The organism is Gammaproteobacteria bacterium CG11_big_fil_rev_8_21_14_0_20_46_22, assembly GCA_002796245.1.
Lineage (GTDB): Bacteria > Pseudomonadota > Gammaproteobacteria > UBA12402 > UBA12402 > 1-14-0-20-46-22.
In genome coordinates this window covers 21039-62585 of record PCWT01000062.1, presented here as the reverse complement: position 1 = coordinate 62585, position 41547 = coordinate 21039, and the positions used below count along the sequence as shown (strand labels likewise).

At 46.1% G+C, this 41547-nt stretch carries 40 protein-coding genes, 1 other RNA gene and 2 pseudogenes (2 of these 43 running past the window's edge); 24 read left to right on the top strand and 19 right to left on the bottom strand.

Annotated elements, in window-relative coordinates:
- Together COV52_08655 and COV52_08650 are read right to left on the bottom strand one after the other, a co-directional pair.
- Positions 1-316, bottom strand: a pseudogene (locus tag COV52_08655) (hypothetical protein) (it extends 101 nt beyond the left edge of the window).
- The gene (locus tag COV52_08650; GenBank protein ID PIR10562.1) at positions 309-764 is read right to left on the bottom strand and encodes a phosphoesterase; all 456 of its coding nucleotides are present in this window, start codon (positions 762-764) and stop codon (positions 309-311) included. The pseudogene COV52_08655 and the gene COV52_08650 overlap by 8 nt, the downstream one beginning before the upstream one ends.
- A 183-nt stretch (positions 765-947) precedes the next feature.
- Between COV52_08650 and COV52_08645 the strand changes: the two genes are divergently transcribed.
- The 3 genes from COV52_08645 (at position 948) to COV52_08635 (ending at position 5349) form a co-directional block, all read left to right on the top strand.
- Positions 948-1451: a hypothetical protein gene (locus tag COV52_08645; protein PIR10561.1), complete on the top strand. Its 504-nt coding sequence runs from the start codon at positions 948-950 to the stop codon at positions 1449-1451.
- Complete coding sequence (locus tag COV52_08640; protein ID PIR10560.1) at positions 1451-3811, top strand: hypothetical protein; 2361 nt, start codon at positions 1451-1453, stop codon at positions 3809-3811. Before COV52_08645 ends, COV52_08640 begins: the two co-directional genes overlap by 1 nt.
- Before the next feature lie 218 nt (positions 3812-4029).
- Positions 4030-5349 carry an ATPase gene (locus COV52_08635; protein ID PIR10559.1) on the top strand — a complete coding sequence of 440 codons (1320 nt, stop codon included), beginning with the start codon at positions 4030-4032 and terminating at the stop codon, positions 5347-5349.
- Positions 5350-5444: 95 nt separating this feature from the next.
- Here the strand turns inward: COV52_08635 and COV52_08630 are convergent, their stop codons facing one another.
- From COV52_08630 to COV52_08615, 4 genes are read right to left on the bottom strand one after another with little or no spacing between them, the layout of a single operon-like run.
- Positions 5445-6761, bottom strand: a complete 1317-nt coding sequence (locus COV52_08630; protein PIR10558.1) for a hypothetical protein — start codon at positions 6759-6761, stop codon at positions 5445-5447.
- On the bottom strand, positions 6758-7900 hold the full coding sequence (dotB, locus tag COV52_08625; protein PIR10557.1) for a Dot/Icm secretion system ATPase DotB: 1143 nt from the start codon (positions 7898-7900) through the stop codon (positions 6758-6760). The genes COV52_08630 and dotB overlap by 4 nt, the downstream gene beginning before the upstream one ends.
- Positions 7890-8705, bottom strand: coding sequence for a type IV secretion system protein DotC (locus COV52_08620; protein ID PIR10556.1), 816 nt, complete (start codon positions 8703-8705; stop codon positions 7890-7892). The genes dotB and COV52_08620 overlap by 11 nt, the downstream gene beginning before the upstream one ends.
- A 2-nt stretch (positions 8706-8707) precedes the next feature.
- The gene (locus COV52_08615; protein ID PIR10555.1) at positions 8708-9223 is read right to left on the bottom strand and encodes a hypothetical protein; all 516 of its coding nucleotides are present in this window, start codon (positions 9221-9223) and stop codon (positions 8708-8710) included.
- 211 nt (positions 9224-9434) lie between these two features.
- Here COV52_08615 and COV52_08610 point away from each other — a divergent pair, with 211 nt between their 5' ends.
- The 3 genes from COV52_08610 to COV52_08600 all read left to right on the top strand — a co-directional run bounded on the left by COV52_08610 (position 9435) and on the right by COV52_08600 (position 10851).
- Positions 9435-9680, top strand: coding sequence for a phosphoesterase (locus COV52_08610; protein PIR10554.1), 246 nt, complete (start codon positions 9435-9437; stop codon positions 9678-9680).
- A gap of 8 nt (positions 9681-9688) precedes the next feature.
- A complete protein-coding gene (locus COV52_08605) occupies positions 9689-10060 on the top strand; it encodes a type IV secretion protein IcmS (protein PIR10553.1) in 372 nt (123 codons plus the stop codon).
- A 68-nt stretch (positions 10061-10128) separates the two neighbouring features.
- A complete protein-coding gene (locus COV52_08600; protein ID PIR10552.1) occupies positions 10129-10851 on the top strand; it encodes a hypothetical protein in 723 nt (240 codons plus the stop codon).
- Positions 10852-10877: 26 nt separating this feature from the next.
- On the opposite strand, the gene COV52_08595 is transcribed toward COV52_08600, so the two are convergent.
- Positions 10878-11801, bottom strand: coding sequence for a hypothetical protein (locus COV52_08595; protein PIR10551.1), 924 nt, complete (start codon positions 11799-11801; stop codon positions 10878-10880).
- A gap of 71 nt (positions 11802-11872) precedes the next feature.
- Here COV52_08595 and COV52_08590 point away from each other — a divergent pair, with 71 nt between their 5' ends.
- The 11 genes from COV52_08590 (at position 11873) to COV52_08540 (ending at position 25859) form a co-directional block, all read left to right on the top strand.
- The gene (locus COV52_08590; protein ID PIR10550.1) at positions 11873-12985 is read left to right on the top strand and encodes a phosphoesterase; all 1113 of its coding nucleotides are present in this window, start codon (positions 11873-11875) and stop codon (positions 12983-12985) included.
- Between the two features lie 5 nt (positions 12986-12990).
- Positions 12991-15375 (top strand): phosphoesterase, encoded by a 2385-nt coding sequence (locus tag COV52_08585; GenBank protein PIR10549.1) that lies wholly within the window; start codon positions 12991-12993, stop codon positions 15373-15375.
- A complete protein-coding gene (locus tag COV52_08580) occupies positions 15375-15890 on the top strand; it encodes a hypothetical protein (protein PIR10548.1) in 516 nt (171 codons plus the stop codon). Before COV52_08585 ends, COV52_08580 begins: the two co-directional genes overlap by 1 nt.
- 76 nt (positions 15891-15966) lie before the next feature.
- Positions 15967-16590 (top strand): type IV secretion protein DotI, encoded by a 624-nt coding sequence (locus COV52_08575; protein ID PIR10547.1) that lies wholly within the window; start codon positions 15967-15969, stop codon positions 16588-16590.
- Positions 16591-16605: 15 nt separating this feature from the next.
- The gene (locus COV52_08570; GenBank protein ID PIR10546.1) at positions 16606-17592 is read left to right on the top strand and encodes a type IV secretion protein IcmK; all 987 of its coding nucleotides are present in this window, start codon (positions 16606-16608) and stop codon (positions 17590-17592) included.
- A complete protein-coding gene (locus COV52_08565) occupies positions 17592-20276 on the top strand; it encodes a hypothetical protein (protein ID PIR10545.1) in 2685 nt (894 codons plus the stop codon). The genes COV52_08570 and COV52_08565 overlap by 1 nt, the downstream gene beginning before the upstream one ends.
- 2 nt (positions 20277-20278) lie before the next feature.
- Positions 20279-21166 (top strand): hypothetical protein, encoded by an 888-nt coding sequence (locus COV52_08560; protein ID PIR10544.1) that lies wholly within the window; start codon positions 20279-20281, stop codon positions 21164-21166.
- 8 nt (positions 21167-21174) lie between these two features.
- Complete coding sequence (locus COV52_08555) at positions 21175-21687, top strand: hypothetical protein (protein PIR10543.1); 513 nt, start codon at positions 21175-21177, stop codon at positions 21685-21687.
- 67 nt (positions 21688-21754) lie between these two features.
- The gene (locus COV52_08550; protein ID PIR10542.1) at positions 21755-22180 is read left to right on the top strand and encodes a type IV secretion protein IcmD; all 426 of its coding nucleotides are present in this window, start codon (positions 21755-21757) and stop codon (positions 22178-22180) included.
- 36 nt (positions 22181-22216) lie between these two features.
- Entirely contained in the window at positions 22217-22828 is a 612-nt protein-coding gene (locus COV52_08545) for an HNH endonuclease (protein ID PIR10541.1), read from the top strand.
- 4 nt (positions 22829-22832) lie between these two features.
- Positions 22833-25859: a type IV secretion protein IcmB gene (locus COV52_08540; protein PIR10540.1), complete on the top strand. Its 3027-nt coding sequence runs from the start codon at positions 22833-22835 to the stop codon at positions 25857-25859.
- Here the strand turns inward: COV52_08540 and COV52_08535 are convergent.
- From COV52_08535 to COV52_08505, 7 genes are all read right to left on the bottom strand, one after another.
- Positions 25851-28820 carry a hypothetical protein gene (locus COV52_08535; GenBank protein PIR10539.1) on the bottom strand — a complete coding sequence of 990 codons (2970 nt, stop codon included), beginning with the start codon at positions 28818-28820 and terminating at the stop codon, positions 25851-25853. The two genes, COV52_08540 and COV52_08535, sit on opposite strands and share 9 nt — an antisense overlap.
- A complete protein-coding gene (locus tag COV52_08530; protein PIR10538.1) occupies positions 28813-29520 on the bottom strand; it encodes a hypothetical protein in 708 nt (235 codons plus the stop codon). Before COV52_08530 ends, COV52_08535 begins: the two co-directional genes overlap by 8 nt.
- Positions 29521-29617: 97 nt before the next feature.
- Positions 29618-29920 (bottom strand): DNA-binding transcriptional regulator Fis, encoded by a 303-nt coding sequence (locus tag COV52_08525; GenBank protein PIR10537.1) that lies wholly within the window; start codon positions 29918-29920, stop codon positions 29618-29620.
- A gap of 164 nt (positions 29921-30084) precedes the next feature.
- Positions 30085-30969, bottom strand: a complete 885-nt coding sequence (gene prmA / locus COV52_08520) for a 50S ribosomal protein L11 methyltransferase (GenBank protein PIR10536.1) — start codon at positions 30967-30969, stop codon at positions 30085-30087.
- Positions 30966-32309, bottom strand: a complete 1344-nt coding sequence (gene accC / locus COV52_08515; GenBank protein ID PIR10535.1) for an acetyl-CoA carboxylase biotin carboxylase subunit — start codon at positions 32307-32309, stop codon at positions 30966-30968. The genes prmA and accC overlap by 4 nt, the downstream gene beginning before the upstream one ends.
- Before the next feature lie 10 nt (positions 32310-32319).
- Positions 32320-32781 carry an acetyl-CoA carboxylase, biotin carboxyl carrier protein gene (gene accB / locus COV52_08510; GenBank protein PIR10534.1) on the bottom strand — a complete coding sequence of 154 codons (462 nt, stop codon included), beginning with the start codon at positions 32779-32781 and terminating at the stop codon, positions 32320-32322.
- Entirely contained in the window at positions 32768-33226 is a 459-nt protein-coding gene (locus COV52_08505) for a 3-dehydroquinate dehydratase (protein PIR10533.1), read from the bottom strand. The genes accB and COV52_08505 overlap by 14 nt, the downstream gene beginning before the upstream one ends.
- 98 nt (positions 33227-33324) lie before the next feature.
- Here COV52_08505 and COV52_08500 point away from each other — a divergent pair, with 98 nt between their 5' ends.
- Together COV52_08500 and rnpB are read left to right on the top strand one after the other, a co-directional pair.
- A complete protein-coding gene (locus COV52_08500; protein ID PIR10532.1) occupies positions 33325-33744 on the top strand; it encodes a sulfurtransferase in 420 nt (139 codons plus the stop codon).
- Between the two features lie 42 nt (positions 33745-33786).
- An RNA gene (gene rnpB / locus COV52_08495) (RNase P RNA component class A) lies at positions 33787-34131 on the top strand.
- Here the strand turns inward: rnpB and COV52_08490 are convergent.
- From COV52_08490 to COV52_08480, 3 genes are read right to left on the bottom strand one after another with little or no spacing between them, the layout of a single operon-like run.
- Positions 34120-35088, bottom strand: a complete 969-nt coding sequence (locus COV52_08490; protein PIR10531.1) for a ferrochelatase — start codon at positions 35086-35088, stop codon at positions 34120-34122. The genes rnpB and COV52_08490 overlap by 12 nt on opposite strands.
- On the bottom strand, positions 35085-35678 hold the full coding sequence (locus tag COV52_08485) for an NAD(P)H-quinone oxidoreductase (GenBank protein PIR10530.1): 594 nt from the start codon (positions 35676-35678) through the stop codon (positions 35085-35087). Before COV52_08485 ends, COV52_08490 begins: the two co-directional genes overlap by 4 nt.
- 7 nt (positions 35679-35685) lie before the next feature.
- Positions 35686-36024: an arsenate reductase (glutaredoxin) gene (locus COV52_08480; protein PIR10529.1), complete on the bottom strand. Its 339-nt coding sequence runs from the start codon at positions 36022-36024 to the stop codon at positions 35686-35688.
- Here COV52_08480 and COV52_08475 point away from each other — a divergent pair.
- Positions 36024-37304, top strand: a complete 1281-nt coding sequence (locus tag COV52_08475; protein ID PIR10528.1) for a hypothetical protein — start codon at positions 36024-36026, stop codon at positions 37302-37304. The two genes, COV52_08480 and COV52_08475, sit on opposite strands and share 1 nt — an antisense overlap.
- Here the strand turns inward: COV52_08475 and COV52_08470 are convergent.
- A complete protein-coding gene (locus COV52_08470; GenBank protein ID PIR10527.1) occupies positions 37291-38904 on the bottom strand; it encodes an NAD+ synthase in 1614 nt (537 codons plus the stop codon). The genes COV52_08475 and COV52_08470 overlap by 14 nt on opposite strands.
- Here COV52_08470 and COV52_08465 point away from each other — a divergent pair.
- The 3 genes from COV52_08465 to COV52_08455 are packed head-to-tail and all read left to right on the top strand — an operon-like array spanning position 38903 to position 40296.
- Positions 38903-39454 carry a hypothetical protein gene (locus tag COV52_08465; protein ID PIR10526.1) on the top strand — a complete coding sequence of 184 codons (552 nt, stop codon included), beginning with the start codon at positions 38903-38905 and terminating at the stop codon, positions 39452-39454. The two genes, COV52_08470 and COV52_08465, sit on opposite strands and share 2 nt — an antisense overlap.
- A 34-nt stretch (positions 39455-39488) precedes the next feature.
- Entirely contained in the window at positions 39489-39821 is a 333-nt protein-coding gene (locus tag COV52_08460) for a hypothetical protein (protein PIR10525.1), read from the top strand.
- On the top strand, positions 39808-40296 hold the full coding sequence (locus COV52_08455) for a hypothetical protein (GenBank protein PIR10524.1): 489 nt from the start codon (positions 39808-39810) through the stop codon (positions 40294-40296). Before COV52_08460 ends, COV52_08455 begins: the two co-directional genes overlap by 14 nt.
- 287 nt (positions 40297-40583) lie before the next feature.
- Here COV52_08455 and COV52_08450 read toward each other — a convergent pair whose 3' ends face one another.
- Entirely contained in the window at positions 40584-40892 is a 309-nt protein-coding gene (locus COV52_08450) for a glyoxalase (GenBank protein PIR10523.1), read from the bottom strand.
- A gap of 63 nt (positions 40893-40955) precedes the next feature.
- Between COV52_08450 and COV52_08445 the strand changes: the two are divergent.
- Positions 40956-41547: pseudogene (locus COV52_08445) on the top strand (hypothetical protein) (it continues 47 nt past the right edge of the window).

Sequence of the window (41547 nt, the reverse complement as noted above, 5' to 3'; positions counted from 1 at the left end):
TGGCTGGAAAATTATAGGCGCTAGAGCTGTAACAATTGCATTTTTCAACAGGTTTAGGTTTGCTTGGTGTCGGGGATGTGGGTTTTTCTGCTTCCTGACTTTGTTTTATCGCAGCTTGTACGGCGGCTTCGTTTTTTTCTGCGGCTTCATTGAGTGATTGCGTTAAGTTCATCTGATATTCGTTTTGATTTTTTTGCGCCATCTCAAAAAGATGTTGCTGAATTTGCGCGTTTGTCATATCAGCATAATTGGCGTTATCTGCAAAAGTGCATAAGGGCGCCACAATGAAGAGTAAGCAAACAAACGCTTTATTCATCGTCTTCTTCACTTTCAAAAGCTTGTTGCACTAGGTTGAGTCTTTCATTTGAAAATACGCGCCCCAGTAAACGCAGACGCTCAAAAACGACGTTGCGGCGCAAAAACAAACCTGATGGATCATCGTCACTTTGTGTCGTGTCTTCGGCATGCATTAAAAGGCGCGAAGCAGAGCCTGGGTGAGTTGTGTCTATGGTTTGCATAAGGTGCAAAATACGACTCATGTGGATGTAGTTACCGAGGTTGACGTAGGCTTCCTGATCTTTAAGTTCAAACTGAATCACACCATCGAGCGCTTGGCCGAGTTGCTCTATTGTGTGCTCGAGCTTGGGGTCACCATCATAGGTCCAGTTCTCAACGCTCTCCATAAATGAAAGTACCCGGTAGATCATCGGGTCTGGGTAGTTTTGCCAAAATGCGTGGCTGTCTTTTAAGCTTAATCCGGGCATCTTTGTTCAGCCTATTGATTGTTTAAACAATGGATTTTACTCTAGAGGGCAGCGGCCTAAAAAGCAAGCATGCATGTAGTGTAAGCCATTTCTTACAATTATATCAGAAAAAATGGACATTTGTCCAAATTTTGTGTATGATACTTTTCAATCTAACACTGTAAGCAAAGGATGACAGGGATCATGCCAAGATTGCGAAAAAATAAGCCCAAGAAAAATAAAGAAAAAAACACTGGGCCTGGCCTGGCCTATAGGGCAACTCGCGGCATTTACCGCAATTTTTTGAATGTACCGGCTTGGCTAAGTTATTCTTATCTAAAGGATCTGTCTGGCGGTGTTTACGGCTCGGTAAGACAATTGTTTATCAAACCAGAAGCACACCGTAGTGAAACCTTTGAGCAAGCGATGCTGCGTTTAAAGCTGACGGATAAAGACGTCAGGCAAAAGATACGGGAGACGGCAAGGCTTTCCTATTTGTATATCTTGTTGACACTCGCGCTTTGGGCTTATAGCGTGTATTTGTTCATCGTCGCGCCATTAGCGTCGGCTTGCTTGGCTGTAGTCATTGGCGGTATTTGCGCTGTGAAGTTTACTAGAATGCGTTTTTGGATATTTCAAATGAAACAACGACGTTTAGGTTGCAGTTTAAAAGAATGGCTTAGCTTTCGTCAGGCGGAGGAAAAATAATGAAAATCATCAAAGCCTTATTGCCTTTAGGTTTATTATTGCTGCTCAGTGGTTCAGTGTTTGCAGACATGGCGACGCCTGCTTTGCCATCAGGCGATCATTTCGGCGGAATGCTGAGTTTCTTTACCGTACCGCATTCGGATGAGTCACTGGCTTTGCTTGGCATGTTGTTTGGCGGTATGGGCGATGTATTGCCGGGTGCGCCTAGTGTGATGGGGGCTATGTTTGCTAAGTTTAATGCTTCTATCTTGGTGCTCACAACTTTAGTGTTTTTATACACCATGCTCATGGGGTTGGTTTCAACGGCGCATGAGGGTGAATTTTTAGGTAAAAAATATAATTCTGTTTGGACGCCGCTGCGTGTTGTGATGGGCATTGGCTTATTAGTGCCGTTAAAATCCGGTTATTGTGTGCTGCAGATTGTATTGATGTGGTGTGTGATTCAGGGGATTGGCGCCGCTGATACAGTCTGGAATGCAGCTATGGATTTTATTGAGCTGCACAGTGTGTATGACCAGCAAAATTTTGAAACTCGCCAGTCTCATCAGAGTGGTGGGAGCTTTGGTTCTACAATGGGGGATTCAGCACTTTATGCGACAGGCTTATTTAAAAGCTATGTGTGTATGTATCAATCCTATAAATACAACAATAACAATAAAGCGGCAACTTCAACCTTGGGTTTGCCGAAAGCATCTATCGTACAGTCGGTCTGGGATAGCGGTAAAGAATATCACTATATGATTTACCATTTTCCTTCATATAAAGCAGGCCCAGATGGTACGCCAGTGATTGCAAAAAATAGCGGTTGTGGTTCTTTTACCGTACCGATATTTGCCAAATCTAGTCTGCAGCTCAATGCCAGTTATTATGAAGAGCATGCGGCAGTGCAAAGTGTTGCTGACGTGATGACCCTTTTGAATCAGGCTGGTAAAGAATACGTTGCTTCCAACGTGACGAGTGATACTTCACCTGACGATCTCGCTCAAGCTGTGCCGGGAACACCCATTACAGCGGCTGAGGAGTATATCGCAAATCATGTTTCTAACGCTTCTGATCAGTGGATTGATCAACATAAATCACAGTTTAATATTGCTAATTCAAACAACTCTTCTCAGGGTACTAAAGACGCGCAGCAGTCAAAGGCCTTTTTAGAGGGTGAGCGACGATATGGTTGGATTTATGCGGGCGCATTTTATAAGCAGCTCGCCTTAAGTAGTCCAGAGTACGCAGCGGTTAACGTTTTTGGTTTGTTTTCTATTTCTAACCCTGTCCCTAGTCAAGTTCAAGGGTATACTGAGCCCACGGTTGCGCAAATTGCACTATTGTCTGAAACAGCTAATGCGGGGAATAAAGACAACGGCTTATTTAACTTGAGTAAGCAGCCTTATGACAATCAAGCTAATATGCCGCCAGAAGGTGTCAGAGCGTTTAATCTCTTTAATGACATGGTCTACGGGGTTGTGTCTGCATTCGTTGGCGGCCTGAGTAACTACGACCCGAGCAGCGGTATGATTGTATTTCAAACCGGTAAAGATCCTGTGCTTCAGCTACAGATCATGGGGCAAGAAATCATCCAAAAAGTGCAATTAACGTTCAATATATTGTTTGGTATAGCTGTGGCTTTTGTGATTGCTTCGGCGCTGGTTGCATGCTTAGGTTCGTTCTTTGGCATTTTGCTAAAAATCATCGGGTTTTTTGGCATGATTTGTGCGATGTTTTACTCCATTGGTCTGTCAATGTCTGTGTACATACCCATGGTGCCCTTCATTATTTTCTTTTTCGGCGCCATAGGCTGGATGGTGGCGGTCATTGAAACGATGCTCGCAGCACCTTTGGTAGCCATTGGTATTGTTTACCCTGAAGGGGGTCATGAGCTTTTAGGTCGTGCGGCACCGGCTGCCATGCTGGTCACCAACGTGTTTTTGCGCCCGACCTTTATGATTTTTGGTTTAATCGCCGGGATGCTGATGACCTACATTGGCGTCTTGCTGTTGAACTCTATCTACCAATTCGTGGTTTACAGTAACTCGCATGTTGGGTTGACTGGTCTAACTTCTGGTAGCGGTGTTTATAGTGGTGTGACTGCGCTGCAGTGGGCGCTTTACATGGCGATTTATGTCTCCATTGTGATGGTGATCATCAATAAATCTTACGCTTTGATTCACAAACTGCCAGATAACGTGTTGCGTTGGATCGGTGGGCAAGCAGGCTTTGGTGACTACTCAGGCGGCGCTGAAGAGGTGGGCAGTAAGGTGAATAAATTTACCGATCAGGCTGGTCAGAGCACGGGTTCTGCCATGGGCGGTATGTCTTCTGGCGCCTCATCGGCGGGTGATTCGCTCTCTCAAGACCTTAAATGATACCGTACCTTTTGATCACGCTAATTAAGCACAGCGTGTAATAAGTTCCGGTATCAGACAGACTTCAGGGCCCGCTTGCAAAAATGAATTGCAAACGGGCCCTAACATTTTTATGTACGAAAAAATGTTAAATATCACACTTTTTCGTACATAAAAATGTTGATTTTCACACTTTTACTGACATAATATCCTTGGGTGTAGCGAAAAGGAGGGTTATTATGCCCCGTCATATCATGTCCCAGCTTGCGACCTGGAAAGCCAAAAAAAATCGCAAGCCATTGATTTTAAAAGGTTCTAGGCAGGTGGGAAAAACCTACAGTCTTAAAGCTTTTGGTCAAAAAGCCTATGATCAAGTAGTCTATTTAAACTTTGAAACTCAATTAAGCCTTCATTCTCTTTTTAAAGAAGGGTTGGAACCCAATGGAATTCTTGATTTAATTAGCTTAGATCAAGGAGTAAAGATCACCCCTGAAAGCACGCTTCTGATTTTTGACGAGATACAAGCCTGCCCCGAGGCCCTAAACAGCCTTAAATACTTTTATGAGAAAACGCCGGAATATCATATTGCCGCAGCAGGGTCATTATTAGGCGTTAAACTTGCTCATACGGCTGGCTTTCCTGTAGGAAAAGTAGATTTCTTAACTTTATACCCCATGAGCTTTAGCGAGTTTCTCGTTGCCGTGGGTGAAAATCCGTTAGCGGATTATTTAAATACGCTTCAGGTAGTCGCTCCTGTGCCTGACATCATGCATGTTAAGCTTAATAAACTTTTTAAATATTACCTTTACATTGGAGGCATGCCAGAAGCCGTGGCGCACTATGCTGAGAATCAGGATATTTTAACTGTTCGGAGCATACAAAATAATATTTTAGCTGCTTATGAATTAGACTTCTCAAAACACGCACCCAAAAATGAAATTATGCGTATCTCACAAGTATGGCAGTCTTTAGCTGCGCAATTAGCTAAAGAAAATCGCAAATTCATTTATTCTGTTATTCGAAAAGGGGCTCGTGCAAAAGAATTTGAAATCGCCTTACAATGGTTGATTGAAGCGGGGCTTCTCAACAAAGTCACTTTAATCAACAAACCTTGTTTACCTCTTCAAGCCTACGCCAAGTTTGAACATTTTAAAGTCTATTTGTTAGATGTGGGCTTGTTAGGCGCCAGTGTCAATTTACCGGCTCGTTTGCTCGCACAAGAAGAAAAAATCCTAGAAGAGTTTAGTGGCATATTAGCGGAAAATTATGTTGCTCAAGCCTTATTGCCCATTCAGTCCTCTCTTTTTTACTGGACAAGTGAAGGCGAAGCGGAGCTTGATTTTGTGCTGCAATATGAAGATAAGATTTATCCTATCGAAGTTAAATCAGGGCAATCCACTCGCAAAAAAAGTTTGCTGATCTATGCCAAAAAATATCAGCCAGATTTATTAATTCGCTTTTCTACTTTAAATCTAAAGAAAGATGGGGATGTATTGAATTGCCCCTTGTACTTGATTGACAAATTACTCAATTTTTTGTCGCATGATCACAGCCAGTGACGCAATATGACGGATAATCGCCATTGTTCAATAGGTGCTTCGATACGCGATGGGGCATTCCAAAACAGAAAACACCACGGCTTACCCACGGTTGTTTATTTCATTCGAAATAGCAGCATGATTTCAGAGAGTAATACAGTAAAGCTAATGCCTGCGAATAACAATACGCTAAATACATTGGCGTGTAATGAGACACAGACCAATAGGATTGGAATAAGTAATGCTAAAATTTCTAATCGATGGCGTGGTTTGATGTTGCGTTGATTTAGGTAGCCAAGCCAAAGGGTTTGGTTGAAGCAAGGGCGGCTTGAGAAGTAGAGTATTCCTATGATCAGCGCTGCTTGAATTGCGAAGCAGGTGATGAGTGTGTGCTCAGCAGAGAAGTTGATTGCGTTTAGCCAATAAGGGCTTGTGAATTGCACGATAATCGGCAGTGGAAGGCTATAACTGATTAGGCGCCTGTAAGAAAGTGATGTACTTAATTGCCAGAGCAATGAGCCGAGTAGCGGAGATAAAAGTAACCACCAGGCAATGGCGTAAAATTCAAAAATTGAAAAGCTATTCAAGTGTAGCCACCAGGCGTGAAGAGTTAGGTGCTTGCCGGTAATATCGATGTGCTTGTGAAATAGGATGAAAACAAAATTGAGCACAAGACAAACAGCAAGGCTTATAGCAATCAGTACAAGCATGTAAAGAAAAAGGCCATGGTGACGTTTTTTCAGTTGTTCTATTAAGCGAGTAAAGCGCTGCTGGGTGAAAATAATCAGCAATACGATACTGACGGCCCCGCCGATCACGCTATTGTGTGAAAGCGAAAATGGCCCATACAGCAAATTGCATAATTCCATGGCAAAGAAAATGATGAAGCTGCTTAATATGGTCAAGAAGCCTAGGCGTAGCGTATTGTAGACGCCATTGATCGCCATGGTGAGTCCTAGTGAGTTTGCTTTCGTATCCAGCGGTGAGCCTAGTGTGGAGCCTTTTTTTTTGCTGAGCGTGTCGATCGATAGGGCAAATAAAATGGCCATGCCCCAGGGGAATAAGCCAAAGCCAGCAAAGAGGGTATGATAGAATGTGCGAGTGTGATGAAGTACCGTTTCAGGGGACTGGCTTAGCATGAGTGTGTGGGTAAAAAAGCTCATGCTGGAAAAGAAGAAGATGAAGCTCAGTAATTGCACGAGTAGGATGCGTGGTAATACATAGCGTCTCTGCGAGAAGATCCCTTCTGATTGCAAGCGTGTTCGTCCTATCGGTAAAAGTACAAACAGAATGAGGATTGGCAAGCTAAGTAAGGTGATGCTGAATGCCTGGTACAGCTTGTTTTGAAAAATGTAAGCGGCAAGGTAAATCAGCGCTAGGATGGCCAGGATTGTGATGATGGTCGTCAGATTATTGAGGTGCCTTCGTTTCATGTAATCCCCGCATCTTGATCCGCTTTACGTGATGAAGCGACAAGAATGCGGTGATCTCTCTCTGAAATCAAGCCTTGTTCATATTTTTTATTGGCGTCCACTTCCATGGTTTGGCCCAATTCTTTCAGTAAGCGGCGCGTGACAGCGGTAGCGTTATCTGGTTCTTCGGCAAGTAAACGGTCGCGAACTTCTTCGTTAAAAACAAGGTATTCGCGAAGTGCTACACGCCTGCCGTCTAAGCTTGGTATAAGCTTTTGCCAGACAACCACGCGGATGGTTTCGAACAGATCCACGCTTTTTCCATGGCGTTCTTCTTGCGGATACGTGTTCACTAATCGGCGGACAGTTTCTGCTACCCCGTTACTGTGTAAAGTGGTGTAGACAGGATGACCTGTCATGGCTGCCTCCATCACAGCATTGATAGTTTCAGCATCTCGTGCTTCCCCGACAAGAATGAGTTGCGGTTTTCGGCGCAGCGCATTGCGCACGCCAGCTGCAAAGCTCGGTAAGTGGCGAGGAATTTCGGATTGGCTCACGATAGCGCTTGGCATCTCGATATCATCATACACAAATTCAATCGGTGATTCGTAGGTCAAAACTTTACGGTTGCTGTCAGGCTTTTTTACGATATGTTTAATGATTGAGGCGAGCAGTGTGCTTTTGCCCGAACCTGTCGCACCTGTGACATAGATGACACCTTGGTCGGGTTCTAGGGATGCGAGTAAGGTTTTATCAAGCTCTAGAGTTTCGATGTCGGGTGGTTCGTTTGGAATGGATCGTGCTGTGACTTGAATCCCGTCGAAGCCGTCAACCATGCAGGCTGTGCCGTTGATACGAAAGCGGTAGCGCTCGTGGCGAGCGGGCTTGATTTCATAATGTGTGTCAACATCGGTGCCACTTAAAAGCTGCGTAGTACCGTTGGGGCCGTACATGATATTGATGATTTCAGATAACTCATTGGCCGATAGGCGGCGTTGGGTTACGCGCACTAATCGCCCATGAATCTCTGCGAAGACCGGTTCATTCGTTTGCAGCGTAATGTCTGAGGCTTCGCGCTGGTAGCACAGTACCAATAATTGATCTAGATGATGTTTGTCAAAACGAATCGGCTCGTGCGGGAGAAAGTGATCATTGCTCATGCGTTACCACAGCTTTCCATTGCGTACTTTTCGGGTTTAGTTTCGGTAGGGCCGTGATGCGCAAGACTTTATCGTTGATGTAAAGCTGTGAGTCACTGCTATTACTGGTGACGCCTAAGTTGGCTTGCGCCACGAACGGTTTGCTAACCATGTTCCGGGTTAACAGTTCGCGGTAGAGTACCATGCCATTATAGTCACGCTTTAAGCGTGCAAGGTTGGCGGCATACATATTTTTTGCTTGCATGATGCCTTGTTTCCAGCCTGCGCGGACATGCTTGATCCATACTTCTCGCTCGGCATCATTGCGTGGTAATAAGGTTTGGTCAGGTAGCGCCGGTTTTTTATAGGACATCCAGAGGTATTGTCGCCAGTTTGGCGCGTTTGTTACAAAACGAGCTTGCTGCACGATTTTGTAGGTTTTATCGGCGATGCGAATCGTGTCGTTATCGTTGAGGTTCACTAGTTGATCGCCTTGTTCAAGCACGGGGGGTAGTACATTGTGCGCCAGTAGCATGCCTTGAAAATTGAACACAGAGTCGAGTGTGCGTGCTTGGGCTTGAAGCTGATCATCAATGCGTCCGGCTTGGAAGGCAAGGCCACCTTGTGCGCCAATAGAGGTGGCCACTTCTTTTAAGGCTTGTAAGCGAATGTTTGAAATACCTTGGCCTTCAGGCAGGGGGGTGTTTTGTTGCGTGAGTGTTTCTAGCTGGTAGAGGTTTGTTGTGTCGACACTGTTTTGGTGCTGTGATGCGCAAGCCGATAAGGCGAGGATAAGGCTTGAGATGATGCAAAGACGTTTGATCATGTTTAAGCTTTTTCTCCATAGCGCAATTCAACAATTTTGCGTGAAGGTAGGATGACCACTTGAGCTTGATCGCCGGCTTGCAGTGCTGCATCTCGAATAATGTTGCCGATCATTTCATTTTTGACGTCAATATTGATGATAACAGGGATAGACGGTCGATTGCCTAAAATATGTAGGTGATAGTCTGTTTTGGCCACAAGGGATTTCAACAACGGCTCAATACCGCCCTGCCAGTTCACAGAGGCTTTGATGTTCATGTCATAGCTTGCAGGATTAGGCGGAACGTTCACAGTTTTTGGTGGATTAGCGGCCTGCTCATTTGCGGCGAGTGTGGTCAGGTTATGGCTGACCGAGGTTGCGGCTTCTGAAAGGGTAACATTGACTGCGTGATCTTCGGTGGGTGTCCACCGGGGTGCGGGTACTTTGGGCGCGCAAGCGGTCAGTGCTGCGACTATCAAGAGTAGTGCGGACAGTCTGTAGATCATAAAAGTCTTACCTGTTTGTAATCCATTGGCCATTGAAACACAGGGTTGTTCAAAAAGTCAACGTGGATAAATGCTATTAAATTTCACGTAAAAAAACCCAAGGAAAATTATACGACCTCGCTCTGAAAAATCAATAAAGTAGAGAAGCCAGGGCGTGCCCTAGGTTTTGGCGTCGAGATACCGCTTTATCGCTGAGGTAAAAGTTGCTACACTTTTGGTCTTACATTGTTGTAGGTAAAGGCTTATGTCAGGAGCACACTGGCGGGACAGCGCACGGGCGGCCCGATTCTTCATGATCGATGCGAGAGCAGCGTTTCCACTACTGCTATTTTTGCTTCATATCAAGCTTTGGACGTTTGTTCTGGCTGTCATTGCGACGCTGTTTTTTGGGATTCTTGAACGCTATGGCTTCACTCTTGTGGTTTTCTGGCGTTGGTTTCGTACAAGTTTGGTAGGGCGACGAAAAGTGTCGTCCCCTTGGTGGCGCTAGGAGCAATCATGTCGGATTTGAGAACTTCAGATGAGATCGCAAAAGAAATTGCTGCTAACTTAGCTCGTATTATGAAGAAACTCGGGATCAGCTTTACGATGAAAGGTCGTCCTGCGACCTACGTTGAAGTGTTTGCTGAGAGTGCTTTATTGCCTGCCATTGCTCGTCGTGCGGATCAACTTTGTGCTTTATGCTTAGGCTATGGCATTGGCGTCACCTTTGAAGAGGCTCCGGGCTCGATGACGGGCAGTAGTGTCACGTTTGATAGTCTCTCACCTGATGCACTGCGATATTTGTGTTTGATTGATGTGCTGTGTGAGTTAGCTAAGGCGTCACCAGACAAGCGTGCGACTTCATTGGATGAGTTGTTTTATGACTAAACTTGATACGAATGATTTGAGTCGCAGACTCCGACAGATTGCCACAATGGCAAAGCGTTTTTTGGAACATGTTGACACCAGGGCTGGGGATGCAAAAAAACAACAACAAACAGAACAGCAAGACAAACCGCATGGCTAATGAAAAAGACTATTTAACTCGTATTGAGTCACTGTTAATGGAAGAAGCTCATCGCTTATCTGCCTTAGATAGTGATGAGGTGGATGTTGAAAGTGTGCTGCCGTTTATTCAAGATTTAATTAAGCAAGAAGCAAGCTTGCGTGAACAGGCAGGCATTGGCTCTCGTTTCTTAGTGTTGCAATCTCAGCTGCAGCAAATTGAGCAGCGTATGCAAGGTTTGTTGGATGAACAAACCCGGGCTCAGGCCGATGAGACACAGCAAATAGCTAGCGCGCGTGCCTTACAGGATAATGAGCTTGTTGTGTATGTCTATTTGTATAATGCGCACGGTCTTCGTTTAAGTAGCTGGGAGCGTTTTTTGGCTCAGCATGCTTTAGATGAGCATAGCGTTAACCGACCTGTTTATGCGCGCATGGAGGATGTTGAGGCCTTGCTAAGAAACAAGAATCATCCTCAGAATCACGGTGTTTTGAAGGTCAAGGTGAGTCGCGATGATGTTGCGTTAAATGCTCAAGAAAGCCAGTTGCGTGACCTTCATGGTAATGTTTTGCTGCGCCTGAGAGAGTCTGCTTTAAAGCAAAAAAATATTTTGGCGTTCATTTGTAAAGGCAAAGAATATCATTTAGATGGACACAAGCTGCTTGAAATCTAGGGGTGTGCCCTGGATGGTGTTCGAGCTTATTTTTTACCCTGAAATGTATTTTGCTTATCAAGAAGGTCGTTTTCTAAGGCCATTTCATTGCTTTTAATAGCCCCTGCGGAAAAGCCTGTGTATCGATTGTAAGCCATGTTCGGCAGCCTGCTGCTTGGCGTAGCTTGCTGTTGTTGAAATAATAGCCCAGGCACTCTTCCATTGGCGGTGTAATTTGAGCTGGATGCTTCGGTGTGTCCGCCCGTTAAAACGTAGTGTCTTGCTGGTGCGTGTGGGTTATTCATGAGAGGGACAAGATCAAGTGAAGCGTGAGCGCTGATGTATTGAACACCGTGCCAGTTGCTTATAGGCCCTTCGCTTTCCATAGCGGTGATCGACTTGCCTGACGCACCGCTCAGTGTGCCCGTGATTGAGCCGGTTATTTGTGCATAATGTAGCTGCTCTTCCAGGCTCGGTTGAATGCCCATCTCTACACTTCGGTGGTGACTTTGAAAGGCTTTGTATTTGGCGTCTTTTAGTGCGGATGGATCAATGTTGCCAATTTTGAAACCCGCCCGAATCGCCAGAAGGCTTTGGAGGTATTTTTCCGCGAGCTTTATGCGTTCCGTTTTTTTGCTTGTTTCTCGGTCGATTTTTTCTTGTCGAGTGGCGTTGGCTTCGGTATCTTTTTTTTGCTTTTTATCGGCTTTGCTTTTCTTGATGGCGCTTTCAATAATGCCAGCTTGCAATTGCGTTTGCTTGCCGCCACTACGTCCGTCATCGTCGTCTTTATCTGTTTGTGCGTTGGCGCCGAGGTTGCGCCCTACGGTGTGGCCAAAAAGACTGGTGCCGATGCGTGGGCTGTTGAAGGGTTTTTTAGGCTTTTCCATAATAGTTCGAATGTACCATAGTGCTTGCGAAAAAGACAAAGAGCTTTGCTTGGACGGCCTTGGGGGTGCCGGCGAAGCCATTGTAAGATTTTGTCGCACTCAGTGTAAGTTTTTTGCTATACTGCCCCCTGAAAATCTAAACGGATTGTATTATGCCTCCAGCGCCGTCACAACAGGGACAAAGTACGGATAATCACATGGCCGCCATGTGGATTTCATTCCTTGTCTTTGTGATGGCCGTTGTGATTTGGTTTATCTTCAAGCGTGAGATCGTCACTGCTATTTTTTACATCAAATCAGGCGAGCTTTGGCTTGTTGGGTTGGTTTGGCCAAAAGCGGAGGTGCTGCGCCAGCAAATGCTTAACACCCCGATTAAAGGTGTGGATATAGCCGAGCTTGTCGGTTTGGTGACTGAAGTCGGCACCTTTTATATGATCCCTGTCATGATCTTGCTCGTGATATTGGGCGCGCTGTTGTTTAATCGTGGGGTGGGTACCCGTTTTAAAACCGTTTACACGATGAAAACTTTGCTGGCCAAGGAATACAAAAACTGGCCTCAAATCACCCCTGTTGTGAAAGAAGATTTGGTTAGCATAGATATCGACCAGGGTCCTTGGGCCATGGCGAAAACGCCGATGGAGTTCGCTAAAACTCAGGGTCTTTTGAAAATTCAGCGCAGAGCCTTAGAAGAGGGTATGTTGCGCAAGGATGCTAAATTGGTGGCGACCTTGGTTAAGCCTAAAGCTAATCAGCTCTTTGTAAAGCAGCTCGGGCCTTTGTGGAGAGGAACCGAAGCGTTGCCTATGCATGTAAAGGCTTTATTTGCCGCTTTTGCGGCTAGAATTGCAGGTGATGCAGAGGCCTCGCATGCCCTGCTCATGCAAATTGCCGCTTCAGCCAACGGCGGAAAACTGAATTTTTCAGGTGTGAAAGCCTTACTGGCCAAGCATGAAAATAATCCCTTGGTTGAAACCACGGTTTCGCATCACGCGTATGTTTTAACGGTCATGGCGTCGATACTTAATATTGCGCGTGCTTCTGGCGTGTTGGCATCGGCAGATTTTTTATGGCTAAAAGTCATCGATCGGCGATTATGGTATATGCTTAATGCTGTAGGCCGTCAGACACCGACCGTTGAAGTGGCAGGGCCTTTTGGGCACTGGTGTATTGAGGCAACCTTAGAGCGTCCTTTTAAAACGCCGATGATTGAGAATGCGACGCATGCCTTGGATGAGGCAATACAGTCACAAATTTATAGCGAGTAAGTAGCGTGTTTCGTGGTTTAGACAAACGACATGAACAAGATCCTCGCCAGTTACTGCGCGATACGCGTACCGTTGGCCAGCGAATTCTAGATTTTTTCAAAGAGCCTCGCAATATTGGCATGATGCTGATTGTGGCAGCCGTCGCGGTTTATTTTTTCCCTGGCTTGTCTGATTTGCTGGGTATTATCGGTATCTGTGTCTTTTTGTTTACCTGGTTTCAACGAACGATGCTTCCGTTTCGTTTGCCCATGAGATCGGGTTTAAAAGATTATAACGATACCAAGCCTGGTGGAAATAAACCCAATGATGCACGAGGCATCTGTTTTTTTGGTAATGACCGGCAGAATAATGAAGAGCTTTGGTTTAATAATGAAGACATGCGAACACATGTCTTGATTTTTGGCTCAACCGGTTCAGGTAAGACGGAAACCTTGGTCTCACTTGCCTATAACGCCTTGCTTCAGGGTAGTGGCTTCATTTACGTCGATGGTAAGGGTGATAACAATTTGTTTACCAAAGTGTTTTCCATGGCGCGAAGCATGGGGCGCGAAGATGATGTGCTTCTGATTAACTTTATGACTGGCGCGAGGGACATTATCGGTCCACAGGAGCGCCGGTTATCAAACACGATGAACCCTTTCTCGCGCGGTTCTTCGAGCATGCTATCGCAGCTTGTTGTGAGCCTAATGGACCAGTCAAACCAGTCTGACTCTTCGGCGGATATGTGGAAAGGTCGCGCGATTGGTTTTGTGGAAGCTTTGATGCGAGTTTTGGTCTATATGCGTGATCAAGGCAAAATCCTGCTGGATGCGAATACGATTCGTAATTATTTTACTTTGGATCGTCTCGAAGCCATGACTATGGACAAAATGTTTTTACGCGATGGCCAAGAGCCAGTCAGTTGTGCTGATGCGCCGGCAAATGTGCTTGAGCCTATTTATAACTATGTCATTAACTTGCCGGGCTATAACAAGGAAAAGAAGGGTAAACAGGTTTCGCAAGTTTTAGAGCAACATGGCTTCATCACTATGCAGTTGACGCGTGTGTTTACCTCATTGGCAGATACCTATGGCCATATTCTTCGAACGCAGTTAGCCGAAGTCGATGTCAAAGACGTGGTTTTGAATCGGCGAATTTTGGTTGTACTTTTGCCTGCCTTGGAAAAATCACCGGAAGAGTTGTCTAACTTGGGTAAAGTCATTGTGGCTTCTTTAAAAGCCATGATGGCTGCCGGTTTGGGTGAAGAGGTTGAGGGTACTTACGCTGAGATTATTGCGAAAAAACCGACGAATGCAAAAACGCCGTTCATGTGTATTCTTGATGAGTACGGTTACTATGCGGTGCCTGGATTCGCTGTTGTGCCTGCGCAAGCGCGATCTTTGGGCTTCTCTGCCATTTTTGCGGGCCAGGATTTACCTGCGTTTCAAAAAGCCTCGAAAGAAGAAGCCTTGTCGATTGGTGCGAACACCAATATTAAAATTGCAATGAAACTCGAAGACCCGATCGAAACCTGGGATTTCTTCCAGAAAACAGCGGGTGAGGCCTATGTGACTAAGGTCGACTCGTTTCAAACAAACCAGGGCATGCTCAATAACTATATGGATACACGCAGTGCCTCATCTGAAAAGCGTGCGCGCATTGATCTTTTAGATTTGAAAGATCAACGGGAAGGTGAGATGCATATTTTCTTCAAATCTCGTATTGTGCGTGCTAAGTCTTTCTTTGCGAATCCTAAGCCGGTTCAAAAAATGCGTTTGAACCATTTCTTGAAAGTGGAAACGCCAGATGTTAAAGAGCTTGCGCTACTTGAAGATAACCTTGAGAAGTTTGCTGAAATCATCGAGAAATCAGGTGTCGATTTTGATGCTGCTGAGGCTAGCAATGCCGAGTTGAATGTCATTATCGAGGCTTACCGCGAGTCTGATCCTGAAACGCCACTGCTTGAGAAGGGTGTGGATGCTTTGATGGCTTTTTATCACGCAACCGAAGCGCCAGCGCAAGAAGAGGAAGTTCAAGAGGTCACTATCGACGAAGCGATTGGTGAGCTCAATATTTTCCTCAAACCACGCTTAAGTGCGATGACGCAGCAAACTTTGGCAGGCGCTGAAACAGAGAGCTTCACGCAGCCTATTTTGACTCGCTCTCAGATCCAACCAAAACTCGATATGGCTCAGCGTTTGTTAGGGGCGCGTGGCACACACTCCAGCGCTATCGCAAAAGAGTTGATGTATGATATGGAAATCGCGACCCGATACCCGCCTATGCTTGTGCAGCCGTTAAGCGTCGACGAGGTGATTATGAACGCCGAACGTTTGGTGGATTCTGTTCAGGGAATGGACGGTAGAAGTGGGGATAATTCTGATTTGTCTTCTTTATTGGATGATGTATAGTGAACGCTATGGCGCGACATTTGACGGGACACTTTAGACTATTTTTCATAGCCTTACTGGGGTTGGGCTTGTCTGCTTGCGCGTATAAGATTACGCCGCCAAACGTGCCACCTTGTTCGACTGGCTATCACCGTTTTGTCGAGAGCATGGTTTACCATCTTAATGGTGAAATAGGCGTTTTGGGCGATCAGCAAATTATCACTGTACCTGTTGACCAGCTTTTTGTTGGGCGCTCTGAAAATCTTACTGAGCGAGGCGAGGCCTTTTTAAACGCATTAGCGCCGGCGATGAAATGTCGTGGGCGTTGGAATGTCTCTGTCAAAATCAGTACAAATACCTTTGAGAATCGTCGCGCTAGCCTAGTATTGGGCCAGCAACAAGGAAGTGTGGTGTTGAAAAAACTTTGGCAGGGAGGGGGGCTTAATGTGGCTGCCTCGCGAGCCAGCGTTAGAGTTAATACCTGTTATCACGATTGTCACGCACAAAACTTGCTTGAAATCGTGACAAGTGCTTAATTTTTTGTTAGGATTGTAAGAAATTTCTTACAAAATTTGAAGAATTGAGTATAGGAATCGGGTCTTTGGAGGACATATGGCGCATGACGCACTCGAAACAGTGAAGCTTCGGCATAATTTCTACCGTGATAGTTATCGATTGGTGGCTATCATTTTATTTCTTTCAGTGGTGGTTAATGTACTGCTCGTTGGGGCTGTTTTTTATCTTGAAACTCATAAGCCAACCCCAAAGTATTTTGCAACCACGCAAGATGGCCGCTTATTCAAAATGGTGCCCTTGGATCAGCCTTATATGGAGAGCAACCAGCTTGTGAACTGGGTGGCTAATGCGGCCACATCGCTTTACACCTATGACTTTTTGAACTATCGCCAAAACTTTCAAAACAATCAGATTTATTTTACGCCCGATGGCTGGAAGGCGTATCTAGATCAAGTTGAGAAGTCTCGCAACCTGAAAACCGTGGAAGATAAGAAGTTGGTAGTGAGTGCGACGCCGGCCGGTGCTCCTGTGATTACTAACCAGGGCGTTCTCGATGGAAAATATTCATGGCGCGTTCAAATCCCTGTTGTTGTGACTTACCAAAGCTTGAGTCAGCAGTTCAGTGAAAATTTACTTTTAACGCTGACGATACAGCGTCGTTCTACACTCGATAGTAAGTATGGTGTTGGCATTGCGCAATTTGTTGCGCAACAGCAGTAAGGATAGGCAGAAGGTATGTTTAAAGCGGTTAAATCAACACTCTTACCGGTAGCGGTTATCAGCTTGTTGGTCTTTTCGGTGACTGCAGCGGCGGCAACAGCCGCGCCTTCATCAGGTGACACATTAAGCTTAACACCCGTTGATAATACCGATACGACGAATAATTTATCACAACGAGCCCCGAACCCTAATTTACTATTTGCTCAACCCAATGTTCTTCAACGTGAAGCATTTCGTAATGTTACCCGTCAGGCAATGCCGATGACACCGAACCAAATCACACAAATGAAAAAAATGTTGGCGGCGACACAGCTTGCAGCATCAACCAGTGCAGTGACACCGCCAAAGCCAGTGACCTCATCGAAAATGGTTAGCCTAGCGCCAGGCGCGACACCTCCGGTGATTGATTTACAAAAAGGGTTTATTTCTTCCTTGGTGTTTGTCGATAGCGCCGGCAACAAATGGCCTATCGTTGGCTATGACCTGGGTGACCCGAGTGCGTTTAATATTCAATGGCAACACGGCAGTAACACTTTATTGGTTCAGGCTAATAGCATGTACACTTATGGCAATTTGGCAGTCACCTTGAAGGGTACTTCAACGCCTGTGATGTTAACGCTGGTGCCGGGCCAAAGTGAGGTCGACTATCGCGTCGATTTACATGTGCAAGGTCAATCACCGGACGCTTTGCCGACAGTGGGTGAAACAGCGCCTGGTCAAGCCAGTAATACTTTGTTGAATATTTTGAATGGCATTGCGCCTGATAAGGCAAAGGCGTTGACAGTGACGGGCGGGCCTTGCGTGTCAGACCTTAATAATTGTCAGGCTTGGCAAATAGGTAAAAAACTCTATTTGCGATTACCAAATGAAGTACTGTCGCCAAGCTGGATGTCTTCTATGCAAAGCTCAGACGGCATGCATGCTTATCTCATGGAAAAAACACCTAATGTTTTAGTGTCTAACCACGGCCAGTCAGAGCAAGTGAATATCGAGGGCTATTGATGAAGTCGCAATTAAATAAGGTTTCTAAACAAATCGCCAAGCTGCTCCAGAACAGCCGGACGCGGATCGTGGTTTTGATCGTTGTGGTCATTGCGATTATTGCTGTTGTCGTTGGGGTTTATCGTCTTAGTGAGCGCGCTGTCGGCGATAGTGGCACACAGGTTGCGGGCGTGCCAGACAATATTCAATCAGTGCCAACAGCCGGCAAAGAGTCTGAAGAGTACATGAAAACTTTGCTGACCTCTAATCAGCAAGCAGCAAGCCAAGCCTTAAAGTCAGGTACCAGTGATATTCCAACTTTGCTGCCAAGCCAAAGCCAATCTCAAGGGGCTGATTTACAATCTTCACCGGTTAAATCTGGTGCTTGCTGCTGTTGTCAGCAGTCGGCTGAGCAAAAGCCAGGTATGAATAATGTGCTCAATGGCCTTGAAAGTACGGGCGCCATTACCACAGATACAGCGAAAGATTTGCGAAAACTTGCGCAACAAAATGTGTCAGACGATGATTTTTCAAATCGCTTGAAGCAAATGGTCGCCAGCGGGCAATTAACCAAAGCACAAGCTGATGCTTTGCTCAGCGCTTACAAGCGTGATAACGCGCAAGCCCATAAAAATGCAAGTAATGTGATTGACAGCCTTGTGGCCAGCGGTGCTGTGGATGCCGAAGAAGCAAGCCAACTTCGGGCTTTGACCAACAGTCAGTTGAGCCCCTCTCAATACGCTGCCAAACTTAACGGTCTGGTGCGAGAAGGAAAACTTTCGGCTAATGCTGCTCAAGAGTTGATGGGTGCTTATCAACGTCAATATGACGCTAAAGCAGCCACAGAAACACCCAATGACGTTGTTAATCAATTGGCCAAATCAGGTGAATTGTCTGCTAGCACCGCTAGCCAATTGAAGGCACTGGATGCTAAAAATCTAACCCCAGGAGAGTATGCAACTGACTTGAATAAGCTTGTCAGTAATGGTGAGCTTTCGCCTGCTGCGGCACAGCGTTTACTGGCAGCGTACAATCGTCAAGCGACAGGCTTGAGCGCCACAGGTTTAACGCCTGCTGGAACGATTGCATCGATGCAAAATAGTGGTGCAATTAGCGCTGATACAGCCGCTAAACTTAGAGAGCTTGCCTCGAGCTCGCCCAATGCAAAAGATTTTGAGGCAGGCTTAGATAAGTTAGTTAAGTCTGGTGATTTAACACCCTCAGAAGCTGAACAGTTGATGGGTAGTTACAAAGCTCAGCAAAACGCCGTGTCCGCTCAAAATATGCCATCACCGGGTGATCTGTCGAAACAAATGGAAGCGGCCGGACAAATTACGGCAGCGACCGAATCAAAACTTCAAGGCTTAAATACCAGTGATGTCTCACCAGCGGCTTATCGTGCGGCACTCGACGGCATGGTGGCTAATGGCGAGCTGACCAAAGCGCAAGCTGACCGCCTAGCGCAATCCTATCGAGCACACCATTTGGCAACGAAAAACAACAGTGATGCTGCGCTGATTTCACAACTTGAAGCGAATGGCGCTTTGCCCCCTAGTGCTGCAAGCCAACTTCAATCGATGGTTAAGTCAAAAGTGTCTCCTTCTGAGTATGCTAGTGCCTTAAAAAGCTTGGTGGCAAGTGGCCAGGTGTCACCAGCTGTGGCAGCTCGTTTATTACAAAACTATGTTGATACACATTTAGATGCAGCCAAAAAAGGAGGTATCGAAGGCGTTGAGGCCGCGCAAGCACAGCAGGCGCTTCAGCAAGATATCGATAATTTCAATCAGCAAGCGGCTGATGATCAAGCCAAAGCGAATGAAGAAACGCAAAAACAAATTCAAGCGATTGAGGGTGAAATGCGAGGCCAGGCGAAAAGTCTAATTGCTGCTTGGAAGCCTAAGGAGCAACAACGTGTTGGGGGTGCTGAAATAAAAGCAGCTGCTGTAGGATCAAGTGCTTCTTCAGCCGATAGTACTGCATCTTCAGCTTCAGGGTCGCAAGGTAATGATCAAAATGGTGCTGTGGCACAAAGCATGATTAAAGCAGGTTCAATACTGTTCGCAGTTTTGGATACAGCTGTTAATAGTGATCGCCCAGGCCCTGTAATGGCCACGATTGTTGCCGGCAAATACAAGGGGGCGAAGTTGTTGGGTAGCTTGCAAATTACGCCTGACCAAGAGCGAGTTATTTTGAGTTTCAATTCAATGAGCATGAAACAGTGGCCGCAAAGTGTAGGTATTCAGTCCGTTGCCATTAATCCAGATACGGCTCAAACGGCGATTGCTAGTGCAGTCGATCATCACTATCTCTTGCGATACAGTGCCTTGTTTGCATCCTCGTTTATGCAGGGTTACTCAAATGCTGTGATGAATTCAGGCTCAACCACGACAAACAGTATTTTTGGCGGTTCTACTTCTCAGCATGGTACTTTCTCGCCAGGCGATAAAATTGCTGTTGGCTTGGGCCAGGTTGGTACAAACTTGTCGGGTGCGGCTCAGCAAGAGTTCAATAAGCCGCCAACGGTTACGGTACAATCTGGCGTTGGTTTGGGTGTTTTGTTTACGTCGGATGTTCCAAAACCGACGTTTTCAAACGATGAGTCAGGTGATACATCGGCACAAAATGCCAATGTCTCTGATGTTGATGTTAGTAAAAGCTTACCCGATTTAAAGCAAAGCTCGCCTAATGCAGAAGGAGTGAAATAACTATGGCTGATGATAAAGATAAGTTAAATCAGCATGATGAAACGAATGAGTATCAGTTTCATGATGATGAGGTGCCTTACAACTATGAGTATGATGAAACGACACCGAAGTCTTCGTCTACTGACCCTGTGAGTGACGCAGGAGAAGCGCCGCAATCCTCATCGGGCAAAAAACCGTTACGTAAGCTCATCGTGGTTGTGGTTATCCTTGTCATTGTATTTGTGGTTTTTGAAGTTGTTCATCGCATGAAAGAAAAAGAGGCGACGACACAGAGAACCCCTGCTCCATCGTCTAAAGCCGTTAAGACTAATCCAACGATGGTTCAGGCGCACAGTGTGTCAATGTCACCCAAGCCTTTTCCTGAGAAAAAACCTGCCGCTAACGCGGCTACGCAAATGCAAAACCCTAACGATGCTGCATTAGCTGAGCAGAAGAAAGAAAACACTGACCTTAAGCAACAGCTAGAGGCGTTGAAATCGAGTAGTACTCAGCAAATCGATAGCTTAAAAGCAGCACAAGATGCCAGCCAAACTCAAGTGAGCGACCTTAAGGGGCGCGTGTCTGATTTGAATGCACAGCTAGATGCGGTTAATCAAAGCTTGCAGTCTGTTTCAGGTAAGTTATCTGACATGCAAGCCCGTGCGGCAAAAGAACGTGCTTGGCGTGCGCAAGCAAAAGCACGTCATGATGCGGCGGTACGCCACGATAAACGCTATTTTGTCGAAGCCGTTATTCCAGGACGTGCTTGGTTGAAAGCGAAAGATGGTTCAACGGTCACCGTTGCGGTTGGCGATGTATTACCGGGCTACGGTAAAATCGTTAGCATTAACCCTTACAGCGGCGTTGTAATGACGTCGCAAGGTCGTTTGCCCTATGGGATAACAGGCTAAGTTATTGTATGTTGAATACGCTCACACAGTTTCTTCATAATATAGCGATAACAGCACCTGTGCTGAGTCGTTTAGTGCTGGGCGCTATGTATATTATCGGGTTTGGGTTTTTGATGACGGGCATTTATCGTCTTAAGCATTATGGGGATATGCGTACGATGATGTCTTCTTCGGCTGAGTTAAAAACACCTTTGCTTTATCTGTTTGTGGGAACCTGTTTAGTCTTTTATCCGCAGATCGTGAAGATTTCATTAACCACGGTTTTTGGTACGGATAATCTGATGGTGTATAAACCCAGCCCCAGCGACGTTCCTGAAACCTTTCACGATATTGAAACTGTTGTGATGCTGATCGGTCTCGTGGCTTTTTTCCGCGGTATGATGATGTTGACTAAGTTAGGTAATCATGGGTCTCCGCAAGTGTCGTTTGGCAAAGCCATTACACATATTTTCGGCGGTATCTGTGCTGTGAACATTTATGGTTTTTGGACAATTTTAAAAAACACGGTAGGTTTGTCTTAGTCTTTGATTGACTTGCGATTAGCCTGTGTTAAAAGATACAAGTAATAGCCATTTAAAAGGAGGCTTTATGTTTTTATTAAATCGATTAAGAAATACGCTGTGCACCAGGCGTGCTTTGCGCTTTGCGTGTGCTTTATTGCCAGTGTTATGTATTTCTGCCGCCGCTTGGGCTGCTGATAGTGGGGCTGCCTCACTCAGCGATGTGGCGACGAATATCATCGGAAGTTTTGGTGCTTTAGCTAAAATGATTACGGCTGCCGCTTATGTTGCGGGTTTTGGTTTTGCTTTTGCGGCTATCTTGAAGTTTAAGGCGCATAAGGATAACCCACAGCAAATCCCAGTGGGTACACCTATTGCCTTATTGTTCGTCGGCGCAGCTTTGATTTTCTTGCCAACCTTGTTTGGTATTTCAGGCGAAACGATCTTTGGTTCGGGTGCCACTACGGGCGGTGATTCTGGTGTTATCAGTGTGCCAGGTTTTTCGAACCAGTAGTTTTAAGGATACTGTCTGAGAAGAGGGCTTAAGCCTATGTTGGAATTACATCCCACGCTGTCTCCTCAAAGTTGGCGTATATTTAGCGTGAGGCGCTTAGACTTACGCTTTTTTCCTGCTAGGGATAAAGTACTTCATAGGGATCACCATGCCTGCGGATATTGTGGTTTTCAGGCAAGCGAACACCAGGAAATCGTCAATATCGATGGTGATTATCAAAATAATCGTTTGTCTAATTTAGTGACCGCTTGTGTTTTTTGTGCGCAGTCATTATTCCTTGATAATGTCGGCGTTTCCTTTGGGGGTGGTAAGTTAATCTACTTGCCTGGTATGAGTCAGGCTGAGCTTAATAGTTTTTGCCATGTGATTTTTTGCGCGATGATGAATCGTACCGGCTACTTAAATAGCGCTCAAACCGCTTATCGCAATTTGCGCTTACAGGCTCAGCATGTTGAAAAAAAATTCGGAACGGGTATGAGTGCGCCAGGTCAGTTCTGTCGTTTGGCGCTGAATCAAAAGAATGTGGGTAAAGAGCAAATGGCGCAGCTGCTTCGCGATATTCGTTTGTTGCCATCGTATGCCAAGTTTAAGCAACAACTGTCTGATTGGGCCGCGGCAGCGGCACAAGAACTTGCAGAGGAGGCATGAGGCCGTGACTAGTTTCTTGGACCCTGTTTTTAATTCGATTGATTCTTTTTTTGCGTGGGTGAGCGCTTCTTTAAAGCAAACCACTGAATCGTATTGTGATCTTGAAACGGCTGACGATGAACATACTCTGGTTGCTTACGACGGCTCTTTAGTTACTCTGATTGAGTTTAATGGCATTACACACTTAATTGGTGTGGAAGAGTTTAAAACACTTCATCGGTCTTTATGCAATGCGTTGCAAAATAATTTGAAGCGAAGTGGGCATGCCCTGCAGGTTTTCTTTTCTTATGATAGAGACACGGTTATCAATCAAATTTCAGATATGTTAAAGCCCGCTGAAAACACCGCCAGGCGGCTTGAGCTCGACTTAGGCGATTTGTTTGCTGAGCGAAAAAACTATTTGTCACAATACTGTGCGGAGGAAAAAATTTTTTTCGCGCTTTGGACGCGCCCTGATACTTTGAGCGCAGAGCAATTCAAACGAGCGAGTAAAACTAAGTTAAAAGAATTACGCAAGTCAAAAATGCCGCCAATCACCAATGCTCAGAACTTAATGGCAAGCATTCCTGAACTTAGAGATGAGCATAACTCTTTTGTCCGGGCTGTTCAGAATGATTTGGATGCGATGAAAGTTGATTCTCGCACCTTAGAGGTTCATGAGGCTGTTCGTGAAATCCGAATGACAGTGGATTCAGATTTTACAGATCTTGGCTGGCGACCCGTATTGCCGGGCGATAAAATCCCTGTTCGAGATTTGAAGAAATCTGCGGGCGCAGTGTCTGATATTATGTGGCCTCCTTTGGGCAAGCAAATCATTCCTCGTGATGCTGAAAACGTTGACCTGCGGACTTGCCGCATCGGTGATCGAATATACTCCTCGGTTTTTATTGACTTGTTTCCTCAAGAAGTGCACGCCTTTAATAAGCTATTTCGTCGCGCGATTGCCAGTCGAGTGCCTTGGCGTATTTCGTATTTTGTTGAGAGTGATGGTTTGAAGGGTTTGACCTTCAAATCGACCTTAGCATCGATTTTAAGTTTCACCTCCCGTTATAATCGACTGATTAGCGATGCGGCTAATCTTTTAAGAAATATTGAGGTTAACAGTGATGATGCTGTCGTGCGTTTGCGCGTGGTGTTGACCACTTGGGCGCCTGAAGGTCAAATTTCTTTGTTACGATCAAGGGCTGCAGAGCTTGCTAAAGCTGTGCAGGGTTGGGGTAATTGTGAAACCTCTGAAAAATGTGGGGATGCTTTTGAAGGCGTGCTTTCCAGTGCATTGGCTGTGAATATGTCGCCAGCGTCAACGATTTCTGTGGCTCCTTTGAGTCAGGTGATTTACATGCTTCCATTTACGCGTCCAGCGTCTGCCTGGAAAGCGGGGGCGGTCATGCTTCGCTCACCTGATGGAAAGCCTTGGCCTTATCAGCCTGGTTCAAGCCAGCAAACGACATGGATTGATTTAACCTATGCGCGTCCTGGTTCGGGTAAGTCCGTGTTTTCGAACTCTATTAACCTGGGTTTGTGTTTGGCCCCTGGTATTCAAGCATTACCTCGTATAGCTATTATCGACATTGGCCCTTCGAGTAGTGGTTTGATCTCTTTGTTAAGGGAAGCTCTGCCTCGTAAAGACCGCCATATGGTGGCGTACCATCGTTTAGAAATGGCGCCTAGTTACTCAATTAACCCTTTTGATACACAGCTCGGGTGTCGAAAGCCGACGGCCACGGAACGTAGTTTCTTGGTGAACTTCTTAACGCTTTTGGCAACGCCACTCGGAGCTATTAAGCCATACGATGGTATGTCAGACATGGTCGGTTTGATTGTCGACGAGCTCTATGAATATTTTAGCGACGATAAAAGTGCGCGGGTTTATACCTCAGGTGTTGATGATGTGATTGATGGCGTGCTGCAAGAAATTGGTTTTGTCAGTGATGAGCACACAACCTGGTGGGAAGTGACTGATGCCTTGTTCATTGCAGGCTTTTCGCATGAGTCTATGATTGCACAACGTTATGCCATGCCATTAATGGCCGATGCGGCCTCGATTTGCCGTAGCCAACCGATTGAAGATTTGTATGGAAATGTGCGTACACCGACCGATGAAACCTTGGTGGGCGCCTTCAGTCGAATGATATCCAGTGCAGTTCGTGAGTACCCCATTCTTTCACGCGTCACGCAGTTTGATTTAGGTGAAGCTCGTGTCGTGGCGATGGACTTGGATGAAGTGGCTAAAAGCGGCGGTGATGCGGCTGATCGCCAAACGGCTGTCATGTACATGTTGGCACGCTATGTATTGGCGAAAAATTATTATCTCACTGAGGAAAGTATCGCTCAAATGCCTAAAGCTTACCAGAGCTACCATTTGACACGTGTTTCTGAAATTAAAGAGTCACCTAAGCGTATTGTGTACGATGAGTTCCACCGGACTTCAAAATCACAAGCGGTACGTGACCAAGTGATTGTGGATATGCGAGAAGGCCGTAAATGGAACGTGCAAGTTTCTTTGATTTCTCAGTCCTTAGAAGACTTTGGCTCTGTGATGGTTGAGTTCGCAACCTCTGTGTTTATTATGGATGCAGGCCCAGAGCAGGCGGTACAAAAATCTGCGCAAGTTTTCGGTTTGAGTGAAACTGCGATCACAGCGTTGCGCGATCGTGTACATGGTCCTAGAGAAGGTGGCGCTACTTTCTTGGCACAATTTTCAACGAAGCACGGCTCAAATACCCAGTTATTGACAAATACCATTGGCCCAATTGAGTTATGGGCTTTTAGTACCACCGCGGAAGATGCCAGCCTTCGTAACAAACTCTATAAGCAGGTCGGTCCTGCAGTTGCGCGTAGGATGTTGGCGAGATATTACCCTAATGGTTCGGTGCGTGACTTGGTTGAGGCCCGTTTGGCCGAGCTGCAAGAGGAAAAAGGCTTGATCGAAGAAGTGTCAGCCTTAAGCATTATTGATCAGCTTTTGGAAGAAGTCATGGCTCGCTACCAAGCCGATTCGGCTTTCCAAGCTGAGCTTGCCTCAAAATAAGCTGTCGGGTGCTTGGAAATGGCTAAAGCGCCCGATATCTAAAGGGTTTTCTGTGCTGTTAATATGCAGTTTAAGTTCGAGTTCGGGCACGTCAGCATTGTTTTGATTAAACACCACGCGCCACGCGTGTTTGCTGATGTTTGTGAATTGCCCTGTGTTCATTAGTTCAAGCAAGCCCCAGAAACCCTGCGTGTTAGAGCGGTATTGTTTTCCATTCACATCCACAAAGCCTATGCTCGCTTGGGCATTGTCAGTGTTGTTTGGCCAATCTAGATATTGCATTTTCATCATATTTTTGGCGTTGAATGTGATGGCTTGTCGGCCAAGTTGTAAAGCAATATCGCGGATGTTGCCATCTTGACTACCGGGTTGTAAACCAATGTGTAAAGAAGGGTGCTCGTGATTGTTGAAGTAGAGCGCTTGGATTTTTTTAGCCTGTTTGAATTGATTCAGTGCCTCATTGCTGAAGTCTAGGCTCACACCGTCACGGGCCTTTAGGCTTGGATCTTTACTATTTTCGTTGATAAAAGGCTGCATATTATCTTCGTAGAATTTTAGCAGCAGGCCGTGGGGTTTGAAGAAATGCGTGAAAGCGGCTTCGCTGACTTTATCGTTAGCCTGCGGATTAAAAGGATAGAGGTTGGCAATGGACTGCTGGTAAAACGGAAGGACATTGCTTTGCCATTGATCTGAAATTGATTGCTGAGCGCCTTGCATGAGTTGTTGCCAGCATTGCGTGATAAGAGGAGCGATCCAGTCATTCAGTGGCTTGGGTAGAGCGGGTGCTAAGTTAAAGAGTTTTTCAAGCGCGTCTAAACTTTCAGTGTTGTAAAATCGCTGTTTCACAAATGCCAGTGCGGCACTATTTTGATCATTTGCAGTTTGAATCGGGCTCAGCGAATTGGCCAGTGCATTAAGGTTTGTTTGCAAGTCATTGGCTTGCTTGCTTTTGATAAAGTTTTTTAAGGTTTGAAGTTCATGGTTGAGAGTGACAGTTTTGGGTAGGTTGCTATCAAGTAAGTTGAGCAGTGACATTAAAGCTGAGTGTTCGCCGCTGAGTCGTGTAATGTTTTCGAGTGTTGAGTTAAGATCCTTGCCTTGCTCAAAACTGATGCTATTGATGAAGCCTGACCAATAATAATTATAATTGGCGCTGTAAAGTTTCTGCATACTGCTCGCAATAGATTGTTCATCACCCTCCGGTGTCAGACGACCTAAAACGGCATTGCCGTTTTGCGCAGCTTGAATAAAGGGGGCGATAAATGCATTATTCCACTGATTTGCGATCTGTGCAGTGTAAAGTTTCGGCACGCTGAAATTATCACCTTGATAGTGAAATAAGCCTTTCGTTAAAGGATCTTTGTTAAACTTCACCGTCATTTCGGTATCAAAATCTTGGTGACTGGCTAGTAGTATAAAGGCGAGTTCTGCTTTGGGCAGAGATCTGAAATAATTTCGTGTAGCGTCTAATGGCACACCTTTAAGCGGCAAGCTTATTTCATGTTGGCTCAGTGCTTGAAGAAAAGCTTTTTGCTCATGCGTATCTTTGAGTAAATCGGGTATCGGGCCTAACGGGCTCAGGGTGTTGAGTAGTTGCTTAAAGCCATCGTTGTCAAGTTTGCTTGCTGAAAGCAGTGAGTAATCTTTAAGTACGCGGTATCGCGCGATATCTGAAACATTGTTTTGAAGCCCCTGCTTAATTAACGTGAGTAAAGGCGGTAGAAACTCTGAGCGCAACGCATGAAGGTGACTTGTGTGTACAGCCTCTGTCAGTTGATCGCCAGCACCAAAGGCTCTTGAGCCTTCAAGTGTTTTGTGAATAGTATTAATTTCGTCGAAGTTTGTGGTATTCGGTGCAGGGGCTTGAGATTGTGCGATTTCAGCGCTCACCAGTTGCAGTTTTTCTTCTCGTTGACTGGCTTGATAGGCAAATATAAAAGAAGACAGTAATACAATCAAAAGTCCTGTGAGAACGCTGTTTCGCATGATATGAAAATTGTGAATTTTTCTGGCATATGACGTTTCGCAACTTATATTGCTTAAAAGATCATGTATAAAATAGCTTTTGGCTCGTTCGCTGTAGTGTTTTTGCAATGCTTCGAGACTTAGGTGGGTCGAATGTGATTCGGCTAAAGCTGCGGTAAAGTAAAGTCCTTGAACTTGGTAATATTTTCTAAGTTTTGATGTTGCGATGGTGAAGAAGTGGCTAACGCAGGGCGATAGCTCGGCAAACTGTTCGCAAAATTGAAATAGTTTGTGGGCCTTTTCATGGTTGATTTGAGTGAGGCGTGATAAGAACTGTGTGTGCAAGCGCTGTTGTAAGTCTTTGAATTCAAGATTGGCCTGGCGGTTTAAGGCTTGATTGGGGTTAAAATGCATGCCCCACATTTGCTGGCGTTCGTGTTGATGGTAATCTTCGAAAAAATCATTGAAGCCTTCTAGTCGATCTATTTTGTTGATGATGAAATAAAGCGGGATGCGTTGCTTAAAGGCATTTCGAATCGTTTGTAAGCGATGACTTAAGGTTTTGAGTAGCGCTTTGTGTTGTTCGTTTTGCTTGAGCTCATCAAGACTTAAAACAATGACGATACCATCGAGCTTTTTTTGAAAGCTGTAGCGTTTAAGTAAACGAACAAAGTGTTTCCAGAGTGCTTTGTGTTTTGTGCTTAAGTAGCTTGAGGGGGTGTCTATAAAAACGGCTTCTTTGGTTACCCACCAGTTGTGTTCATATCTCTTGGTTTTTTCGGGGTGTTTTCTTGAGAGTAAATAGGGTAGCTCTGAGCGTTGAAGTAAGGCGCTTTTGCCAGTGTTTTCACTGCCCATCACAATAAACCAATGTGCGTGTTCTAAAGAAAGTTCGCTGCCGTGCTTGTTCACGTGTTGTTTGCGAAGAAAGCTTGCGCCCGCGATGAATTGCTGCCTCAGTGTTTTGATCGCTTGTTTTAGCTCGTGTTTATTCATGGCTAGTTGATTCCGACTCCGAGGTGCTGCTCATCGTTTGTAGGTGGCTTTCTACACTGCGTTCATTGCTGGCAATGACCCAGGCAAAGCTTGCCAGTATGCCGAGTATTAAAATAGCGCAGATCAGAACGCTCATGACCATGGTCAGTCGGGCGTGTTGCGCCAGTGTTCTCGACTTAGGTTTGGGGCGCGGTTTGGATAGCCGCGTATTATATTCACCGTGTGCTTCACGAATGCTGACAAGCAGTGCGTGGGCTTCTTGGTGCTCAAGCAAATCAAAGTGTGGGTCGAAAGCTTGGCATAGTGCGAGAAGTTCTAGAATATCGATAAATGCGCGAGGCATTTTTTGCATGCCACGTAAGAGAGCGCCTGCATTGGCCTGCATTTTGCTGTACTGAGGCAAGGTCGAGCTAATGGCATGTTTATTTCCTGGGAAGTATGAGTCCAGATAACGAGCCAATATAAACTCCGCAAGTAGGGCTGTCTGCTCTGAATAATGTGATTTTAAGCTATCATTGAAGAATGCCTTAAGACACTCTATGGCCTGTAGTTTCGCGTAGATGGGTTCATTTGTGGGTTTGAATTGAAAAATGTTTCTGGCTAAACCGGCTAAGCTATCATGGCTTAGACTGGGTTTGCTTGGGCATCGTAACGCTTCCAGTGCCTGTTGGGCTTTGACTGAGGCGATGTCGATATCCATGGCATCTCGCAGAGTGGGTTAAAACCGGTTACACGAGTATATAGAGAAAATAAAAAAGGGGCTATATGTGATAGCCCCTAATGCAGTTAGCAATAACTTAAGCAATAACGTCTTTGATGCGACCTTCCATGCCGTAAATTTTTAGCTTTTTGCGCAATGTACCACGGCTAAGCCCCATGATTTTGGCGGCTTTTGATTGATTGCCGCGAGTGTATTTCAATACACACTTCAACATAGGCACCTCCACCTCTGCCATGACCATGTCGTAAACGCCGCTAGGGGTTGTGCCACCCAATTGGCTGAAGTATGTCGACAAGGCGTGATTAACACTTTCGTTTAGGGGCTGTTTTTCAGCCACATCAGTGTTAGCGACGGGGTTCATTACATTTAAGTTTTCCATGATTAACTCTCTCTTTTGTCAAGTTGATTTGATAACCGATATTATTCTCAGCCCTGTTCTACGTGCAGGCGCTTAAAAGCCAAGCTTTCGATCAATTTATGATCAATCAAGCGATGGTCATTATATCACCAAGATTGAGGCTCACAAGCAAAAAATGCTCTTTTTTAAGACTTTTTTAAGATTAGAGCGATCCACTCATCGCGCTGTAGGACTTCACTTACGATGGCTTCATTTTTATAATGACTTAGGACGGAGGGGCTCTGTTCTTCAAGCAGGCCTGACAAAATCAAATAACCCTGAGGTTCGCACAGTTTGAGCAGGGTGGGCGCAAGGTCGATGAGTACGGGCGCGAGAATATTGGCCAAAATGATTGGGCAATTTGGCGGTGTTTCGGCCTCGCAATGGCGGATATCAAAAGCTTCCGGCACGGCGATATCGTTGAGCGCAGCATTTTGGGCGGCACAGACCAGGGCGGTTTCATCAATATCCACGCCGCAGGCCTTCTTAGCGCCAAGCATCAGTGCGCTCAGGCCAAGAATGCCGGATCCGCAGCCATAATCGACAACAGCTTGCCCGGGCTTGAGCACTCGGGTCAGGGCTTCAAGGCAAAGTGCCGTGGTGGCATGACTGCCGGTGCCAAACGCCATCCCCGGATCAATATAAAGCGAGGGCTGGGGGTCCGTGTCATGTTTATCCCAAACAGGTCTGATCCATAGGCGGTCAGCAATCGAAATAGGTTGGAAATGCTGGCGAAAGCTCGTTTGCCAATCCTGGTCCTCATGGCAACTTAGGGTGCCGTTGTCTGGTGGTATACCCTGTGCTTCGTATAAGGCCTGTAAGGCGGATTCAGGTGGCTTTGTCGTGAAAATAGCCTGCAGTGTCACGGTGTCGGGCAAGGGGTGTGTGTCGTCTTTGTTACTGACAAGCAAACCTGCTTGGCTTTTTAATACCGTGACTGTGTCGGCACCCAGGGTATCAAATAAATAGTCTTCAACAGCCTGGGCGTGCTCTGATTTTAATGCCCCGATGGCAAGTTGGTAGTAGCTCATTTTGCCATGAAGACCTGTTCCAGGTAGTGGATATTGGTTTCACCTTGCTGAAAACCAGGGTCTTTTAGAAGCTTTTGATGCAGCGCAATGTTGGTTTTAATGCCCTCAACGTGAATTTCATCGAGTGCATTTCGCATGCGTGCCATCGCAAATTCACGGGTTTCGCCGTAAGCGATCACTTTAGCAATTAGGGAGTCATAATGCGGCGGTACGGTGTAACCAGAATATAAGTGTGAATCCATGCGAATACCCGGGCCGCTGGGTGGGTGATAAAATGTCACCGTACCTGGTGAAGGCAAGAATTTTTCGGGGTCTTCGGCGTTGATGCGACACTCAATAGCATGGCCTCTCAGTTTAATGTCGCTTTGCTTGTAGCTTAAAGGTCGCCCAGCGGCAATGCGGATTTGTTCTTTAATAATGTCAACACCGGTGACCATTTCGGTGACGGGGTGCTCAACTTGGACACGGGTGTTCATTTCGATGAAGTAAAAATGGCTGTTTTCGTAGAGAAACTCAAAGGTGCCGGCGCCCTTGTAGTTCATGGCGATGCAAGCATCAACACAGCGCTGGCCAATCTCATTACGCTGTGCTTCGCTAATGCCGGGTGCTGGCGCTTCCTCGATGACTTTTTGGTGGCGACGTTGCATAGAGCAATCGCGCTCGCCCAGATGTATGGCTTGGCCGTGACCGTCGGCGAGCACTTGAATTTCAATGTGTCGTGGGTTGGCCAGGTATTTTTCCATGTAAACCGTGTCGTTACCAAACGCGTTGCGCGCTTCAGTGCGTGTGGTGTCGATAGCCTGAATGAGGTTTTCAGCTTTATGCACGACACGCATGCCCCGACCACCCCCGCCGCCTGAGGCTTTGATTAAAACGGGATAGCCAATTTTTTCGGCAAGTTCAAGGTTGGCTTGTTTGTTTTGGCCCAGTGCGCCTTCGGAGCCAGGCACGCAAGGCACGCCTAACTTAATCATATTGCGTTTGGCTTCGACTTTGTCGCCCATCATGCGAATGGTTTCGGCATCGGGTCCAATAAAGGTAAAACCGCTGTGAGCGATTTGTTCGGCAAAATCTGCATTTTCAGCGAGAAAACCATAACCTGGGTGTATGGCATCGGCATTTGTGATCTCTGCGGCGCTGATGACGGCAGGGATGCTCAGGTAGCTGTCGCCGGCAAACGCAGGACCGATGCAAACGGTTTCATCGGCGAGTAGAACGTGTTTTAAATCGCGGTCAACGTCTGAATGTATGGCAACGGTTTTGATGTTGAGCTCTTTACAGGCACGCAAGATGCGCAATGCAATTTCGCCACGGTTGGCAATCAAGACTTTTTTAAACATGTGATGTTTCCTAGTGTTCTTCTATCACAAACAAGGTTTCGCCGTATTCTACAGGTTCACCGTTTTCAACCAAGCGCGCAACCAGCTTGCCTGACACATCGGCTTCGATTTGGTTAAACATTTTCATGGCTTCAACGATACAAAGCACATCACCTTTGTTCACGTGTTGGCCGACGTCGACAAACACGGGAGCTTCGGGCGAGGCTGAGGTGTAGAATGTGCCGACCATCGGAGATTTGACTTCGTGCCCAGAGAGGGCCGCGTTTTTGGGTTCTTCAGTGTTTGCTGTTGGTGCAGGTGTTGCGGCTGGCGCTTGTGATACCGGCATCGGTGCTGGTGGGACTGCGTAGTGCATAGGTGAAGACACGCCACGGCTAATGCGCACGGACTCTTCGCCTTCTTTGATTTCAATTTCGGCGACGCCTGTTTCGTCGATGAGCTCAATTAATTTTTTAACTTTACGAATGTCCATGTATTACCCCTTGTTGGTCGGTTAAATAGTGTTTGGCATGCTCTAATGCTTTGTAATACGAATCGGCGCCATGGCCTTGATAGGTGGCTATGGCGATATCTGAAAAGTAGGAATGCTGTCTAAAATCTTCACGTGTACGGATGTCGCTTAAGTGGATTTCAATGAAAGGCGTCTGTGTGGCCAGTAGGGCATCTCGGAGTGCGATGCTGCTGTGCGTAAAGGCCGCTGGATTGAATAGGATGATTTGGGTGCTATCATCCAAGGTTGCTTGAATTCGGTCGATTAGAACATGCTCAGCGTTGCTCTGCAAGCAGACAATGTCGCAGCTTGAGAGGGATTTGAGTTTCGTGTTAATCTCCTCAAGCGTTGTGTGGCCGTAAACACTGGGTTCGCGTCGTCCCAGCAGGTTAAGGTTGGGGCCGTGTAATACCAGGATGCTTGCCATTGAGAGTGCCTTTAACGAATGAGTCGAGTGTAGGGTAATTTTTTTTTATGTGCAAGTTCGGCGACGTTATAGGCAAGTTTTAGCAAAAAGGAGTAGAAATGAGCCAGATATCACCAGAGTTCCAAGTGTTATGTGATCAAGCCAGGTCCCGCGTACAAGAAATCACCATCCAGGAGCTGAATCGACGGATTTCAGAGACGGATGAGGCTTTGACCATCCTGGATGTTCGTGAGGATTATGAGTGGGATGAGGGCCGCATCTTCGGCGCTGTGCACTGTGGTCGAGGTCTGTTGGAATTTATGATTAATAAATTATTGCCTGACACCTCAGTTAACATCGTCGTCTATTGCCGCAGTGGAAACCGTTCTTTGTTGGCGGCCGATCGCCTCAAGCAGCTCGGTTATACCCATGTGGTTTCCTTGCAAGGGGGTATCACCGCTTGGGCGGAGGCGGGCTATGCCGTCGATGGCGAGGTTTTAGACGACGAACGCCAACTGGCGATGCTGAAAAGCGAGTAAGCTTGTACTTTGCGCTTGACTGATTTGTGGTATGATCCCGCCCGAGCTAGCTAAGCAGTCGCGTGAAACATCCGTTTCTCGAGGAAAGTCCGGGCTCCGCAGGGCAGGGTGCCAGATAACGTCTGGGGGGCGCAAGCCTACGGAAAGTGCCACAGAAAATATACCGCCTGGCGATTGTTGGGTAAGGGTGAAATGGTGCGGTAAGAGCGCACCGCGCTGCTGGCAACAGCAGTGGCAGGGTAAACCCCACTCGGAGCAAGACCGAATAGGAATCTATCAGGCGCGGCCCGCGCTAGATTCGGGTAGGTTGCTTGAGCGCACGGGCGACTGTGCGCCTAGATAAATGACTGCTCACGACAGAACCCGGCTTATCGGCTAGCTCTTTAATTTCTCTGCCAGTTTTGCAATCCACTGTTCAGAAGCATTTAAAGCAGGCACCAGGGAGAATGTCCCGCCGGTCATGGTTTCCCAATCAGCCTTTAGGCTTATGCCGATTTCTTCTAATGTTTCTAGGCAATCAGCCACAAACGAAGGGCAGCACACAGCGAGATTTTTTACGCCTTGGTCGGCCAGTGTTTTGAGTGTGTCGCTCGTATAAGGTTCAAGCCAGGGTAATTTTCCGAGTCGCGATTGAAAGCTTGTGGAATAGCCACCTTTTTCGAGTTCGAGCTTTTCTGCAATCAAACGAGAAGTTTCTTCGCACTGAAAACGATAGCTGCTGCTGGGTTGTAAGCTTTCGGTTTCTTTGATCAACTTTTCTTCGGCGCGCACAGGTAAACCATGGTAACTAAAAAGTAAGTGGTCGTAAGTTTGTTCGCTTAAGTTTTTGCGAAGGTGTTCACCCATGGCATCAACATAAAAACTTTCTGTGTAAAAGTGATGAATGATATTAATGCTCGGTAGGTACTCGCGTGATTTAAGTGCCTCAAGTGCGGCTTCAATGGCGGTTCCACTGCTGGACGATGCATATTGCGGGTAAAGCGGTAAAATCGTGAGTTCCTCGCAGGGCAACAGATCGCGCAAAGCATCGGTAATTGATGGCTTGCCATAGCGCATACCCAGTGCAATATTCGCCTCTGGCAATAGGGGTTTGAGTTTTTCACATAAGGCTTCTGAGTTCGTCAACAAGGGTGAGCCTTGATCTGTCCAGATAGTTTGATAGGCGTGTGCTGATTGCTTTGAGCGAAATGGGGCGATAATACCTTTAACCAGCAAGCTTCTTGCAAGGTAAGGCAAGTCAATGACGCGACGGTCCATTAAAAATTCACGAAGGTAACTCGCGACATCTTTACGTGTTGGAGAGGTTGGTGTGCCAAGGTTAATCAGTAAAATGCTTTCTTTCATACGCTGAGTTTTTTCGCAAGCTCCGCGAGACGTTTACCTTGTGCAATGCATAAACGTTTTTCATCGGGGCTAATGGATTTTTTGCCGTCAGTGCCGGAATGATTCGAGCTGCCATAGGGTGTGCCGCCACTTTCTGTGGTGTTTAAACTACTTTCTGTGTAGGGAATGCCGGCAATCAAGCAGCCGTGATGCAATAAAGGCATCATCATCGTCAGCAGTGTTGTTTCTTGGCCGCCATGCAGTGAGGCAGTAGAGGTAAAGACGCTAGCCGGCTTATTGACTAGGCTGCCTTTGGCCCAAAGTTCAGCAGTACCATCCCAGAAATATTTCATCGGTGCGGCCATGTTACCAAAACGTGTTGGACTGCCAACAATAATGCCATCGGCTTGAACAAGATCTTCTAGGGTTGCATAGGGTGCGCCATGTTCGGGTACTTCGGCCTCTGTTTTTTCAGGGTTTGGGCTGACGGTCGGCACGGTGCGAACAATAGCGTTGGCGCCTTCAACTGACTCAACACCTTCTGCAATGTATTGCGCCATTTTTTGAACGTGGCCATTTCGTGAGTAGTATAACACCAAGATATTCATCAGCTTTTCCTTAAATAATGTCTAATAGTTTTTCGGGTGGGCGCGCAACCACGGCGGCCTTATCAGTTTCGACCACGGGGCGCTCCAGTAAGATCGGTTCTTCACAAATGGCAGCAAGTCTTGCTTCAAAAGGAAGGGTTTTGATGGATTTGTATGCCTCTTCATTTGTGCGAAATAATGTTTCTTTATCATCACCCAACTTTTCTGCTAGTGCTTTCAGTGTGTTAAGGCTAGGGGGTGTTTTAAGATATTCAATCACGGTAACGTCGAGGCCGCGGGCGACTAGCAAGGCTAGGGCTTCGCGCGATTTTGAACAACGTGGGTTGTGGTATAGCGTGACAGTTTTCAATGTCGGTCCCTCGTGCTAGATTAGTCCAAAGGATTTTAAAGGCTCCTATGATGAAAAGCCAGCGACTTCGAAACTTCCAGCGAAACCTTATTGGATTCTCTCAGGGCGCAACACGTATTTTGCGCCGGATTTTTAGTGAAGGTTTTACCCATACAGCAGGTAGTTTGACCTATACCACTATTTTAGCGATTGTGCCGGTCACCATTGTTTCTGTGATGGTGCTCTCTGTGTCGCCGATTTTCCAAAAAATGATTGTTGAGGTGCAGGCCTTTTTAATTAAAAACTTCGTGCCTGAAGTCGGTGAGGTGATTCGAGATAATCTTGGCGTGTTCGCGGCTCAAGCTGAGCGTTTACCGCTACCTGGAATAGCGTTTTTATTTGTCTTGGCTGTTTTGATGCTATTGATCATCGAGAAAGCCTTCAATGCGATCTGGCGTGTGCCGGCTAGGCGAAAGGGCCTGTCGGCTTGGTTGCGCTATATTCTCATCATTGCCTTGTCGCCTATTTTTATTGGTGTGAGTATTTGGGCAACCACGCATTTAATTTCTGCGCCTTTTCTAGGAAATCAAGGTGGTTTGGGCATTTCGTCATTGCTGGTGTCGATCTTACCGTTTATGCTAACGGTTGTGGGGTTTACGGTGTTATATGTGATTGTGCCAAATTGCCGTGTGCCCTGGCGTTTTGCATTTTTGGGGGCACTGATTGCAGCTGTGGCCCTTGAAATCGCTAAAAAGATTTTTGTGTTTTATATGACACAGTTTCCGACGTACAAAATCTTGTATGGCACTTTGGCAGCTATTCCTATCTTTCTTTTGTGGATCTTTATTTCATGGATGATCATTTTGATAGGTGCTTTGGTCTCAAATGAAATGACCTGGCATCACTTTCGGAAAAAACAGGCTTTTCAGGGTAATTCTGCATTTTCATCGACACTGAATTGGTTGTTTATACTGTGGGAGGCTAAAAAGAAAGGTAAAAGTGTTGCCTATGCCAGGCTTTACGCTTCAGCAGCCCAAAATCATTTGATTTCCCCTGATGTCCAGCTGTGCGCTTTAATTGAGGCGAAGTTGGTTAAATTACTCCGTAATTCACAAGTCATTTTGGCCTGTGACTTGGATGAGTACACCATTAAACAACTTTATCGCGATATGCCTTGGAAAGTTTCGATGGAAACGCTTTCAGGCTTTGATGCGATTATGACCGACAATCTTGCTAAGATGCGAGAAGACATCGAGATGACCTTGGATGTGCCTTTGGCGCGACTATTCACTGATCGCTGAATAGGCGAATGAATCCTGAGGTGATCGGGTAACGTCGATTGCGGCCAAAGGCACGCTTGGTAATGCGAATGCCTGGCGCAGCTTGGCGTCGTTTGTATTCATTGATTTGAATGAGTCGCAGCACTTTTTTTACTATCTCTGCATCATAACCTTGTTTGATGATGGCTTCACAGCTTAAGTCATCTTCCACAAAGGCTTTAATGATGACATCCAATATTTCATAAGGAGGAAGGCTATCTTGGTCTTTTTGGTTGGGTGCAAGCTCTGCTGATGGCTCGCGAGTGATTACCCGTTCAGGGATGATTTCTTTATCACGGTTTACATGGCGGGCTAATTTGTACACTACCGTTTTATACACGTCTTTTAACACGGCAAAGCCGCCGGCCATATCGCCGTATAAGGTCGCATAACCCACGGCCATTTCACTCTTGTTACCGGTTGTCAAAACAAGCTTGCCTGTTTTGTTCGATAAGGCCATGAGCAGGGTCCCACGAATACGCGCTTGGATGTTTTCTTCAGTAATATCGGGTTTATAGTTTTCAAAGGGTTCCGCTAATGCACTTAAAAAAGCATCGAAGCAAGGTTTTATCGGCAAAACACTGTGAGTGACGCCCAGTGAGTCCACTTGTTTTATCGCATCTTCGTTGCTTATGTCGGCTGTGTATTGCGAAGGCATGAGTACCGCGTGGACACGTTCGGCGCCAAGTGCATCAACAGCAATCGCTAATGTGAGGGCTGAGTCGATGCCGCCAGATAGCCCGATAATGGCCCCAGGAAAACCATTTTTGTTAATGTAATCACGAGTGCCAGTGACTAGACCTTGATAAATTAAATCCAATGGGTCTGGTTTTTGGTAGGGTTTGTGCTCAACCCCGTCGTGACTGTGTTTTAAGAAAATGATTTCTTCTTTGAAGGCGGGCGCTTGATAGCATAACTCGCCTTTTTCAGAGACAGCCATGGATTGGCCGTCAAATAAAAATTCATCCTGACTGCCAACATAGTTCACGTAATAAATCGGCAGCTGGCTGATTTTGGCATTGTGTCTCAATATGTTGATGCGAACGTCTTGTTTATCAAAGCGAAATGGTGAGGCATTGGTGCTTAAAATGCATTGAGCGCCGGCGTTTTTTGCTTGTATAATATTCTCATCATGCCAAAGATCTTCGCAAATCAATAAACCGAGCTTCACGCCTTTGTGTTCAACGACCACGCTGTCTTTACCTTCACAGAAGTAGCGCTTTTCATCCAGTAAACCTTCATTGGGTAAGCTGTGTTTGAAATATTCTGCAATAATTTTGCCGTTTCTCACCCAGCCTGCTGTGTTGTAGCGCTTGCCGTTGCGTAGGCAAGGATACGTTAAAATCACATCGATTTCGGTGAAGTGCTTTGCCAGCGCTTGGGCAGTGTTGTCGGAAAGCTCGATAAAATCATGGCGTAACAGTAGGTCTTCAGGCGGGTAGCCGCTGATTGCAAGCTCTGGGCAAACCATGATGTCAGCGCCTTGCTTAGCCGCTGTTTCATAGGCCTGCAAAATTTTTTTGGCATTGTCATCGGTTGCCCCAACGGTGAGGTTAAGTTGAGCCAGTGCAATATTGAGCATGGTGAAGCTCCAAATGATAGATGTGCGCAGTCTAGCGCTGAAACAAAGGAGGAACAAGGTGTCGCAGAGAGGTTTTAGTTTGCTTGAGTTGATGGCCGTGATTTTTTTAATGGCGCTTGGTGCGACATTTTCTTGGCGAACAATAGCGTCTATCAAAAACACGATGGCTGTTTCACAATTAAGCGGAGAGCTGCATTCGGCTGTGAGTTTAGCAAAGACGCGCGCTTTGTTGGGCTACCGTGTGATTTTGTGCCCGAAGGGCTCTGGTGCTGGCTGTGGCCAGGACTGGTCTTGCGGTTTTCAGTTGATAGAGGGAGAGCAGGTATTGCGAGTTTATGCTGTGCCGAAAGCTCTGCACTTATACTGGAGCGGTTTTCCTGCGAGACAGCGAATCATTTTTTCTGACAATGGGCTGATGTTTCAGCAAAATGGACGCTTTATATTTTGTGCGTCGACAGGCGCGGGCGGTGTCGTGACACTAAATCGTGTTTTTCAATTATATGGGGTGACAGGGACTGAAAAAACTCGACTGATCCGAAAATTCTGCTAACATGCTGCGCAAATTATAAGCAAGATTTTGGCATATGAAGTTTAAACCTTTATTTTTTTTGGGTGTATTGTTAATCAGTTTAAAAGCGCAGGCGGCGGAGAGCTTGGGGCAGGTGGCTGATAACTTTATGGTCCCTCTGGATTTTTTTCGTCGATCCATGACCGGTATGGGCGTGGTGCTCGGTATATTTTTTTGTTTCTCGGCAGTGCTTCGTTTTATCCGTTATCGGGAAAATCCTCAAGAGCAACCGATCGGTAATGCTATTGCCTACCTACTTGTCGGCTTGGCTTTTTTCGTTTTGACCTTGTCATACCATTATGCGATGATGGCCGACGCTACTTTTGGGATGAGAGATGTTGTTGAGTAGGTTTTTAAAAAGGTCTTTGCTGATTTTGTTGCCTCTGTGCTTGGCAGCTTGCCATGATCACAATCGCTATACCTATTTCATGTCGAATCATGAGGTCTTAGGCCAGGCTGTCACAAATTGTGGCGTCTCCCAAAGCGCTTATTGTAAAGATGCCCGCGCAAGCTTGAAGGCCTTAAAAGATTTTTCATCGCTAGCGATTCAAAATCGCCAAGTGTTTGAGCAAGTCCAATCTGCCGGCAGCATCCAGTCACTCTCGCCGGATCTCAAAGCACAATTAATGGCTGCTGAGACGGATGCAGAAGTATTGTTCGGCCAACATATCAGTCTCGCCCAAGTTAAATTGGCTGATCTGCAAGAACATTTGCGCAAAGCACCTGCAAATCAAAAAGCCGCGCTTAATGCGGCAATTGATCATCAAGAGCGTTTGATCAAGGCGATGTATGCTATTGCTTGGCTAAACAATCCCGAAGGCTAGCTAAAAACAATCACGCCGTCGATAAACTGAGCAAAATTCTTCTCGCAATGCTCATTTATATCTCAATAAACTCCGCTTGCTCGTCAAATTTTGCTACGTTTCTCTTAGTCGTGTTTGCTTTTAGTTTTTCCTTGTTAAGCTTCGTTGCTCATTGATGTTTTAAGTAAACTGCGCTGCGGTACTCGAAAATGAGTAAGCTAGCACGCATCATAGCGAGTGTGAGTGACTTCTAGTGCCTGTTAGGGTGAGGTTATACTGCGTTACAATGCTCGAGAATGAAGTGGCTTTTAATCTTTGGCAACCAGCTCAACGACGTTACCAAAAGGATCGCGGATGTAGCGAGATTCTGTGTTGTCGCGGTGATTTTTTAAAGGACCTTCGATATTGGCTCGGTTGACTTCAAAGGCGATGTGGGGGGGGTGCTGGTGAGCAAGCACGAAAGCGAGCTTGATGTTCTCATACTTTAATATTGCCCAGGTATCATCCTGGTAGTCGATCTCGCCGCCAAAGTGACTTTGGTACCAATCAATAGCCGTTTGAATGTCATCTACGCTGATGGCGATGTGGTGAAGATGTGTGCTTGGTTTTTTGTTCATACAGCTTGCTTGGCTTGTTTCTGCGTCGAAGTGTAGCATGTTTTATAAGAGCTCTACAGACAGATGAATAGGGGTGATGGCTTTTTTGCCCTAAGCTCTTTGGTGTATTGTGCATCAGTGGGATTTTTGGTAGATTGTGCAAAATTTTGGCGATCAAGAAGTATGTCCAAGCGTATAAAATTCAGCCTTATTTGGGTTTTGTGTTCGGCGTTCATGTTATTGCTGGGTGCTTGTGTTCCTATGCCTCAACAGCCTAATTTAACGCCTTTGCAGATACAGGCTATGCAATCGCACACTTTTCGTGAAAGTCGCTTAAAAGTGTTTAATGCCACAGCCAATGCCTTAGAGAATATGGGGTATACCATTAAGAATAGCAACGCAGCTGGCGGCTATGTCAATGTCGAGGGTTCCGCCCACAGCGAACAGGTTCCTGACGGGGGTTTTAATTGGCATGGTATGGATGTGTGTGTTTCAAGTGATAATTGCGGTCAAAACCTCGATGAGGTCACAGTGAAGCCTGTCGGTAATGTCACTGTTACGTCGGCCGGTCAGGGGCGAACGGTTGTGCGTTTGAATTTTACAAATAAGCAAAAAACCTCAAGTTCGCGTGGCCAGTCTAGCGAGGATGATGAGCAAATATTAGACCCTGGTTTTT

Excerpts from the sequence above, each read along its gene's own strand:
- COV52_08490 (PIR10531.1), bottom strand. The coding sequence starts at position 35,088 with ATGAAAGAAAGCATTTTACTGATTAACCTTGGCACACCAACCTCTCCA.
- COV52_08605 (PIR10553.1), top strand. The coding sequence starts at position 9,689 with ATGTCGGATTTGAGAACTTCAGATGAGATCGCAAAAGAAATTGCTGCT.
- COV52_08545 (PIR10541.1), top strand. The coding sequence starts at position 22,217 with ATGTTGGAATTACATCCCACGCTGTCTCCTCAAAGTTGGCGTATATTT.
- COV52_08640 (PIR10560.1), top strand. The coding sequence starts at position 1,451 with ATGAAAATCATCAAAGCCTTATTGCCTTTAGGTTTATTATTGCTGCTC.
- COV52_08550 (PIR10542.1), top strand. The coding sequence starts at position 21,755 with ATGTTTTTATTAAATCGATTAAGAAATACGCTGTGCACCAGGCGTGCT.
- COV52_08475 (PIR10528.1), top strand. The coding sequence starts at position 36,024 with ATGTCGGTCCCTCGTGCTAGATTAGTCCAAAGGATTTTAAAGGCTCCT.
- COV52_08535 (PIR10539.1), bottom strand. The coding sequence starts at position 28,820 with ATGAATAAACACGAGCTAAAACAAGCGATCAAAACACTGAGGCAGCAA.
- COV52_08470 (PIR10527.1), bottom strand. The coding sequence starts at position 38,904 with ATGCTCAATATTGCACTGGCTCAACTTAACCTCACCGTTGGGGCAACC.
- COV52_08575 (PIR10547.1), top strand. The coding sequence starts at position 15,967 with ATGGCGCATGACGCACTCGAAACAGTGAAGCTTCGGCATAATTTCTAC.
- COV52_08590 (PIR10550.1), top strand. The coding sequence starts at position 11,873 with ATGCCTCCAGCGCCGTCACAACAGGGACAAAGTACGGATAATCACATG.
- COV52_08600 (PIR10552.1), top strand. The coding sequence starts at position 10,129 with ATGTTGACACCAGGGCTGGGGATGCAAAAAAACAACAACAAACAGAAC.
- accB (PIR10534.1), bottom strand. The coding sequence starts at position 32,781 with ATGGACATTCGTAAAGTTAAAAAATTAATTGAGCTCATCGACGAAACA.
- COV52_08565 (PIR10545.1), top strand. The coding sequence starts at position 17,592 with ATGAAGTCGCAATTAAATAAGGTTTCTAAACAAATCGCCAAGCTGCTC.
- COV52_08555 (PIR10543.1), top strand. The coding sequence starts at position 21,175 with ATGTTGAATACGCTCACACAGTTTCTTCATAATATAGCGATAACAGCA.
- prmA (PIR10536.1), bottom strand. The coding sequence starts at position 30,969 with ATGAGCTACTACCAACTTGCCATCGGGGCATTAAAATCAGAGCACGCC.
- COV52_08460 (PIR10525.1), top strand. The coding sequence starts at position 39,489 with ATGAAGTTTAAACCTTTATTTTTTTTGGGTGTATTGTTAATCAGTTTA.
- COV52_08530 (PIR10538.1), bottom strand. The coding sequence starts at position 29,520 with ATGGATATCGACATCGCCTCAGTCAAAGCCCAACAGGCACTGGAAGCG.
- COV52_08560 (PIR10544.1), top strand. The coding sequence starts at position 20,279 with ATGGCTGATGATAAAGATAAGTTAAATCAGCATGATGAAACGAATGAG.
- COV52_08505 (PIR10533.1), bottom strand. The coding sequence starts at position 33,226 with ATGGCAAGCATCCTGGTATTACACGGCCCCAACCTTAACCTGCTGGGA.
- COV52_08595 (PIR10551.1), bottom strand. The coding sequence starts at position 11,801 with ATGGCTTCGCCGGCACCCCCAAGGCCGTCCAAGCAAAGCTCTTTGTCT.
- COV52_08620 (PIR10556.1), bottom strand. The coding sequence starts at position 8,705 with ATGATCAAACGTCTTTGCATCATCTCAAGCCTTATCCTCGCCTTATCG.
- accC (PIR10535.1), bottom strand. The coding sequence starts at position 32,309 with ATGTTTAAAAAAGTCTTGATTGCCAACCGTGGCGAAATTGCATTGCGC.
- COV52_08650 (PIR10562.1), bottom strand. The coding sequence starts at position 764 with ATGCCCGGATTAAGCTTAAAAGACAGCCACGCATTTTGGCAAAACTAC.
- COV52_08630 (PIR10558.1), bottom strand. The coding sequence starts at position 6,761 with ATGAAACGAAGGCACCTCAATAATCTGACGACCATCATCACAATCCTG.
- dotB (PIR10557.1), bottom strand. The coding sequence starts at position 7,900 with ATGAGCAATGATCACTTTCTCCCGCACGAGCCGATTCGTTTTGACAAA.
- COV52_08450 (PIR10523.1), bottom strand. The coding sequence starts at position 40,892 with ATGAACAAAAAACCAAGCACACATCTTCACCACATCGCCATCAGCGTA.
- COV52_08525 (PIR10537.1), bottom strand. The coding sequence starts at position 29,920 with ATGGAAAACTTAAATGTAATGAACCCCGTCGCTAACACTGATGTGGCT.
- COV52_08465 (PIR10526.1), top strand. The coding sequence starts at position 38,903 with ATGGTGAAGCTCCAAATGATAGATGTGCGCAGTCTAGCGCTGAAACAA.
- COV52_08615 (PIR10555.1), bottom strand. The coding sequence starts at position 9,223 with ATGGCCAATGGATTACAAACAGGTAAGACTTTTATGATCTACAGACTG.
- COV52_08500 (PIR10532.1), top strand. The coding sequence starts at position 33,325 with ATGAGCCAGATATCACCAGAGTTCCAAGTGTTATGTGATCAAGCCAGG.
- COV52_08570 (PIR10546.1), top strand. The coding sequence starts at position 16,606 with ATGTTTAAAGCGGTTAAATCAACACTCTTACCGGTAGCGGTTATCAGC.
- COV52_08645 (PIR10561.1), top strand. The coding sequence starts at position 948 with ATGCCAAGATTGCGAAAAAATAAGCCCAAGAAAAATAAAGAAAAAAAC.
- COV52_08610 (PIR10554.1), top strand. The coding sequence starts at position 9,435 with ATGTCAGGAGCACACTGGCGGGACAGCGCACGGGCGGCCCGATTCTTC.
- COV52_08455 (PIR10524.1), top strand. The coding sequence starts at position 39,808 with ATGTTGTTGAGTAGGTTTTTAAAAAGGTCTTTGCTGATTTTGTTGCCT.
- COV52_08635 (PIR10559.1), top strand. The coding sequence starts at position 4,030 with ATGCCCCGTCATATCATGTCCCAGCTTGCGACCTGGAAAGCCAAAAAA.